Origin of the sequence: Stenotrophomonas tumulicola (assembly GCF_014117215.1) — a bacterium.
In the GTDB taxonomy this organism is placed as follows: Bacteria; Pseudomonadota; Gammaproteobacteria; order Xanthomonadales; family Xanthomonadaceae; genus Stenotrophomonas; species Stenotrophomonas tumulicola.
The window spans coordinates 1-57,671 of the sequence record NZ_JACGXS010000008.1 but is presented as its reverse complement, the minus strand read 5'-3'; the positions used below and the strand labels follow the sequence as shown (position 1 = coordinate 57,671).

44 protein-coding genes (1 of these 44 running past the window's edge) are annotated in these 57,671 nt (G+C 66.2%); 19 read left to right on the top strand and 25 right to left on the bottom strand.

Features of this window, described 5'->3' with window-relative positions:
- On the bottom strand, positions 1–2,581 hold the 5' portion of the coding sequence (gene plsB / locus H4O11_RS14395) for a glycerol-3-phosphate 1-O-acyltransferase PlsB (RefSeq protein WP_182340122.1). The gene continues 53 nt to the left of window position 1, outside the view; 2,581 of the gene's 2,634 nt are visible here — the first part of the coding sequence; it begins with the start codon at positions 2,579–2,581; its stop codon lies off the left edge, out of view.
- A complete protein-coding gene (locus H4O11_RS14390; RefSeq protein ID WP_182340121.1) occupies positions 2,581–3,531 on the bottom strand; it encodes a hypothetical protein in 951 nt (316 codons plus the stop codon). Before H4O11_RS14390 ends, plsB begins: the two co-directional genes overlap by 1 nt.
- Positions 3,532–3,831: 300 nt before the next feature.
- Between H4O11_RS14390 and H4O11_RS14385 the strand changes: the two genes are divergently transcribed.
- Positions 3,832–4,653 carry a serine protease gene (locus H4O11_RS14385; protein WP_281367598.1) on the top strand — a complete coding sequence of 274 codons (822 nt, stop codon included), beginning with the start codon at positions 3,832–3,834 and terminating at the stop codon, positions 4,651–4,653.
- Between the two features lie 24 nt (positions 4,654–4,677).
- On the opposite strand, the gene pyrF is transcribed toward H4O11_RS14385, so the two are convergent.
- On the bottom strand, positions 4,678–5,400 hold the full coding sequence (gene pyrF / locus H4O11_RS14380) for an orotidine-5'-phosphate decarboxylase (protein WP_182340119.1): 723 nt from the start codon (positions 5,398–5,400) through the stop codon (positions 4,678–4,680).
- On the bottom strand, positions 5,397–6,317 hold the full coding sequence (locus H4O11_RS14375; RefSeq protein WP_343042843.1) for a 5'-nucleotidase, lipoprotein e(P4) family: 921 nt from the start codon (positions 6,315–6,317) through the stop codon (positions 5,397–5,399). The genes pyrF and H4O11_RS14375 overlap by 4 nt, the downstream gene beginning before the upstream one ends.
- Before the next feature lie 91 nt (positions 6,318–6,408).
- On the opposite strand from H4O11_RS14375, the gene H4O11_RS14370 reads away from it, so the two are divergent.
- Complete coding sequence (locus tag H4O11_RS14370) at positions 6,409–7,065, top strand: YceH family protein (RefSeq protein WP_182340117.1); 657 nt, start codon at positions 6,409–6,411, stop codon at positions 7,063–7,065.
- A 144-nt stretch (positions 7,066–7,209) separates the two neighbouring features.
- Here H4O11_RS14370 and H4O11_RS14365 read toward each other — a convergent pair whose 3' ends face one another.
- Together H4O11_RS14365 and H4O11_RS14360 are read right to left on the bottom strand one after the other, a co-directional pair.
- On the bottom strand, positions 7,210–7,731 hold the full coding sequence (locus H4O11_RS14365) for a GNAT family N-acetyltransferase (RefSeq protein ID WP_182340116.1): 522 nt from the start codon (positions 7,729–7,731) through the stop codon (positions 7,210–7,212).
- A gap of 40 nt (positions 7,732–7,771) precedes the next feature.
- A complete protein-coding gene (locus tag H4O11_RS14360; protein ID WP_182340115.1) occupies positions 7,772–9,748 on the bottom strand; it encodes a UvrD-helicase domain-containing protein in 1,977 nt (658 codons plus the stop codon).
- A gap of 102 nt (positions 9,749–9,850) precedes the next feature.
- On the opposite strand from H4O11_RS14360, the gene H4O11_RS14355 reads away from it, so the two are divergent.
- Together H4O11_RS14355 and H4O11_RS14350 are read left to right on the top strand one after the other, a co-directional pair.
- Complete coding sequence (locus tag H4O11_RS14355; RefSeq protein ID WP_182340114.1) at positions 9,851–10,570, top strand: SEL1-like repeat protein; 720 nt, start codon at positions 9,851–9,853, stop codon at positions 10,568–10,570.
- 29 nt (positions 10,571–10,599) lie between these two features.
- Entirely contained in the window at positions 10,600–11,214 is a 615-nt protein-coding gene (locus H4O11_RS14350) for a thymidine kinase (protein ID WP_182340113.1), read from the top strand.
- 84 nt (positions 11,215–11,298) lie between these two features.
- Here H4O11_RS14350 and H4O11_RS14345 read toward each other — a convergent pair whose 3' ends face one another.
- The 4 genes from H4O11_RS14345 to H4O11_RS14330 form a co-directional block, all read right to left on the bottom strand.
- Positions 11,299–12,900: an OpgD/OpgG family glucan biosynthesis protein gene (locus tag H4O11_RS14345; protein ID WP_182340112.1), complete on the bottom strand. Its 1,602-nt coding sequence runs from the start codon at positions 12,898–12,900 to the stop codon at positions 11,299–11,301.
- A 110-nt stretch (positions 12,901–13,010) separates the two neighbouring features.
- The gene (mutM, locus tag H4O11_RS14340; RefSeq protein WP_182340111.1) at positions 13,011–13,823 is read right to left on the bottom strand and encodes a bifunctional DNA-formamidopyrimidine glycosylase/DNA-(apurinic or apyrimidinic site) lyase; all 813 of its coding nucleotides are present in this window, start codon (positions 13,821–13,823) and stop codon (positions 13,011–13,013) included.
- Positions 13,824–13,947: 124 nt separating this feature from the next.
- Positions 13,948–14,280, bottom strand: coding sequence for an EF-hand domain-containing protein (locus tag H4O11_RS14335; RefSeq protein WP_343042841.1), 333 nt, complete (start codon positions 14,278–14,280; stop codon positions 13,948–13,950).
- Entirely contained in the window at positions 14,277–15,479 is a 1,203-nt protein-coding gene (locus H4O11_RS14330; RefSeq protein ID WP_182340110.1) for a DesA family fatty acid desaturase, read from the bottom strand. The genes H4O11_RS14335 and H4O11_RS14330 overlap by 4 nt, the downstream gene beginning before the upstream one ends.
- Before the next feature lie 132 nt (positions 15,480–15,611).
- Here H4O11_RS14330 and H4O11_RS14325 point away from each other — a divergent pair, with 132 nt between their 5' ends.
- Together H4O11_RS14325 and H4O11_RS14320 are read left to right on the top strand one after the other, a co-directional pair.
- Entirely contained in the window at positions 15,612–16,451 is an 840-nt protein-coding gene (locus H4O11_RS14325) for an ABC transporter ATP-binding protein (protein WP_425506067.1), read from the top strand.
- A 111-nt stretch (positions 16,452–16,562) separates the two neighbouring features.
- The gene (locus H4O11_RS14320) at positions 16,563–17,402 is read left to right on the top strand and encodes an acid phosphatase (RefSeq protein ID WP_182340109.1); all 840 of its coding nucleotides are present in this window, start codon (positions 16,563–16,565) and stop codon (positions 17,400–17,402) included.
- A gap of 82 nt (positions 17,403–17,484) precedes the next feature.
- Here H4O11_RS14320 and H4O11_RS14315 read toward each other — a convergent pair whose 3' ends face one another.
- Entirely contained in the window at positions 17,485–19,752 is a 2,268-nt protein-coding gene (locus H4O11_RS14315; RefSeq protein WP_182340108.1) for a TonB-dependent receptor, read from the bottom strand.
- Positions 19,753–19,910: 158 nt separating this feature from the next.
- Between H4O11_RS14315 and H4O11_RS14310 the strand changes: the two genes are divergently transcribed.
- Both H4O11_RS14310 and H4O11_RS14305 read left to right on the top strand, forming a co-directional pair.
- A complete protein-coding gene (locus H4O11_RS14310; RefSeq protein WP_182340107.1) occupies positions 19,911–20,936 on the top strand; it encodes a TIGR00266 family protein in 1,026 nt (341 codons plus the stop codon).
- A gap of 169 nt (positions 20,937–21,105) precedes the next feature.
- Entirely contained in the window at positions 21,106–22,092 is a 987-nt protein-coding gene (locus H4O11_RS14305; protein ID WP_182340106.1) for a patatin-like phospholipase family protein, read from the top strand.
- A 150-nt stretch (positions 22,093–22,242) separates the two neighbouring features.
- On the opposite strand, the gene H4O11_RS14300 is transcribed toward H4O11_RS14305, so the two are convergent.
- Positions 22,243–22,725, bottom strand: a complete 483-nt coding sequence (locus tag H4O11_RS14300) for an Lrp/AsnC family transcriptional regulator (RefSeq protein ID WP_182340105.1) — start codon at positions 22,723–22,725, stop codon at positions 22,243–22,245.
- A gap of 124 nt (positions 22,726–22,849) precedes the next feature.
- Between H4O11_RS14300 and phhA the strand changes: the two genes are divergently transcribed.
- Positions 22,850–23,743, top strand: a complete 894-nt coding sequence (phhA, locus tag H4O11_RS14295; protein ID WP_182340104.1) for a phenylalanine 4-monooxygenase — start codon at positions 22,850–22,852, stop codon at positions 23,741–23,743.
- Between the two features lie 52 nt (positions 23,744–23,795).
- On the opposite strand, the gene H4O11_RS14290 is transcribed toward phhA, so the two are convergent.
- The 9 genes from H4O11_RS14290 to H4O11_RS14250 all read right to left on the bottom strand — a co-directional run bounded on the left by H4O11_RS14290 (position 23,796) and on the right by H4O11_RS14250 (position 33,296).
- Positions 23,796–24,899, bottom strand: coding sequence for a GDSL-type esterase/lipase family protein (locus H4O11_RS14290; RefSeq protein ID WP_182340103.1), 1,104 nt, complete (start codon positions 24,897–24,899; stop codon positions 23,796–23,798).
- A 100-nt stretch (positions 24,900–24,999) separates the two neighbouring features.
- The gene (gene kduD / locus H4O11_RS14285) at positions 25,000–25,755 is read right to left on the bottom strand and encodes a 2-dehydro-3-deoxy-D-gluconate 5-dehydrogenase KduD (protein WP_182340102.1); all 756 of its coding nucleotides are present in this window, start codon (positions 25,753–25,755) and stop codon (positions 25,000–25,002) included.
- Positions 25,756–25,820: 65 nt separating this feature from the next.
- Positions 25,821–26,669, bottom strand: coding sequence for a 5-dehydro-4-deoxy-D-glucuronate isomerase (gene kduI / locus H4O11_RS14280; RefSeq protein ID WP_182340101.1), 849 nt, complete (start codon positions 26,667–26,669; stop codon positions 25,821–25,823).
- 146 nt (positions 26,670–26,815) lie between these two features.
- Positions 26,816–27,877 (bottom strand): LacI family DNA-binding transcriptional regulator, encoded by a 1,062-nt coding sequence (locus tag H4O11_RS14275; protein WP_182340100.1) that lies wholly within the window; start codon positions 27,875–27,877, stop codon positions 26,816–26,818.
- A 39-nt stretch (positions 27,878–27,916) separates the two neighbouring features.
- Positions 27,917–29,506 (bottom strand): family 43 glycosylhydrolase, encoded by a 1,590-nt coding sequence (locus tag H4O11_RS14270; protein ID WP_182340099.1) that lies wholly within the window; start codon positions 29,504–29,506, stop codon positions 27,917–27,919.
- A 77-nt stretch (positions 29,507–29,583) separates the two neighbouring features.
- Positions 29,584–30,867 (bottom strand): TRAP transporter large permease, encoded by a 1,284-nt coding sequence (locus H4O11_RS14265; RefSeq protein ID WP_182340098.1) that lies wholly within the window; start codon positions 30,865–30,867, stop codon positions 29,584–29,586.
- Positions 30,868–30,869: 2 nt separating this feature from the next.
- A complete protein-coding gene (locus H4O11_RS14260) occupies positions 30,870–31,412 on the bottom strand; it encodes a TRAP transporter small permease (RefSeq protein ID WP_182340097.1) in 543 nt (180 codons plus the stop codon).
- An 11-nt stretch (positions 31,413–31,423) separates the two neighbouring features.
- The gene (locus H4O11_RS14255) at positions 31,424–32,425 is read right to left on the bottom strand and encodes a TRAP transporter substrate-binding protein (RefSeq protein WP_182340096.1); all 1,002 of its coding nucleotides are present in this window, start codon (positions 32,423–32,425) and stop codon (positions 31,424–31,426) included.
- Positions 32,426–32,462: 37 nt separating this feature from the next.
- The gene (locus tag H4O11_RS14250; protein WP_246333503.1) at positions 32,463–33,296 is read right to left on the bottom strand and encodes a 2-keto-4-pentenoate hydratase; all 834 of its coding nucleotides are present in this window, start codon (positions 33,294–33,296) and stop codon (positions 32,463–32,465) included.
- 157 nt (positions 33,297–33,453) lie between these two features.
- Between H4O11_RS14250 and H4O11_RS14245 the strand changes: the two genes are divergently transcribed.
- From H4O11_RS14245 to H4O11_RS14235, 3 genes are all read left to right on the top strand, one after another.
- A complete protein-coding gene (locus H4O11_RS14245; protein WP_246333502.1) occupies positions 33,454–34,449 on the top strand; it encodes an alpha/beta hydrolase in 996 nt (331 codons plus the stop codon).
- Positions 34,446–36,068: a carboxylesterase/lipase family protein gene (locus tag H4O11_RS14240; protein WP_182340095.1), complete on the top strand. Its 1,623-nt coding sequence runs from the start codon at positions 34,446–34,448 to the stop codon at positions 36,066–36,068. Before H4O11_RS14245 ends, H4O11_RS14240 begins: the two co-directional genes overlap by 4 nt.
- Positions 36,069–36,209: 141 nt before the next feature.
- On the top strand, positions 36,210–36,797 hold the full coding sequence (locus H4O11_RS14235) for a cysteine dioxygenase family protein (RefSeq protein ID WP_182340094.1): 588 nt from the start codon (positions 36,210–36,212) through the stop codon (positions 36,795–36,797).
- Between the two features lie 81 nt (positions 36,798–36,878).
- On the opposite strand, the gene H4O11_RS14230 is transcribed toward H4O11_RS14235, so the two are convergent.
- The 3 genes from H4O11_RS14230 to H4O11_RS14220 all read right to left on the bottom strand — a co-directional run bounded on the left by H4O11_RS14230 (position 36,879) and on the right by H4O11_RS14220 (position 46,895).
- Entirely contained in the window at positions 36,879–40,700 is a 3,822-nt protein-coding gene (locus tag H4O11_RS14230; RefSeq protein ID WP_182340093.1) for a LamG domain-containing protein, read from the bottom strand.
- A 38-nt stretch (positions 40,701–40,738) separates the two neighbouring features.
- The gene (locus H4O11_RS14225) at positions 40,739–43,927 is read right to left on the bottom strand and encodes a TonB-dependent receptor (protein WP_182340092.1); all 3,189 of its coding nucleotides are present in this window, start codon (positions 43,925–43,927) and stop codon (positions 40,739–40,741) included.
- A gap of 232 nt (positions 43,928–44,159) precedes the next feature.
- On the bottom strand, positions 44,160–46,895 hold the full coding sequence (locus tag H4O11_RS14220) for a TonB-dependent receptor (protein WP_182340091.1): 2,736 nt from the start codon (positions 46,893–46,895) through the stop codon (positions 44,160–44,162).
- Positions 46,896–47,181: 286 nt separating this feature from the next.
- On the opposite strand from H4O11_RS14220, the gene H4O11_RS14215 reads away from it, so the two are divergent.
- Together H4O11_RS14215 and eda are read left to right on the top strand one after the other, a co-directional pair.
- Positions 47,182–48,201, top strand: a complete 1,020-nt coding sequence (locus tag H4O11_RS14215) for a sugar kinase (RefSeq protein WP_182340090.1) — start codon at positions 47,182–47,184, stop codon at positions 48,199–48,201.
- Positions 48,188–48,826 (top strand): bifunctional 4-hydroxy-2-oxoglutarate aldolase/2-dehydro-3-deoxy-phosphogluconate aldolase, encoded by a 639-nt coding sequence (gene eda / locus H4O11_RS14210; protein WP_182340089.1) that lies wholly within the window; start codon positions 48,188–48,190, stop codon positions 48,824–48,826. Before H4O11_RS14215 ends, eda begins: the two co-directional genes overlap by 14 nt.
- Before the next feature lie 100 nt (positions 48,827–48,926).
- On the opposite strand, the gene H4O11_RS14205 is transcribed toward eda, so the two are convergent.
- Complete coding sequence (locus tag H4O11_RS14205; protein WP_182340088.1) at positions 48,927–50,795, bottom strand: sigma-54-dependent Fis family transcriptional regulator; 1,869 nt, start codon at positions 50,793–50,795, stop codon at positions 48,927–48,929.
- A 236-nt stretch (positions 50,796–51,031) separates the two neighbouring features.
- Here H4O11_RS14205 and adh point away from each other — a divergent pair, with 236 nt between their 5' ends.
- The 5 genes from adh to H4O11_RS14180 all read left to right on the top strand — a co-directional run bounded on the left by adh (position 51,032) and on the right by H4O11_RS14180 (position 57,469).
- Positions 51,032–52,561, top strand: a complete 1,530-nt coding sequence (gene adh / locus H4O11_RS14200; RefSeq protein WP_182340087.1) for an aldehyde dehydrogenase — start codon at positions 51,032–51,034, stop codon at positions 52,559–52,561.
- Positions 52,562–52,633: 72 nt separating this feature from the next.
- Positions 52,634–53,662, top strand: coding sequence for an alcohol dehydrogenase AdhP (gene adhP, locus H4O11_RS14195; RefSeq protein ID WP_182340086.1), 1,029 nt, complete (start codon positions 52,634–52,636; stop codon positions 53,660–53,662).
- A 74-nt stretch (positions 53,663–53,736) separates the two neighbouring features.
- Positions 53,737–54,114, top strand: a complete 378-nt coding sequence (locus H4O11_RS14190) for a DUF779 domain-containing protein (protein WP_182340085.1) — start codon at positions 53,737–53,739, stop codon at positions 54,112–54,114.
- A 32-nt stretch (positions 54,115–54,146) separates the two neighbouring features.
- Positions 54,147–54,539 (top strand): hypothetical protein, encoded by a 393-nt coding sequence (locus H4O11_RS14185; RefSeq protein WP_182340207.1) that lies wholly within the window; start codon positions 54,147–54,149, stop codon positions 54,537–54,539.
- A gap of 113 nt (positions 54,540–54,652) precedes the next feature.
- A complete protein-coding gene (locus tag H4O11_RS14180) occupies positions 54,653–57,469 on the top strand; it encodes a TonB-dependent receptor (protein ID WP_182340084.1) in 2,817 nt (938 codons plus the stop codon).
- Positions 57,470–57,671: the final 202 nt, after the last annotated feature.

Sequence of the window (57,671 nt, the reverse complement as noted above, 5' to 3'; positions counted from 1 at the left end):
CGATGGTGTGGCGCAGCTCGCGGCCGAGGATGAACTTGGCGTCCTTGGCCCATGCATCCAGGCGATCGTCGAACAACAGCTTGCTGTTCTCGTCCGGCCATACCAGGCGCAGCTCGCGCAGCTTCTGGATGAAACCGCGGAACAGGGTGCGGTCGAAGAACTCCGGCGCGGCCGGCGCATAGAGCAGGCTCAGGCGTTGCGCGGCCTGTTGGCACAGGCTTTCCAGTTCTGCTGCCCCCAACGTGCCGGGACCGTTCTTCACCAGCACGGAAATGGCGATGTAATAACGTTCGAACGCCTGCTGCAACGAGTGGCCGATCGCACGCAGGCGGAACACCTCGTCGGTCTGCCCGGTGTTGCGTGCCAGCGCCCCCCCCTCGTCGTCGCCGACCTGCTGCAGCAGGCCTTCGCGGATGAATACGTCGATGGTCTGTTCGATGCGCACCGCGAACTCGTCCTCGCTCCATGGCAGGAACAGTTCGGCCTGCAGGAACGGATACACGATACGGCCAAGGCGGACCAGGCCGGCACGGCCCATGCGGCGATTGTTCTGGAAACAGCACGCCACCCACGACGACGCGGTGAACAGGTGCAGTACGTTGTTGCGGAAGTAGCTCAGCAGCACCGCGGTGTCGCCACTGACGCTGAGCACGTCGCCCAGCGGGTGGCGGACGCGGGTGAGGACGTTGATTTCCTCGGCGTGGGCAATGATCCGCTCCGGCGAATGCGGGGTAACGGTGACGCGGTCGGAATACGGCATTTCCTCCAGCAGCATCTTGCACAGCTGGATCTGCGCGATCAGGTCCGATTCGCCCATCGCATGCTTGGGCGTGGACAGCAGCGCCAGCGCCAGCAGGTTGATCGGGTTGACGTCCGCCGCGCCGTTGATGCGCACCTGGATGCGTTCGGCCAGGGTATCCACCGTGGTCGCCAGCCAGGCCGGCTTTTCATCTTCAGGTACCGCGCTGCCGTCCCATTCGGGCGCCTTCTCGGCCAGCACGTCGTTCAGCGCGATGGGTTCGCCGAAGTTCACCACCACCTGGCCGAAATTCTGCTTGAGCACCTTGGGGATGCCCCACAACAACGACCAGATCGACTCCTTTTCCTTCGGCCGGCCGGTCAGTTCATCCAGGTAACTCCCCCCTTCCATCAGCTTTTCGTAGCCGATGTAGATGGGCTGGAACAGCACAGGCTTGCGGGGTTGGCGCAGGAACGCGCGCAACGTCATCGAAATCATGCCGCCCTTTGGCTGCAGCAACCGTCCGGTACGCGAGCGGCCGCCTTCGACGAAGTACTCGATCGAATAGCCACCGGCCACCAGCTGCGCCACGTACTCGCTCAATACCGCCGAGTACAGCGCGTTGCCACGGATCGAGCGGCGGATGAAGAAGGCACCGCCCTTGCGCAACAGGGTGCCGACCACCGGAAGATTCAGGTTGATGCCGGCCACGATGTGCGGCGGGACGATGCCGCGGTCATACAGCAGGTAGGACAGCAGCAGGTAGTCCATGTGGCTGCGGTGGCTGGGTACGTACACCACTTCGTGGCCCGGCGCGGCCTCCTTGAACTTGTCCAGGTGGTGCACCAGCACGCCGGCGTAGATGCGGTTCCAGACATGGCTGAGCATGAAACTGGCCGAACGCACCACGGGGCTGGAATAGTCGGCCGCGATCTCCCAGGCATAGGCGTGCGCCTTCTTCCAGGCGTCGGCCGGCTTGCTGTTGTCGCGCCGGGCCTGGGCAGCAATGGCTTCACGCACCGGTTCGGCCTGCAGCACCTGGTCGACCAGCAGGCGGCGCGTGGACAGGTCCGGGCCGATCACCGATTCGCGGATGCGGCGGAAATGCGTGCGCAGCACGCGCTGCAGCTTGCGCACCGTCCGCTCCGGCTCCAGGCCTTCATCGACGGTGGCGCGCAACGAGATAGGCGGTGCGAAGCGTACGATCGTGCTGCGGCCGTTCAACAACACCGCCAGCAGGCGCCGGAAGCGGCCGACCAGCGCCCAGTTTTCCGAGAACAGCACGGCGAACCAGCCGCTCTGCTTGTCCGGCGCGCGGCCGACGAAGATCGAGACCGGTACCAGGTGCACGTCCAGCTCGTCGCGCACGCGGTGGGCCTGCAGCACCTTGGCCAGCGAATCGGAATGGGTCTTGGCGCCGCGTTGCTCGGGGATGATCGAGTTGCTGGAACTACGCCGCGACAGCGCCACGTATGCACGCTTGCGCCCGGTGGGGTCGCCGGCCAGGGGCACCAGCGGCGAGGGCAACCCGGCTTCACGGCAGGCCTTGTCCAGGATCAGCGCGTTGGACAGTCCATAGTCCTCCAGCACATAGATGACCGGCCGGCCATCGTTGTACTGGCCGGGATCCTTCGGCTCGATATCCAGCCCCAGCCAGGGTTCGAACAGTCGCCCAAGCAGCCGGGCCCACCAGGGACGGCGCCCACCCGCAGCGCGCGCGGCAGCGGCCGGCGGTCGGGAACCGTCGGTCGTCGTCGGGGACCCCTGCGCCTGGTCGGCACTGGGGGGCTCGGGTTGTTCGCCGGGAAACGGCAGCGGATTCTGTTTCGACATCGGCGCCATTATGGCTTAGCCGGGACGGTTGCATCTTCCCCGCTGTCGGCGGGGGCATCCGGCAGGGAGGGAGATCCAGCCTGCGCGGCCTCGGCATGGCGCAGCAACGCATCGGTGTCGGCCAGGGTGCGGGTGAGGTACCAATGCCCTTCGCGCCGGGTCAACGGAATCTGCAGGGTGATGACCTTGCCCGCCAGCGGATACTCCAGGCGCACCAGCGCATTGTCGCCCTGTTGCGACAACAGCTCGCCGGCAATGCCGCGCATGGAGGCGTCCAGGTCGAGCCCATAGCTGGCCAGCACCGCCTTCATGCTGCCGATGAACGGCCCAAGCCGGCGCAGGCTTTCCTCCAGGCCGGCCTGTTGCAGCTGGGCGTCGTCACTGAAGCCGGTCGCGCGGGCCGCGGCGGTGAGCACGCCGATGCTGGCCCGTGCGCGGGCGCGATCGCTGATTGGCGCGTCGGCCGCCCACGCTGCCAGGGTCTCCACGACCTGGATGTAATGCGCTTGCTGGCTGGCGGTGTAGCTGTCCTGGTGGCGCAGGTATTGCACGCCGAACAGCCCCATCGATTGCGCGGCCTGGCGTACGGCAGTGGTCTGGCCGGCCAGTTGCCGGTCGAAACTGCGCTGCAGCTGCTGGCTGCCATCGGCTGCCGACAGCGCCTGCAGCATCGGCAGCAACTGGTCATGCAGGGGCAGTTCGGTCAACGGCCAGCGACTGTGGCCCTGGGCCCAGGCCTGCTGCAGCCGCGTGTACTGGCCCGCGGGCACCGACAACTTCGCATAGGCGACCAGATCGTTGTCGGCCATCGCCCGCGCCATCGCCTGCACGGCGGCTACCGGCTCGGCCGCCGGCGCTTCCGGATCCGGCATGTCGCGGCGGCAGGCAGCGAGCGACAGCAGCATCACTGCGGCGCAGGCCCACGCTTGGCGCGGCGCGCGCCGTTTCGTTTTCGCCATGGTTGTGCGGACTCCCCAGACCGGCCTGCATCTTGACGGGTCAATGTTGGCGGCAGCAAGACAGGAGCGCGAATGCCCCGCCTTTGTCGTTGCAAACCATTGAATCACAAAGAATCACAGAATGAGCAGCGCATCTTCCACAGCGCTGGTGTCAGAAAATCAGAAAGTCAGGCAATGCCCAAGACGACTGTAGGTTGGTTCTTGACCGATCAATGATCGTGAAATTCATCACATTTTTGTTGCCGCCACTGGAATTGAGATGCAGTGGCCGGCACGCCGTCGGCCCCATGGAGATCGATCATGCAGGCCTGTCCATCCCTTGCCTTGGCCACCATTCTGGCCACCCTATGCAGTACCGCCGTCCATGCCGCCCCCGCGAGCGATCCGCCGCCGGTTCACCCTACCATCGTCGGTGGGACCGACGTCCCCGATGGGAAGTACCCCTTCCTGGTGAGCCTGCAGCACCGCGGGGCCGGCAGTCCGTTGAAAAACCATTTCTGCGGCGGCACGCTGATCTCTCCGTCGTGGGTGCTCACCGCCGCCCATTGCGTCGACAACCAGCCCGGCCGTTACGCCGTGCGGACCGGGCAGACCCGACTGAATGACGGCAGCGGACAATCGATCAACGTGGCGGAAGTCCATATCCACCCCCGTTATGCATCCTCCGACAAAGCCGATGCGGCACTACTCCGCCTGGCCGAACCTGTGCAAGGCATCAGGCCGATCCGCCTGGCGCGCAGCGAGGGTGCCGGATACGAACAGGGGGGACGCCTGTTGACCGTGGCAGGCTGGGGCGCGCCGCGTGAAGGAGGCACCGGCCCGGCCCGGATGCAGGAAGTGCAGGTGCCTTTCATCACCACTGCCGAGTGCCGACGCCAGTACGCCGGGCGGTTCACGGTCCACCCGCAACTGGAGATGTGTGCCAGTCGCGCGGGCAAGGATTCCTGCCAGGGCGATTCCGGTGGCCCCCTGTTCATTGCCGCGGCGGACGGCGGCTGGTTCCAGCTGGGCGTGGTCAGCTGGGGAGCCGGTTGCGCGCGCGAGGGGTCGCCGGGCGTCTACGCGCGGCTGGCGGCAGCGGAGATAGATGACTTCATCCACCGCGTGTGGGACGGCAGGTGACCTGCCCCAGCACGCCCGGCGACGTCAGCCAGGCAGGGCCGCGCGGATTTCCTGCTGGATGTTCCGGGCGGCCGCCTGCGGATCGGAAGCCAGGCGGATCGGACGTCCCACCACGATGGCATCGGCGCCGTCGATGAACGCCTGGGCGACCCCGACCGTGCGCTTCTGGTCATCACCCACCGGACCACCAGGACGGATGCCAGGACAGACGATGGAGAACCCGGGACCGATGGCGGCACGGATCGGCCCGGCCTCCTGCCCGGAAGCAATGACCCCATCGACACCGGCAGCCTTTGCGGCCAGCGCGCGCTCGACCACCACCTCCACCGGTTCACGGTCGATGCCCATGCCAGCCAGGTCTTCGCGCCCCATCGAGGTCAATACCGTCACCGCCAGCAGGCGCATGTCGCCGCCGGCCACGGCGGCACAGGCTTCCATCATCGCCGGGTGCCAGCCATGGATGGTGCAGTAGCTGACCGGCCACTGCGACAGCCGCCTGATCACCGCTGCCGCCGTGGCCGGGATGTCGAAGAACTTGAGATCGACGAATACCCGCTTGTCACGGCGGGCCAACGCGTCGAGGACCTGGAAATACTCCCCGGACGCCAGCAGCTCCATGCCGATCTTGTAGAACGACACGCTGTCACCGAGGCGGTCCACCCACTCCAGCGCCTGCAGGCGATCAGGCACGTCCAGGGCGAAGATCAGGCGCTCGTCGTCGCGCAGCGGCAGCGGACCGCGGCTCACGGCGCGTAGTCCAGCGCGGCACGCTTGGCGTCGTGGCGGGCCTGGCGCGGCTGGGAGTAGTCGTTGTTGAACTGTGCCGGCTCGAAGCCGCCATAGGTCGGGTTCGGCAGCATCCACCAGCGCTCGCCGAACCAGTCGTGGTACTGCTGCAGCAGGGCGTCGCGGCTTTCATTGGTGTTCGCGGTGACTTCCACGAAGTCGCCCAGCTGGTCGCCAAACTGCATCAGCACACGGTACTTCTGCCCAGCCAGGCGGCGGCGGCAGTTCTTTTCGCTGCCGGCCTGCTCGCAACCCGGGACCACCGTTCCCAGTCCGAGGAAGACGCTGTCGTCAGCCACCGGCAGGCCTTCGGCACGCAGGTTGGCCAGGGTCGCGTCCTTCAGGTGCACGGCGCGGTTGGAGATGTACAGCAGGGTCACGCCCTTGGCGTTGGCGGCCTTGGCGAAATCGACCACGCCGGGAATGGCCCTGGCCTTCTTCTCAGCCACCCACTGGTCCCAGCTCATCTCGTCGTATTCGCCCCCGTCACGCACCAGGCGCGCCTGGTAGGGCGAGTTGTCCAGCACGGTCTCGTCCAGGTCCAGCACCACGGCCGGCTTCAGGCCCTTGGCGTCGTTGCCGCGCTCCTCCGGCACAAGTGCGTCCCAGTTCGCCTCCTTGAGTGCGGCATCCAGGCGATCGGCGGCAGCGCGGTAGGTCTGCTCGGTGATCGCCTTGTATTCCTGCGCACGCTGCACCCACAGCACGGCATTGAGGTTGTCGTTGGCGCTGGCGTCCGGGGCTGCAGTGGCCGATGCGGCGGCCCCGGCATCCGCCGGCTGTGCCGGCGCGTCCACGCGCTTGCACGCGGACAGGCCGAACACGGCGGTGGCGAGCAGGGTCAGGGACAGGGCGGAGGTTCGACGCATGGCATTCACCGGCAACAGATATCGGGCCATTTTAGCGGGAAAGATGCCAGCGGCAGCGGCTATCCTTGGCGGTCGCACCACCCTGTTCCCGGAGCTCGCCATGACCGATAGCGCTGATACGCCCGCCCGCCCGTTGCTGGATGCCGCACAGGCGCGCCTGCTGGGTTGCCTGGTCGAGAAGGAAGCGACCACGCCGGATACCTATCCATTGACCGTCAACGCAGCGCAGTCGGCCGCCAACCAGAAGACCGCGCGCGAGCCGCTGATGAACCTCGATGCCGGCGGCGTGCAGCATGCATTGCGCCAGCTGGAAAGCCTGGGCCTGGCCCGCCAGCACTTTTCTTCACGTGCCGATCGTTATGAACACCGCCTGCAGGCGGCGCTGGACCTGACCCGGCAGCAGACCGTGCTGCTGGCGTCGCTGTTGCTGCGCGGCCCGCAGACGCTGGGCGAGCTGGTGACGCGCAGCGAGCGGCTGCATCGGTTCGTCGATGCCGAGGAGGCGCGGCATGCCATCGAACGCCTGCAGCAGCGCGAGCTGGTCGTCGTACTGCCGCGTGCCGGTGGACAGCGCGAGGATCGCTACATGCACCTGCTGTGCGGTGACGTGGATGGGGCTGCGCTGGCGGCGAAGTTCGTATCGTCCGACCCCGCCGGGGGTGCCAGCAGCGATCCCGGGCTGGCTGAGCGTGTGGCCCGGTTGGAGGCCACCGTTGCCGGGCTGCAGGCACAGCTGGCCGCATTGCGCGACGCCTGAGCAGCCCGGAACCGGCTCGGTAGAGCGGGTCCATGACCCGCTGTGCTCGACCCGATCCTGGCGGATCCAGCGGGTCATGGACCCGCTCTACCGAACCATGCGTGGCCTCGCCGAGCACGGCCCGGCGCTACCTGCCCGCAGGGATCAGGTGGGTGCCGCGCCCGGCATGGCAAACAAGGTCACCCATTGCTCGTTTCCGGGTAGCTGGACCAGGCCGCGCTGTTCCATTCCCAATCCACGCAGGATGGCCGCCGACGCCAGGTTGTCCGGGTCGATGATGCCGTACAGGTCCTTCAGCCCCAACCCAGCGCGCGCGTGATCCAGCACCGCCCGCGCCGCCTCGCTGGCGTAGCCTTGTCCAACATGGCCGGCCAGCAGCGCATAGCCGATATCCGGGCCAGGCAAGCCATCGCGACGTACCAGGCCGGCATTGCCCAGCCATGCTCCGTCGCTGCGCCGTTCCACCGCGTACATGCCATAACCATGCAGCGCATAGCTGGGCAGGACGCGCACGGCGATGTAATCACGCGCCTGTTCAGGCGTGCGGATGCCACGATCGCCGATGAAACGCAGGAAGCCGGGGTCGTTCAGCAGCGCCAACATGTCATCGGCATCGCGCAGGGGTTCGATCGGCCGCAGCCGCAGGCGTTCGCTTTCAATCAACATGCAGGTGGCCAGATGGGGCGGGGGCGGGATCATCTCCAACTCAGTCGAACAAGGCCTCGATCGCGGCCAACCCGGCCGTTGCCCGCTCTTTCTTGCGTGCCGCGTCGGCGACCGGGTCGGCGCCGTCGCGCTGCAGCTCTTCGGCTGGCAGCTCTTCGAAGAACCTGCTGGGTTTCAGCCGGACATGCTCGCCAAACTTGCGGGTCAGCTTGCTGTGGCTCATCCACAGCTGCACCTTGGCGCGGGTGATGCCCACGTACAACAGGCGACGCTCTTCCTGCAGGGTGCCTTCGTCCAGGCTGACCTGGTGCGGCAGCACGCCGTCCTCGCAGCCGACGATGAAGACATAGGGGAACTCCAGCCCCTTGGAAGCGTGCAGGGTCATCATCCGGACCTGGTTGCCGCCGTCGTCCTTGTCGTTGCGCGACAGCAGCGCGAGCTGGCCAGCCAGGTCAGCGGCGGTGGCGCCGCGCGGGCCGCCCTCGAACCATTGCGCCAGCTCTTCGATGTTGCCGGCACGGCGCTGGTAGCTGGCTTCTTCCTTGGCCTGCTGGCGCAGTTCACTGAGCAATCCAGAATCCTTGGCCACCTTGCGGATCATGTCGCCGGAGGAAATCTCACGGGTCTGCGCACGCAGGTCACGCAGGATGTCGGTGAAGCGCGCCAGGCTGTTGGCCGCCCGCGGTGCCAGCTGTTGCAGCGCGCCGATGGCTTCGGCCGCCTGCGCCATCGGCATGTCTTTCTCCGAAGCCAGTTCGGCCAGCTTGGCCAGGGTGCCGGCACCGACATCGCGCTTGGGTGCCTGCACCGCACGCATGAAGGCGGTGTCGTCGTCCGGGTTCACCAGCAGCCGCAGCCAGGCAAGGGTGTCCTTCACCTCCTGCCGTTCCAGGAACACCGTGCCGCCGGACAGATGGTAAGGAACGCGGGCCAGCTGCAGTGCCTTTTCCAATGGCCGCGACTGGAAATTACCGCGGAACAGGATGCAGAAATCACCCCACGGCACCTGCCTGGCCTGCGCGATGAAGGCGATCTCGGCGGCCACCTTCTCCGCTTCGTGGTCGCTGTTGCGGCATTCCCAGACGCGGATGCGCTCGCCATCGGCCTGGTCGCTCCACAGCTTCTTCAGGTGCTCGTGCGGATTGTTGGCGATCAGTGCGTTGGCTGCACGCAACACGCGGTTGGAGCAGCGGTAATTCTGCTCCAGCTTGATGATCTGCAGCGCGGGATAATCGCGCGCCATCTGCTGCAGGTTTTCCGGGTTGGCGCCACGCCAGGCATAGATGGACTGGTCATCGTCGCCCACGCAGGTGAAGTTTCCGCGCTCGCCGGCCAGCTGTTTCAACAGCCGGTACTGCGCATCATTGGTATCCTGGCACTCGTCCACCAGCAGGTAGCCGATGCGCTCGCGCCAGGCCACGGCAATCTCAGGGTTCTCTTCCAGCACCTGCACCGGAAGGCGGATCAGGTCGTCGAAATCCACTGCGTTGAACGCGGTCAAGCGCAGCTGGTAACGCTCGTAGACACTGGCAGCCTCTTTTTCACGGTTGCTGCGCGCGGCGCGCATCGCCTGCTCCGGTGACAGCCCGGCATTCTTGGCACGCGAGATCAGGTTCTTCACGTCTTCGATGTCGTCGGGCTTGGCGCCATGCATCAGGTCCTTGACCTGCGCATTGCTGTCGTCGGCGTCGAAAATGGAGAAGCCACGCTTCAATCCGACAGCGGCATGCTCGATCTGCAGGAATTTCAGCCCCAGCGCATGGAAGGTGCAGATGGTGACTTCGGCGGCATCCTGGTCGCGCAGGCGCCTGGCCACGCGCTCACGCATTTCCTTGGCCGACTTGTTGGTGAAGGTGATGGCGGCGATGCGGCGCGCGGGATAGCGGCCGCAGCCGATCAGGTGGGCGATCTTCTCGACGATCACCCGCGTCTTGCCGCTGCCTGCACCAGCCAGCACCAGCAGGGGACCTTCGATGTGCAGCACTGCTGCGCTTTGGGGGGGGTTGAGACCGTGCATGTGCGGGTGATTGTAGCGGGCCGACCCTGACCTCCGGCAGGTGGCGCCTCCCTTGGCGGAATGGGATAGTGGCAGCCTCCACGGAAACACAGGAAGTGATCCATGAACCTGAACACAAAAGCGGCCCGCGCGGCCCTGTTGACGGTTCTGCTGGCGACAGCCGGCGTGCCACAGGCCTGGGCGGGGGACGTTACGCCGATGTCACTGCAGGAACATGCCGTGGTCAGCTCCCCGGCGTTCCTCAAGGCACATCCCGATCTTCGCTTCCGGCAGCTCGGGCTGGAGGCGGTGGAACGCAGGCAGCTGGAAGATGCACGGCGCTACTTCCGGCTTGGCGCCCAGCATGCGGACAAGCTGTCGCAGGCATTGATGGCCGAACTGCTGTGGAATGGCAAGGGCGGGCCAGCTGACCGTGCACTGGGCTATGCCTGGATGGACCTGGCCGCCGAACGCGGCACGCAGTGGCTGGTGGTGCGCCGGGAGCAGTACTGGGCAGGCCTGGACGAGAGCGAGCGCAAGCGCGCGGTCAGCGAAGGACGGGCACTGTATGAGCAATACGGCGATCCGGTCGCCAAGCTTCGCCAGGAACGCACCATGCGCCGCAACATGGGCGAAATGACCGGCAGCCGCACCGGCGCGCTGGGGTCCACCGTGATGCAGGTTCGTTACAACGGGCAGATGGTCAAGGTACTGCCCGAGGCCTACTACGCCCCCCACCTCTGGGAACCGGAGGCGTACTGGAAGTGGCAGGGCCAGCAACTGGAGGCAGGCAACCGCGCGATGGTGGACGTGGGCGTGCCCAAGGCGGCCCCCGGCGACTGAAGCTGGGCGTGAGCGGCTAGAATCCATCGATGGCCAAGCTCTATTTCTATTATTCGGCGATGAACGCCGGCAAGACCACCACCCTGCTGCAGAGCGCGCACAACTATCGCGAACGCGGCATGCGGGTGGCCATCTTCACCCCTCGGCTGGACCACCGCGCCGGCAGCGGCGTGGTCGCCTCGCGTATCGGCCTGAAGGCCAATGGCATCGCGTTCGAGCGCGACAGCGACCTGCAGCAACGGGTGGAAGCGGACATTGCCGCGCACGGTCCGCTCGGCTGCGTGTTGGTGGATGAAGCCCAGTTCCTCAGCCGGGCGCAGGTCTGGCAGCTGAGCGAAGTGGTCGACCAGTTGCGGATCCCGGTGCTGTGCTACGGCCTGCGCACGGACTTCCGCGGCGAACTGTTCGAAGGCAGCCAATACCTGTTGGCATGGGCTGACGAGATGCAGGAGATCAAGACCATCTGCCACAGTGGCAAGAAGGCCACCATGACCGTGCGCGTGGACGAACATGGCCATGCCGTGCAGGACGGTCCCCAGGTAGAGATCGGTGGCAACGAACGCTACGTGTCGGTCAGCCGTGCCGAGTTCAAGAGGATAACCCGCGGCGACGGTCGCATCGAACCGATGCAGGCGGGCGGCTAAGCCGGTAGCGCCGAGCCATGCTCGGCGAGCGCAGCGGCGCTTCAAACGCCGCCGGGCATGGCGCGGCGCTACCGTTCACGTGGCTCAGTACAACGTGCGTTCCGCGGCGCCTGCCGGCGGCGGGCTGTACTGGTACAGCCAGGTTTCGGTCAGGGTCCTGCCACCACTGCGCAGGTACAGGCGGATGTCGATCTGCGCGGTGCTGTCGTCCGGCGGCACCAGGTCGAACATGGCGCGGTAACCGTCGATCTCGCGCAATGGGCGCGCGGACACGATCTCCACCTTGCCACGGCTGGTTTCCACTACCGCTTCGACCTCGCCCTGGTCGATCAGGCTGGCCAGTTCCCCGCCTTCGAAATCCACCGCGAAACGCCACGAGAAATACTCCCGCTTCTTGCCGATGATGCCGCCCAGCCCGGTACGGCTGGCCACGCAATGCGCCAGCGGCGGGCGCGCGGGCGGCTGCGCCCCCCAGTACAACCGGTAACCGACCAGCAGTTCCTGCCCTGGCTGGGGTTTCTGCTTCGGGTTCCAGAACGCCACGATGTTGTCGAAGGTTTCGTCCACGGTGGGAATCTCCACCAGCTGCACCGACCCTTCGCCCCACTCGCCCTTCGGTTCCACCCACAGGCAGGGGCGCTTCTCGTAGAACACCCCGTCGTCCTGGTAATGATCGAAGTCGCGGTCACGTTGCAGCAGCCCGAAGCCCCGCGGATTGGCATCGACGAACATGTTGAAGCGCAGGTCGCGCGGGTTCAGCAAAGGACGCCAGATCCATTCGCCGCTGCCGGTCCACATCGACAGGCCGTCGGTGTCATGGATTTCCGGACGCCAATCCCATGCCATGCGGCGGTCGTTCTCGCCCACCTGGTACATGCTGGTGCAGGGTGCGATGCCCAACCGTTCGATGGCCTTGCGCGGATACAGCGCGCTGTCGATGTCCATCAACAACACATCGCCGTTGGTGATGGCAAAGCGGTACGCACCGGCCACGCTGGGGGAATCCAGCAGCGCATAGACGATGAGCGTGTCCGAATCCGATGCCGGTTGCTCCAGATAGTAGGCGATGAAATCCGGGAATTCTTCGGGCTGGCCGGTACCGGTATCGATCGCCAGGCCGCGTGCAGACTGGCCATACTGGCCTTCCTTGCCAACCGCGCGGAAATAGCTTGCGCCGAGGAAGGCGGCGAAGTCGCGGTCGGTGTCCTTGCGCGTGTTGAGGCGAAAGCCGGCGAAACCAAGATCGGCCGGCAACTGGCCGCCCTTGATGCCGCTCTTGCCATAGTTGAATGCCGCGCCGTCGTACGCCAGCTCCTGCGCCTTGCCGTCGACCACGTCGAACATCCGCACCGGCGAATGGAAGTACAGCCCCAGGTGGAAGAACTTGGCCTGGAACCTGCCCGGCTGGTCCGCCCACAAGGCGTGGTCCTGCCGGTAACTGATCGACTGGTACTGGTCCCAGTCCAGGGCCTCCACCGGTGCCGGCAGCGTGCGCTTGTGGGTCTGGTACGGTGCCGCCGCCAGGGCGCGGGCCTGTCCCTTCAGGCTGGCGAAATCGAATGGATGCGGCTGGCCCAGCCGGCGCAGGCCGACCTGCCGCTCCTTGGCGGCATGCGCAGGCAGCACGGGCAGGCCAAGGGCCGCCATGGCCAGGGAAGCGTTACGAAGAAAATCGCGTCGTTGCATTCGAGGCAGCCAGACGTTGAAGATCGGCCATTATGCAAACAGATTCGTTAATTGTTGGCAGTGGCCGGTGATGGCCATTCAGTTGCTCCACCGGTGCCAGCGTTTCCCGCTCAACGCTGGCAGTGGCTGCACCAGACACTGGCGCGCTGGCCGATCAGCGCATGCTTGAGCACCCGTCCACAGGACAGGCAGGGCTGGCCGTCGCGTCCGTAGACCGACAACTCCTGCTCGAAATAGCCCGGTGCGCCGTCCGGGCTGATGAAGTCGCGCAGGGTAGTGCCGCCACGCGTGATGGCATGGCCCAGGATGTCCTTGACCGCCGTCGCCAGCCGCGCATACCGCTCGCGCGATATCCCGCCGGCCTCGCGCAAGGGGCTGATGCCGGCGCGGAACAGGCTTTCGGCCGCATAGATGTTGCCCACCCCGACCACCACGGCCTGATCCATCAGGAAGGTCTTCACTGCCGCCCGGCGGCCGCGACTGCGCTCAAACAGATGGTCGCCATTGAACTCCGCTTCCAGCGGTTCCGGCCCCAGGCCCTGCAGCAACGGGTGGACCTCACCGGCCGGCTGCCAGAGCAGGCTGCCGAATCGACGCGGGTCGTTGAAGCGCAGCAGGCGCCCGTTGTCCAGGCTGATGTCCACGTGGTCATGGGCACGCAGCGGCGTGTCGCCAGGCAACACGCGCAGGCTGCCGGACATGCCCAGGTGCAGCAGCGCACTGCCTGCGTCGGTATCCAGCAGCAGGTACTTGGCGCGCCGCCGCACATCCGTGATGCGCTGCCCTGGCAACAGCGCCGCCACTTCGGCCGGGATCGGCCAGCGCAGTTCGCTGCGACGCAGGATCACGCCATGGATGGCCCGCTGCAGCAGGTGGGGGGCCAGGCCGCGGCGCGTGGTTTCGACTTCGGGCAGTTCAGGCATGCGGCAATTCTACGCCGCCGATCGCCACGTCTTCCCGCTGCGCCAACCCACAGGCCTGCAGCTTTTGGTGTTGATGATGCTTTCCAAGCTTGCCGCTGCGCTCGCCGGGCATGGCCCGGCGCTACTAACGCGGGGGTGCCGCCAGCTCGCGCGCATCCAGGTAACCATCGCCATTGGCATCCTGCTTGTGGAAACGCTGGATCAAGGTCTGGCGCTGCTGTTCGCGACTGATCGGCGGGCCCTTGCCACCGGGCAGTTCGTGGCTGCCCAGCACGCCGTCTCCATCGGCATCCATGCGGTCAAAGGCGTACAGCATCCATTGCACGTACTCCTGCCCGCTGACGCGCCCATCGCCGTCGGCATCCATGCGCTGCAGGTAACCTGCGGTATCGCTGACCTGTGCCCGTGCAACCACGGCCAGCAGCAGCAACCCCGCCGCTGCGCCACATCGATTCACTGCGCCACCAGCCGATACCCTTTCAACCGTGCCGCATATGCCTGCAGCACCGCAATGCCACTGGCCTCCGCTTCATGGCACCACGCCTGCAACTGGCGCAGGCGCTCGCCGGCATCCTGTCCGCGCGCTTCCAGCACGGCTGCCAGCCGCGCCCGGTACTCCACCAGCACCCGGATCCTCGGACGCTGGTCGATCCAGCTGCCCAGCTGCGCGCGGCAGGCGGGCTTGAGCCAGCGGCCGTCGTTGACCAGGCCCCGGCGCAGGCGACGCGGCAGCAGCGTGCGCAGGCGCGCCCCGGCCTGTGCGGCTTCTTCCCGCAGCGCCGGCATGAACACGTTGCGCTGGAAGTCGGTCATGGCCTGGAAGCGATGCGACAGCAGTGCCTTCAGGGTCTCCGCATCCGGTACGGCGATGTTCGGACGGATGTCCATGGCCGGCGCCACCCGCAGCACTTTGGCCAACCGCAGCGCCTGCAGCAGGCGGATCGCGTTCCAGCCGATGTCGAACTCCCAGCGCCGCATCGAGAATCGCGCCGAGCTCGGGAAAGCATGATGGTTGTTGTGCAGTTCCTCGCCACCGATCCAGAACGCCCATGGCGTCAGGTTGGTGGAGGTATCGGATGATTCGAAGTTGCGGTAGCCCCACCAGTGGCCCAGCCCGTTGACCACCCCGGCCGCCCAGAACGGAATCCATGCCATCTGGATCGCCCACAGGGCCACGCCGGGCAGCCCGAACAATACCGTGTTGACCGCCAGCAGCAGCACCGGGCCCAGGTTCGCATGCGGCGTATAGAGGTGGCGTTCGATCCAGTCTTCCGGCGTACCACGGCCGTACTGCTCGATGTCGGCCCGCTCCGCGCGCGCCTGCCGGTACAGCTCCACGCCGCGCCAGAACACCGTGCCGATTCCCTTGCTGACCGGACTATGCGGGTCTTCGTCGGTTTCCACCTTGGCGTGGTGCTTGCGGTGGATCGCCACCCATTCGCGGGTGATCATCGAGGTGGTCAGCCACGTCCAGAAACGGAAGAAGTGGGCCAGCACCGGATGGAAGTCCACGCCCCGGTGCGCCTGGCTGCGATGCAGGTACAGGGTGACCGAGAAGATGGTCAGCTGGGTGGCGGCCAGCAGCACGAGCGCCCATTGCCACCAGCCGATACCGGTGATGCCGCCCGTCAGGAGGTCGATGAGGGTGTCGTGCATGGCAGGCTCCAGACCGTCGTGCGGTCAGCGGACGCAGGGGGTGGAAGACATGATGGCCCCCTGCGTTGCAAACTGCACCCCTGCGCCGCCGTATCGATCCGTCCAACCCGTCGGGAACCTGCGTTGTCCAGCCTGAATGCCATTGCCACTGCGTCCCCTGCCGTCCTTCCCGCGGGCCTGCCCGCACTGATCGAACTGGATGGCGCCACCGTGCTGCGCGGCCAGGTGAAGGTCCTGCACGCGCTGAGCCTGCGGATCGCGCAGGGCCAGCACACCGCGTTGCTGGGCCCGAACGGCTGCGGCAAGTCCACCTTCATCAAGCTGATCACGCGCGAACTGTATCCGTTGGCGCTGGGCGATGGCCGGGTGCCGGTGAAAGTGCTGGGCCAGGCCCGCTGGCAGGTCGACCGGCTGCGCTCGCAGCTGGGCATCGTCACCGGCGACCTCAGCAGCAACCTCGCCGACATGCCCGGGCTGACGGTGGAGCAGGCCGTACTGACCGGCTTCTTCGCCAGCTATGCCCTGCCGGGCTTTCGCGAGATCAGCGCGGAAATGCGCGCACGCGCCACGCAGACCCTGGCCATGACCGGTGCATCGGCATTGCATGGGCGTGCCTATGCCGAACTGTCTGCCGGAGAGACCCGCCGCGTGCTGATCGCCCGTGCGCTGGTCAACCAGCCGCAGGCGCTGTTGCTGGACGAGCCCTCCACCGGCCTGGACCTGGTTGCCCGGCAGCAACTGGTCGACACGATGCAGTCACTGGCACGGCAGGGCATCACCCTGGTGCTGGTGACCCACCACGTGGAGGAAATCATTCCAGAAATCGAACGGGTGGTGCTGCTGCGCGATGGCCGCGTGCTGGCCGACGGGTCGCGGCACGAACTGCTGCGCGATGGGCCGCTTTCGGAGGCCTTTGGCGGGCAGATCCAACTGGTCGAGCGCGAAGGACGGTTGACCGCCAGCGTGGGGTGACGGGACTGCCGCGCGCTGACCATGCCGGATCTGGCTGCATCGCCGGCACGCGCTGCATCGACCTGCGCCGGCTGCGATCATGGGCCTCCTTTCCCGTCGGTGAACCCCGCGATGTCCCAGGCCCTGCGCATCCCGCGCCCGTTGTTGTACGTGCCCCTGTCAGTGCTGCTGGCCGCCTGTGCGGTGCCAGCGACCCGGCCTGCCGCGGTCGAAGCCAACGCCACCACGCGTGCCACCGGCTACCTGGCCGACGACGCGGTTCCCGCCAGCCTGGACCTGGTGCCCGCACCGCCGGCCGCCGGATCGGCCGGCTTCGCACTGGACGAGCAGGTCAGCCGCGAAGCGCGCGCGCTGCGCGGCACGCCGCGCTTTGCCCAGGCCACGCGTGATGCGGAACTCGGTTTCCCCGAAGGGGCCGGCCAGTTCAGCTGCGCAATCGACATGGACGTGGATGCGCAGCGCACGCCGGCGTTGTACCGGCTGCTGGAACGCAGCCGCATCGACGCCAGCGCGGCCACCCGCGCGGCGAAGAAGCATTACCAGCGCCCGCGCCCGTTCATGGTCAACGGCGAACCGACCTGCAGCCCCGACGACGAGGCCGGGTTGCGCGGGAATGGTTCCTATCCCTCCGGACACACCTCCATTGGCTGGGCATGGGCGTTGATCCTGTCCGAGATCGCGCCTGGGCGTGCCGATGCGATCCAGGCACGTGGACGCAACTACGGCGAAAGCCGGCTGGTGTGCAACGTGCACTGGCAGAGCGACATCCTGGAGGGACGTTTCATGGGCGCTGCGGCAGTAGCGCGCCTGCACGACAACGCAGGCTTCCAGCGCGACCTGGCAGCGGCACGCAAGGAGATTGCCGCCGCGCGCGCAGCCGGCATGCATTCCAGCCGCGACTGCGCGGCCGAAGAATCGGTATTGAAGGTACGGCCGGGCAGCGCGCTGTAACAGCTGGCGGCCGGCGCCGGGCATGGCGCGGCCGCATGGCCGCCAGGAAGGCGCGGATTGCACCGCGCCTTCCCCGTGGAACCTAGAACTTGGCGGTGAACTCGACGCCGAACGTACGCGGCTCGTTGAGGAAGCCGGTCAGGTTGTTGAAGTCGATCGCACCGACCACGCGTACCTGGTCGGTCAGGTTGCGACCGAACACCGCCACGTCGTACTGGCCATAGTCCCAGTTGTAGCCCAGGCGCAGGCCACCTTCCAGCGAGCTGCGGCTGCGGAACTCCGGCGACTCGTACAGGAAGAAGTTCACCGCGCTCTTGTACGCCCAGTCGGTGTACACGTAGAACTCGCTGGAATCGTTCACCGGGAACCCGGCGCGCAGGGTCAGGTTGTGGATCCACTTCGGCGCCTGCGGCAGCGAATTGCCGTTGACCAGCGCATAGGTGGCGCCGTCGATGACCGTGGTCGGATCGGTGATGGTGCAACCGCCACCACAGATCGCCACCGCCAGGTCGCTGTCCTTGATCTCGGTGTCGTTGTAACTGCTGCCCAGCGTCAACAGCACGTTGTCGGTCAGGTAGGCCTCGAAATCGAGTTCCGCGCCCTGGCCGATGGTCTTGTCCGCGTTGAGCAGGGTGGCGGTGTTGTTGCTGCCGCCCACTGCGATCAGCTGCTGGCCGTCCACGTTGTAGCGGAATACGCTGAAGCCCAGGCGGGCGCGTCGATCGAACAGGTCCGCCTTGATGCCGGCTTCATACGAGATCACCTTTTCCGAGTCAGCCTGGGTGACGCCACCAAAGGCGAGTCGGCCCTGGATGGACGGAGCGCGGAAGCCCTTGGCCACCCGCGCGTAGGCATTGATGTTGTCGGTGAGCTGGTAGACACCGCTCAGGTCCCAGCTGACATCGTCGACATCGGTGTTGGCCACGTACGGGCCGCTGACCGGGGTGCCGCCATCGACGGCCTGCAGCACGCTGGCGGTGAAATCCTTCTTGTCCTGGGTGTAGCGCACGCCGGCACGCAGCTTGAACTTGTCGGTGACGTCGAAATCGCCCGAGGCGAAGGCAGCCCACGCCTTGTTGCGCTGCTGCTGCACCGCGTGGCCGGTCTGCGGGTTGCCTGGGGTCAGCGAATCGTAGTTGAAGCTGTCGATGGTGACGTCTTCATCGAAGTAGAACACGCCGGCCTGCCAGTCGAAGCGGCCCCACTCATTGGACTCCACGCGGAATTCCTGCGTCCACTGGCGGTGGTGCGGCAGCCCATCGGCCGATTCGGACGGGAACGGGATGAAGCCCGGGCCATAGTTGCCTGCGCCCAGGAAGCTGGCGCCGTAGCCGCCATCGATGTCGCCGTGGTTGAGCGATTCGGCCGTCTCGTAACCGGTGATCGAGTGCAGGGTCACCGAGCCGAGGTTCCATTGCAGGCGTGCGCTGCCGCCCCAGGTTTCCAGATCGGAGAAGTTCTGCCCGTCGGTCGCCACCTCGTCGCGGTCGAAGTTCTCCACCAGCTTGTTGGTGCCCGGCTGGATGATGTTGGCGCGGAACAGGCGCGCGGTGCCGTTGAGCTTGCGCTTGTGCAGGTTGAACAGCGCTTCGAAGTCATCGCCTTCGTACAGGAACTGCACGCGCGCGGCACCTTCGTCATAGCCTTCGAAGCCCTGCGCCGGGGCGTTGGCACGGGTGTTGGTGACCCAGTCATCGCGACGCTGGTACAGCGCCGATACGCGGGCCGACCAGCGGCTGGTCAGTGGTCCGCCATAGGCGCCCTGCACGTTCCAGGTGTCGTAGCTGCCATAGGCAACCTTGACGTATCCGTCTGCGTCCTGCGACGGGCGGGCCGAATCGAACTTGACCACGCCGGCCGGGGTATTGCGGCCGAACAGCGTGCCCTGCGGGCCACGCAGCACTTCCACGCCAGCCAGGTCGAACAGCGGGAAGCCCTTCAGCAGAGGGCTTTCCTGCACCACGTCGTCATACACCAGCGACACCGGCTGCGAGGCATTGAGATCGAAGTCGGTGTTGCCCAGGCCGCGGATATAGAAACGCGGGAAGGCACGACCGTAGGACGATTCGATGTTGAGGCTGGGCACGCGCGCGGCGAGGAAACGGATGTCGTCGCCAGCCGAGCCGAGCACGTCGAGCTTTTCCCCCTGGATGGCGGTGATCGCCACCGGCACGTCCTTGGCGTTTTCGACCCGGCGCTGCGCGGTCACCTGCAGGGCGTCGAGGGCGACCGGATCCTTGGTGGCCGGGGCTTCCTGGGCGGCTGCCGCCAACGGCAGCAGGGCGGAGAGAGCAACAACGAGCGGACGCACGACCGGTCGGCGGTCGTGGACAGTGCGGTTCGGAGACATGGCGGTAGGCTGTGTTGGGAGGGGTGGTGGAACGGCGCTACCAGATAATTGTTGCAATACAACACGCTTGCCGCAAATGCCCCCCATTCATGGCCCCTGTCCGGCCGCGGAAATCTACCGCTAGACTCCCGGTTCCCGCACCCAGTGGAACCGCGACGATGAACCAGTGGTACTTCCATGTTCCCGGCCAGGCTGACCGGGTCGGGCCGTTCGACGACCAGGCTGCCCGCCGCCATGCGCAGGCCAATCCACATGCACTGGCGTGGTGCCAGGGCATGAGCGGCTGGATGGCGATCAGCGATGTGCCGGAACTGCGCGGCGAGGTGCCCGGCATGACCAGCATGCCGCCACCGGTGCCTGGCAATGCTCCCCGCGGCCAGCGCGCCGACGACATCGATTTCCGCATCGTTGGCCACGAGATGCAGTTCGTCGAAATCGAACTGGACCCCGGTGAGAGCGCCATTGCCGAGGCGGGATCGCTGATGTTCAAGGACGCGGCCGTGCAGATGGATACGGTGTTCGGCGATGGATCGCACAGTGGCCAGGGCGGCGGCTTCATGGACAAGGTGATGGCCGCCGGAAAGCGCGTGCTGACCGGGGAAAGCCTGTTTGCCACGCTGTATACGCACACTGGCCACGGCAAGGCGAAGGTCGCCTTCGCTGCGCCCTACCCCGGCACCGTGCTGCCGATGAAGCTGGATGAGCACGGTGGCCGGCTGATCTGCCAGAAGGACAGCTTCCTGGCCGGTGCACGCGGCGTGCAGATCGGCGTGCAGTTCCAGCGCAAGATCATGACCGGCCTGTTCGGCGGCGAAGGCTTCATCATGCAGAAGCTGGAAGGCGACGGCTGGGTCTTCATCCATGCCGGCGGCTGCGTGGTGGAGCGTGAGCTGGCGGCCGGGGAGCGCATCGACGTCGATACCGGCTGCGTGGTGGCGTACCACGCCAGCGTGGACATGGACGTGCGCCGGGTGGCCGGGATCAAGAGCATGGTGTTCGGTGGCGAGGGCGTGTTCCTGGCGACGTTGACCGGCCCGGGCAAGGTCTGGCTGCAATCGCTGCCCTTCTCGCGGCTGGCCGGGCGCATGTGGATGGCCGCACCGCAGGGCGGTGGCCAGAGCCGCGGTGAAGGTTCGATGCTGGGTGGCATCGGACGCATCCTGGACGGCGACAACCGCTTCTGACCCCTCCGGGCAGCGCCGGGCCATGCCCGGCGAGCGCAGCGGCAAGCACGGCCACGGCGGAAAGAAGATGCCCCGGCCGGCGCGCGCCTGAATGGGCGCGGGCCCCACCCTGCCCGGCCCGCCATGCCTTCGCTATGCTGGCGCCCTTTCCCGCTGTGATCGCCTGCCGATGCGCCAGTCCCGTGCCCGTGTGATGCTGTCCATTGCCCTGCTCGGCCTGCTGGCCGCCTGCGGCGGTGGAAACACCCGCCCCGCCCCGCCTGCGCCCACGACCGCCGTGCAGGCCGCCAAGCCGGTGAAGATCGGCGTCGCCCTGGGTGGTGGCGCGGCCAAGGGCTTCGCGCATATCGGCGTGATCAAGATGCTGGAAGCCAACGGCTTCGAGCCCGTGGTGGTGTCCGGCACCAGCGCCGGAAGCGTGGTCGGCGCGCTGTATGCCAGTGGCATGGACGCCTTCGAGATGCAGGCCAAGGCGGTAGCGCTGGACCAGGCCAGCATCCGCGACGTGCGGCTGTTCTCCGGCGGCCTGGTGCAGGGCCAGAAGCTGCAGGACTACGTCAACCAGCAGGTCGGCAACAAGCCGGCGGAAAAACTGCAGAAGCCCTTCGCCGCCGTCGCCACCCAGCTGGAAACCGGCGAACGCGCAGTGTTCGTACGGGGCAACGTGGGCCAGGCCGTCCGTGCATCCAGCAGCATCCCCGGCGTGTTCGAGCCGGTGAAGATCGGCAAGCACAACTATGTCGATGGCGGCGTGGTCAGCCCCGTGCCAGTGGACGCCGCACGCCAGCTTGGCGCCGAGTTCGTGATCGCCGTGGACATCTCCAACAAGGCCAGCGGCACGATGCCGACCGGCATGCTCGGCATCGTCAACCAGTCCATCGCGATCATGGGCCAGCGCCTGGGCGAGCAGGAGCTGGCACGTGCCGACATCGTCATCCGGCCCAGGGTGCTGGACATCGGCGCGTCCGATTTCAGCCAGCGCGGCAAGGCCATCCTGGAAGGCGAGAAAGCCGCGATGGCGGCCATGCCGCAGATCCGCGCGAAGATCGAACAGATCCAGCGCGCGCGCGCCGCCGCACTGGCACCGCCGCCGATGCCTGCGTGCGAGGAACCTTCGCGCATGGGCCGGCTGATGGGCCGCAAGGAAAAGTGCTGACCAGGCCGGTACAGGCCGCCGGCCGCCGCTGCGCTCGCCGAGCATGGCTCGGCGCTACCCGGCAGGGTGTAGCGCCGGACCATGCCCGGCGGAATGGGGGATGGGGATGGGTAGAGCGGGGCCATGCCCCGCTGCTTTGCCGCACCTGCGTCATTCCAGCTGCGACAGCGGCAGCGCGCGGGACGGCTTCACCGTGCGCAGCACGAAGCTGGAATTGACATCGGCCACGCCGGAAGCATTGAGCAGCTTGTCCAGCAGGAAGCTGGAAAAATGCTCCAGGTCGCGTACATAGATCTGCAGCAGGTAATCCATGTCGCCGGTCAAGGCGTGGCAGGCCACGACTTCGTCCCATTCCACCACGCTGTCGGCAAACCGTTCGATGGCCGCCTGGTCATGCTTCTCCAGCTGCACGCGCACGAATGCCTGCAGGCCCAGGCCGATCTGTTTCGGCTCCAGCCGCGCACCGTAGCCGGTGATGACACCCTCGCCTTCCAGCCGCTGCAGGCGGCGCAGGCAGGCTGAAGGCGATAGGTTCACCCGGCCGGCGAGCTCGGCATTGGTGGCGCGGCCATCCCGCTGGATCTCGGCCAAGAGGCGTAGATCCGTGCGGTCGAACTGGACTTCAACGGACATTGCTGCCTCGCAACATGAGTTGTACGCAATGATATTGCGCCAACTGGCTGTCCGCGCGCAACTTTGCAACCCTGTTGCGCGGCCCCTGCCCTAGCATCGTCAGATACCCGCATGGAGCCAACCGATGGACCAGACCCAACCCCGCCGCGTCGAGCACCAGCAGACCGACAAGGGCTATGTGCCGGTCTATACGACGGCCTTGGTCGAGCAGCCGTGGGACACCTACAGCGCGGACGATCATGCGACCTGGAGCACCCTGTACGCACGCCAGCGCGCTTTGCTGGAGGGTCGTGCCTGCCAGGAATTCCTCGATGCGCAGGACGAGATGGGCATGAGCGCGGATCGCATTCCACGTTTCGACCAGCTCAATGAAGTGCTGGGCGCGGCGACCGGCTGGACGCTGGTGGGCGTGGAAGGCCTGCTGCCGGAGCTGGATTTCTTCGACCACCTGGCCAACCGGCGCTTCCCGGTCACCTGGTGGATCCGCCGCCCGGACCAGATCGATTACATCGCCGAGCCGGACATGTTCCATGACCTGTTCGGGCATGTGCCGTTGTTGATGAACCCGGTGTTCGCCAACTACATGGAGGCCTACGGGCGCGGTGGCGTGAAGGCGCATGCGCTCGGCCCGGACGCGCTGCAGAACCTGACGCGGCTGTACTGGTACACGGTGGAATTCGGCCTGATCAACACGCCGGAGGGTCTGCGCATCTATGGCGCAGGCATCGTCTCGTCCAAGGGTGAATCGCTGTACTCGCTGGAATCGGCGGCGCCGAACCGCATCGGCTTCGACCTGGAACGGATCATGCGCACCCGCTACCGCATCGATACCTTCCAGAAGACCTACTTCGTCATCGACAGCTTCGAGCAGCTGATGCAGGCGACATCGCCGGACTTCACCCCGATCTACGCCGCCGTTGCAGGGCAGCCGCAGCTGCCAGCCGGCGAGGTACATGTGGCCGATCGCGTATTCCAGCAAGGCACCGGCGAAGGCTGGGCCGACGGCGGCGACGTGTGAGGGCGGCCAGGTCCCTTTTCCTGCGGAAGGGACCTGGCCCCACCAATACCCTTTACCGCGGGTACGCCAGCAGCACGACCAGGTCTTCTTCGCCGCGCTGCTGCAGTGCGTGCATGCTGCCGGCGCGCGTCAGCAGCGCATGGCCCGCACGCACGTCGAACTGCTTGCCATCCAGCACGTAGGACCCTTCGCCGCTGACGATGTAATAGATCTCGTCCTTGTGCTGCGGATGCAGGCCGATGCCCGCTCCCTTGTGCAGTACGCGCTTGCGCAGTACGAACGGCAGCCCTTCCGCATCGGCGAAGAACGGGTAGGCGGTGGTCGGACCAGCGCCACCGTGCGGACCGGGCTGGCTGCGGGCGATGTCATCTTCGTGCACCACCTGCGAAGGTCGCGCGACGTGAGCGCCCTGCCCTGCGCCGTCGCTCACGTCGCAATCGATATCGCGCGCCAGTGCCGGCTTGATGTCCGGCTGCAGCGCCACCCAGTCACGCACCACCAGGCATGCCACGGCATTGGCGCCGGCGTTGCTGAAATGCGTGCCGTCGGCCTTGCCGTGCTCCGGGACGAACAGGAAGTATGGCCTGGCACCCTGCTCGCCCAGCGCGCGGATCCAGCGCGTGGAGCTGTCGTTGAGGTCGATCAGCGCGATGTCTTCGCGGGTGGCCAGCTGTTTCATCGCCTGGGTGTAAAGGCCGTGCGTATCCAGCAGTGAACCGAAGTCGTACAGCAGGCGCGTCGCCGGGGTAACCAGTACCGGCGTGGCGTCCTTGTCGCGGGCCAACTGCACGTAGCGCATCAGGAACCCGGCGTACTCGCCGGCGGGGTCGGCGTAACGCGTGGGATCTTCGAACTTCGCGTCGTTGTGGCCGAACTGGATCAGCAATACGTCGCCACGCTGCAGATCTTCTGCGATGGCATCCAGGCGCCCTTCGGCGATGAAGCTGCGCGTGCTGCGCCCGCCCTTGGCGTGGTTGCGCACGTCCCAGCGTGCAGGATCCAGGTAGCCCTGCAACGCCTGCCCCCACCCAGCCTGCGGCGCGCGCTCGGGGCCATAGGCGGCGGCGGTGGAATCACCGGCAATGAAGACACGCTGCGGCGCGGCGTGGGCCACAGGCGCGAACAGCAACGGCAGCAGCAGCATCAGACGCAGCATCGTCGTCACTCCTGTAGCGCCGAGCCACGCTCGGCGGCTTTTCTGCACTGAGGGCAAGAGCGTGACGACCAACGGTCGTCACCCTCCAACGTCCCGAGGCTTATCGGGCAAGCCAGCCACCGTCGACCGGCAGCACCGCGCCGTTGACGTAATCCGAAGCCGACGAAGCGAGGAACACCGCAGCGCCACCCAGATCATCCGGCGTACCCCAGCGCGCCGCCGGAATGCGGTCGAGGATCGACTTGTTGCGGTCCTCGTCGGCACGCAGCGCGGCGGTGTTGTCGGTGGCCATGTAGCCGGGCGCGATGGCATTGACGCTGATGCCCTTGCCTGCCCACTCGTTGGCCAGCAACCGGGTGATGCCGGCGATGCCGCTCTTGCTGGCGGTGTACGACGGCACGCGGATGCCGCCCTGGAAGGACAGCATGGAGGCGATGTTGATGATCTTGCCGCGGCCCTGCGCAATGAAATGACGGCCGGCCGCCTGCGAGATGAAGAAAGCGGACTTGATGTTGACGTTCATCACGTCATCCCAGTCCTGCTCGCTGAAATCCACCGCATCGGCGCGACGGATCAGGCCGGCGTTGTTGACCAGGATGTCCAGCCCGCCCAGTCCTTCGATGGTTTCGCGAACCACGCGTTCGACCGGCTCGATGCTGATCAGGTTGGCTTCGATGGCCAGGCAGCGGCGGCCCAGCGCGGTGATCTTTTCGACGGTTTCGGTCGGCGGTGCGATGCCGGCCACGGCAACGTCGGCGCCGGCGGCGGCCAATGCCACGGCGATACCCTGCCCCAGGCCGGTGTTGCCACCAGTGACCAGCGCGACCTTGCCTTCCAGACTGAACGGATTAGCCATTGCGGATGCATTCCTTGTAAGTGGTTGAGCACCGCCGGCATCGACGCCGGCGGCACTGCAGGGCGTTACTTGAGCTGGCAGATGTCCAGCACGTGCATGTCGGTGTAATCCAGGTTCTCGCCGCCCATCGCCCAGATGAACGCGTAGTTGCTGGTGCCGGCGCCCATGTGGATCGACCACGGCGGCGACACCACCGCTTCGTTGTTCTGCATGACGATGTGGCGCTGCGCTTCCGGTTCGCCCATGAAGTGGTAGACGCGGTCGTTCCCGCCCAGGTCGAAGTAGAAATAGACCTCGCTGCGGCGGTCGTGCAGGTGCGGCGGCATGGTGTTCCACACGCTGCCCGGCTTCAGCACGGTCAGGCCCAGCAGCAGCTGCGAGGACTGGCAGGTGGCCGGCACGATGTACTGGTAGATGGTGCGCTCGTTGCTGGTTTCGAGCGAACCACGGTCCAGGGCGACGGCGTCCTTGATCGACAGTGCCTTGGTCTCGAAGCGGGCATGCGCCGGGGTGGAGGCCAGGTAGAACTGCGCCGGGGTGGCCGCGTCGTCGGAGGCGAACACCACGTCGGTGCTGCCCATGGCGACGTACAGGCCGTCCTTCGGGCCCAGCTTGAACACGGTGCCATCCACGGTGACGGTGCCGCTGCCGGCGCCGACATTGATCACGCCCAGCTCGCGGCGCTCCAGGAACGGGTGGCCCGCAGCGGAAGCCGGCTCGGTCTGCTTCGGCAGTGATACCGGACCGGTGACCGGCGCGGCGCCGCCGAGCACGAAACGCTCGTAATGGGTGTACTTCAGGGTCACCGCATCGGCGTTGAACAGCCCATCGAGCAGGTACAGATCGCGCAGGTCGTCATTGCTGGCGCCCTTGATGGCATCGGGATGGGTGGCGTAGTGGGTCTTGCAGTACATGGCTTCTCCAGAGCAGGGGCGAGCCGACGAATCGGCTCCGGCGCGGTTTACGAGGCATTCTAGCCGCCTTGGACACCGGTGTCATTTTGCAGCGCAAGGTACCGCGCTGGTGCAGTGGCGCCGGGTCATCCCCGGCGCATTTCGATTCATTCGTCTTCCGGTGGCTGGCACGAATCCCGCACGATCAGGTGCGGACGCACGCTGGCGATCTGCATCGTCGGCTGGCCTTCGGGCTGGATCAGCATCGCCGCCGCCGTGCGCCCGGTATCGCGCGTATGCCGGCGGACCGAGGTCAACGACGGCCACAGGCGCGAAGCCAACGGGCTGTCGTCGTAGCCGATGATCGACAGCTGGCGCGGGATGTTGATACCCGCCCGCAGCGCCACCTTGTAGATACCCGCGGCCATTTCATCGTTGCCGGTGAAGATGGCGGTCGGCCGCTGCTTGCCCAGCAGCAGCTTCTCTGCCGCCGCCACGCCGGATTCAAAGGTGTAGCCGGCTTCGACGATGCGATCCTTCGGCAGCTCGATGCCGCGTTTTGCCAGGGCCTCGATGAAGCCTGCGGTGCGTTCATGCGCCGAGCGGTAGGCGCTCGGCCCGGTTACCAGGGCGATATCGCGATGGCCCAGCGACAGCAGGTAATCGGCCGCTTCGGCAGCACCGTCGCGGTCGTGGGTGACCACCATCTGCGAGGTTTCGTCCAGCGGCAGCGAGGCGATGCGGGTGAAGCGGCAACCGACCTCGGCCAGCGCGTCGGCCAGCGCCTGGTCTTCCGAGGCACGCGGCACCAGGATCACCCCGTGCAGCTTCTGCTGCTGCACGAAGCGGCAGACGCCATCGATATAACCCGGACTGCGGCTGTCGCAGGGATGCACCACCAGTTCGAAGCTGGAACCGCGCAGGGCATCCAGCGCGCCGTACTGCATGTCGACGATGTATTGCGCAGTCGGGTTGTCGTACACCATGCCGATCAGGAACGAGCGTCGGAACGCCAGCCCCCGGGCCAGGGGATCCGGCGTGTAGCCCACTTCGCGCATCAGCGCTTCAACCTTCTCGCGCGTGTCCTTGCGGACCAGCGGCGAGTTGTTGATGATCCTTGAAACCGTTTTCTTGGAGACCCCCGACAGTCGTGCGATGTCGTTGATCGTGGCGGCCTTGCCCTTTCCGAATGCCGACGGAGCAGCATCGTTCTTGTTGCGCACTGACATGTCTTGAACCAGGTAAGCCCAGGGATTCTGGCCGCGCGCTCAATCGAGCGCGCGGTAGCGGAAATTGCGGAAGGTCACCGCACCGTCACCGGCCGCATAGATGGCCGGTTTCAGCGCCAGGAACTTGCCGGCCACGTTGTGATGGTAACCGGACACCTCCATCTGGACGGGATACTTCTGCCAGGTCGTGCCATCGGTGCTGGAATGGATGGTCACGATGTGGCGGTTGTTGGTGACCCGCAGCCACAGCTTGCCACCTTTCTCGCCCGGCGGCAGCCGGGTGGGGCGCTCCTCGCCGTAGCGGTGCATGATGAACTTCTCGCCGTTGCTGCCCACGCCCACGTACAGGCGGTCGCTGTAGTAGAGCAGGGCACCGCCGACCGCGCCGGGGGCGATGTCCATCTCGACCTCGAACTGGTAGGCCTTGTCACCGGCAATGGCGGTCAGCGGCGAGCTGTCGCGCGGCGTCTCGCCCTTGCCCTGCAGCACCAACCCGTTGCCGGTGAACCCCAGGCGCCTGTACTCGTCCTGTGCAGGGTTGAAGAACGACCATTGCGGGCCGAGCTTGCTGCCGCTGAAGCTGTCCGAGAGCGCCATGCCGTGCTGGCCGACCGATTCGCCGGACGGCTTGCGCAACGGTTGCCCCAGATCGTCGCCCTTGGCCACGAACCAGCCGTCGTCGGTCCACTCGATGGGTTCCAGCAGCGCCTGCCGCCCCAGCGTCCAGTACCCGTTCTCGTAACCGTGGTACATCATCCACCAGCGTCCGTCGGTGCCTTCGATCACCGTGGCATGGCCGCGCGACCACCAGGGTTCGGCCGCCGACTGCGTACGCATGATCGGATTGTTCGGGGCATTCACCCACGGGCCATGGATCGAACGCGAACGCGCGGTGATCACCATGTGCCCGGTCGGCGGACCGGCGGTTCCCCCCACGGCGGTGGTCATGTAGTACCAGCCATCGCGGAAATTGATCTTCGGGCCTTCCTGCGCGTACGCCTCGACATCCCAGCTTTCCGGGTATTTCCAGCCGTCGTAGACGTGTTTCGGCGTGCCGGCCACGCTCAGGCCATCGTCGGCCAGTTGCACGTAGTCGCCGCCGCTGAGGAACAGATAGCGCTTGCCGTCTTCGCCGACGGCATGGCCCGGGTCGATGTACTTCTCCAGGCCGATGTCGATCGGCTCGCTCCACGGCCCCTTGATGTCGTCGGCCCAGACCACGAAGTTGCTGCGGGTCTCGCCGGTGCGCGCGGGGAAGTAGATGTAGTAGCGGCCTTCGTGCTTGATGATGTCCGGTGCCCAGATCGCGCCGACATTCTTCGTGATCGCATGGCCCAGCGGTTGCCAGTTGACCAGGTCGCGCGAGTGCCACAGCGGCAGGCCGGGGTAGGCATCGAACGAGGAGAGGGTGAGATAATAGTCATCACCATCCTTCAGTACCGAAGGGTCCGGCCGATCACCGGCGAAGACCGGGTTGAGGAAGCTGCCGTTGCCGAGATCGGCCTGGCGCTGGTTCTCGATGCCACGCTTCCACGTCGGCGCGGCAGCGGGCTCGGCGGCGACGGCCATCGAGGCCAGCAGCAACAGCCCACCGGCAAGCAGGGTTTTCAAAGCGTGCTTCAACTGCATCGTATTTCCTCCCGGGAAGGATGATCGGTCATGCCGGACGATGCCCGGCAAGGAGCGTGGCTGCGTGCCCGTGTCCATCACGCGCGCAGCAGCTGTGGCAGCCATAGCGACAGGCCGGGGAAGAAGGTGACGACCAGCAGTACGGCCAGCGCGGCGAACCAGAACGGCCAGATGCTGCGCATGCTCTGGCCCACGGTGATCTTGCCGATGGCGGTGCCGATGAACAGCACCGAGCCTACCGGCGGGGTCACCAGGCCGAGGCCGCCGGTCAACACCAGCACCAGGCCGAAATGGATCGGGTCGATGCCATAGGCCTTGGCCACCGGCAGGAAGATCGGCGTGCAGATCAGGATCATCGGCGCCAGGTCCATGAAGGTACCCAGCAGCAGGAGCATCACCACGATCATCAACAGCACCATGAACTGGCTGTGCGCGAACGACTGCAGGAAGTCCACCGCAGCGGTCGGTACCTGCAGGTAGGCCAGCAACCAACCGAACACGGCGGCGGTGGCGATCACGAACAGGATCACGCCGGTGCTGCGCGCAGCGTGGATGACGGTGCCGAAGAACTCGCGCCAGGGCAGCTGCCGGTACAGCACGGTGGTCACCAGCAACGCGTAGACCACGGCGATGGCCGCACTTTCCACCGCGGTGAAGATGCCGGCACGGATGCCGATGAAGATCAGCGCCACCAGGCCCAGGCCGGGCAGGGCCGATACGGTGCGCAACAGCACTGCACGCCAGCCAGGAAACACTTCCACGCCGTAGCCACGGCGGCGCGCGACCAGGTAGCCGGTGACCATCAGGGTCACGGTCATCAACAGCGCCGGTACGATGCCCGCCGCGAACAGATCGGCAATGGACAGGCCGCCACCTGCGGCGGCCGAGAACAGGATCAGGTTGTGCGATGGCGGGACCAGCAGCGCCACCAGCGCGGCGGTGATGCTGACATTGACCGCGAAATCGCGGTCATAGCCCCGTTTCACCATCTGCGGAATCATCGTACCGCCCACCGCGGACACGTCGGCGATGGCCGAGCCCGAAACGCCGCCGAAGAACAGCGATGACAGGATGGATACCTGGCCGAGGCCGCCACGCATGCGGCCGACCAGCGACGACGCCAGCGCGATCAGGCGTTCGGAGATGCCGCCGCGCATCATGATCTCGCCGGCGAAGATGAACAGCGGAATGGCGATCAGCGACGCCGAGCCGGTGCCGGCGGAGATCTGCTGCACCAGCACGATGCTGGGAATGTCCAGGTACAGCAGGGTGGCCAGCGCGGCGGCGGCCAACGCATAGGCCACCGGTACGCCGATCAACAGCAGCAGCGCGAATACGAAGAAGAGCAGTGCGATACCCATGTTCAACGATCTCCTTCAGCGTCGGCGGCCGGCACCGCCGGGTGCAGTACCTGCCACGCGCGGTCCAGTGCGAACAGCACCATCAGCGCTCCACCGATGGACAGCGGCAGGTAGTTGATGCTCTGCGGCAGGTTGGCACCGGCCGCCTTGATGGCCATGCCGTCCAGCAGCAGCACCATTGCCCAGACCGCGATGAAGCCGCCCAGTACCGCGACCACCAGCTGGGAGAAGGTATCCACCACGCGGCGCAGGGCAGGGCGCATGTACGCGGCCAGCAGGAAGAAGCCGAAATGACGGTTGGTGTGCACGCCGCAGGCCGCACCCAGGCTCATCGCGGTGCTCAGCAGCAACAGCGTCACCGGTTCGGTCCAGCTGGGCGAATCGTTGATCACGTAGCGCGCGAATACCTGCCAGCCCTGTACCACCACCAGGCCCAGCAGGGCAGCGACGGCAACGTAGATGGCGACGTCGGCGATGCGGTCCAGCAGGCGCTGGCCCGGGTGCCTGCCAGGATCGCGGGCGACGGGGGTCGTCGTGTCGGTCATGGATACATTCCTCAGGCGAAATCGCGGATGCGGCGGGCCAGCGCGGCCAGCTCGGGTTGCTTCAGGTATTCCTGCAGCAAGGGATCGGCCGCCTTGCGGAAGGCAGCCATGTCGACCTCGTTGACCTTCACTCCGAAGTCGATCACGGCCTTGCGTGCCGCGTCCTCGGAGGCGTCCCACTGTTCGCGCATCACCTCCACCGAGGCGCGGGCCGTCTCCAGCAGCAGTTGGCGGTCAGCCGGCTGCAGCTGCTCCAGGCTGGCACGGGACATCAGCAGCACGTCCGGGGCATAGGAGTGGTCGCTGTGCGACCAGTAATGCGCCGCTTCGAAATGGCGGCTGGAATGGAAGCTGCGCATGTTGTTTTCCGCACCGTCGATCATGTGCGTTTCCATGCCGGAGAACGTGTCGCCCAGCGACATCGGCGTCGGGTTGGCGCCGAACAGGCGCATCAGCTGGATGAAGATGTCCGACGACGCCACGCGCAGCTTCAGGCCATGCAGGTCATTCGGTTCCACGATGGGGTGCTTGGTGTTGTAGAAGCAGCGGGCACCGGAATCGTAGATCGCCAGGCCCACCAGGTCGCGTGTTTCGAAGCCGCGCAGCACGGCTTCGGCCACCCCGCCATCGAGTGCCGCACGCATGTGTGCGACCGAATCGAACACATAGGGCAGGCACAGCGCCTGGGTCAGGGGGAAGGCATTGTTGAGCGCGCCGGAGTACACCCGGGTGATGTCGATGGCGCCGAAGCGTGCCATGTCGATCGCCTCGGACTCGCGGCCCAGCTGCCCGGAGTGGTACTGGCGCAGCCGCAGGCGGCCACCGGTCTCGCGTTCAAGGGTCTGCCCGATCCACTTCACCGCGGTCACGGTGGGGTAGTCGGCCACGTGCACGTCAGTGGCGGTGAGCAGGTGCCCGCCCGGGGCATCGCCGCTGGAACCACTGCAGCCGGGCAGCATCGGCGCGGCAAGCGCGCCAAGGCTGGTGGCCAGGAAATTTCTACGTGTGATCATCTGCGCCCTCCCGCGCCGGTTCACTGGTCCGTGGCGGTCAACCCGCCGCTACGGCCCTGCAGGCAATGTCACCGAAGCCGGCAAAGCGCACCAGCGCCGTCTGGCCTACGGTGATGTCATGGATACCGGTTGCATTACCGGTGGCGACAAGATCACCGCGCTTGAGCGGGCGACCGCGCTTGGCCGAGCGTGCCAGCGCGAAGGCAAACGCAGTACGCAGGCCACCGGGCAGGCGGTCGGCCCCGCCGGTTCCCACCACGCTGCCTTCAACCAGCGTCTCCGCGCGCAGCGCGTTGTCATCGCGCGTGGTCCAGTCCGGGATCTCCGGGCCAAGCACCAGGCCGTTGTTGTTGCCGAAATCGGACACCACGACCAGCGGGCCCAGGATGTTGATGGTGGCCAACGGGCTGCTTGCCACTTCCACGCCGATATACAGCCGGGCCGGCAGGGCTTCGGCCTGCTCCGGGGTCCATTCCAGCTGGTCCGAGGGTGCGTCCTCCAACAGCTCCATCACGTACTCGGCCTCCACGGCGGCGAAACCGCCCTCGAAGACCTGGATATCCACCGCTGTTCCACCGGTAGCATCCTGCAGCCGACGTTTGAAGATCGGACCCAGCAGGCGGTCGTCTCCGGAGGCATCACGGCGCTCGGCCGCGATGTAACCGACCTTCCAGCCGACCACCTGATCGTCCCACTGGTCGATGGCCAGGTCCTGCACGTGATAGGCCTGGACCAGGTCGACGGGGATGCTGCCCGGGAAATCGGGCAGTGACGCGCCAGCGCGGCGTGCGCCGGTAAAGGTGCTGGCGATCGCCGCAGCCTGTTCTTCCTGTCCGGCTGGCAGGTCCGTGTTGCCGGGTTCGTTGCTCAAGGAGGCTCTCCCTTTGGCGTTGTTGCGCTGCGCATCGACAGCATTCGGATGACGTGTATATGGTAAACCGGTGTCATCTGGCAATGTGCAGTGCGTCAGAGGCCACGATGCGATGCTGTCGCACCCCATCTCCTTCCTGTCCGGAGCCTTGCCCCGCATGCAATCCACGCTTTTTACCCTGGTACTTGCCGGTTTGCTCCAGGCCATGCCGGCAATGGCCGCCGAGACCCCGCTGCGCGCACCTTCCGGGCCGGCTGTACCGGTCGCGGATGCCACTGGTGAACCTATCCCGCTATGGCCCGCTGGACAGGTACCTGGCGAGCGTGGCAGTGCACGCACGCCACACGTGGTGGAGCGCAGCGCCGACCCCACCCGACCGGAGCGCTATGTCGACCAGGTCGATGCGCCCTGGCTGGTGGTGCATGCGCCCATGCACCCGAACGGGAAGGCGCTGCTGGTCATTCCGGGAGGCGGCTACCAGCGCGTGGTGATCGACAAGGAAGGCACCGACCTTGTCCCCGACTGGGTGGACCGCGCCGGCTACACGCTGTTCGTGCTGCGCTACCGCCTGCCTGAAGCAGGCCGCGACCGCCAGGCAGCGCTGGCCGATGCCCAGCGCGCGATGCGGCTGATCCGGGCGCAGGCACCACGGCGGGGCCTGCAGCCGGACAGCGTGGCGGTGATGGGGTTCTCCGCCGGCGGACATGTCGCGGCGCGGCTGGCCACGGGCTTCGATACTCCGGCCTATCCCGCCCGGGATGCCGCCGACCGGCTCAGTGCGCGCCCGGCGCGTGCGATCCTGGTCTATCCGGTGATCGACATGGGCGCACAGGCCCACGCCGGTTCACGGCAGCGGTTGCTGGGCGCGCAGCCGGATGCCGGCCTGGTCACGGGCTATTCGATGCAGCAGCAGGTAACCCGCGGCATGCCGCCGACCCTGCTGCTGCATGCGGCCGATGACACGGTGGTCAGCGTGGACAACAGCCTGCTGATGGCGCAGGCACTGGCGGCCCACGGCGTCGAGCACGAACTGCACGTCTTCGCCCATGGCGGCCATGGCTTCGGCATGCGCACCCCACCGGGTTCCACCACGGCCCTGTGGCCGGCCATCGCCCAACGTTGGCTGCAGCCCGACCAGGAGCAGCAGCCATGAGCATCGATCGCGCCGATCAGCAGCGCCGCCGTTTCCTCCGCGACAGCGCCCGCTGGGCATTCGCCGCAGGCGCCGCCACGCTGCTGCCACCGGTCCTCGCCGCGCCCGTGCATGCCGACCGGCAGGTCATCGCCCGCGTACGCGGCGGACGCGTGCGTGGCCAGCGCGAGCAGGGCGTCCACGTGTTCCGTGGCCTGCGTTATGGCGCCGACACCAGCGCGTACCGCTTCCAGCCACCACGGCGCGAGGCGTCATGGCGTGGTATCGCCGACGCACTGGAGCCTGGCGCTTCGGCACCCCAGGGCGGAAAGGAGGGCCCCGGCAGCGAGGACTGCCTGTTCCTCAACGTGTGGACGCCCGCGCTCGATGACGGCGGCAAACGGCCAATCCTGTTCTATATCCATGGCGGGGGCTTCAACAACGGTTCCGGCAGCGATCCGCTGTACGACGGCGGTGCATTGTGCCGGCGTGGCGATGTCGTGGTGGTCACCGTCAACCATCGGCTCAACCTGTTCGGCTATCTGTACCTGGGAGCACTGGGTGATCCACGCGTGGCAGCCTCCGGCAACGTCGGCCAGCTCGATCTCGTGCAGGCACTGCAGTGGGTGCGCGAGCACGCCGGTGTGTTCGGCGGGGATGCGCGGAACATCACCGTGTTCGGTCAGTCCGGGGGCGGCGCCAAGATCGCCACGCTGATGGCGATGCCTGCAGCGACGGGGCTGTTCCAGCGCGCGTGGACGATGAGTGGACAGCAGGTCACGGCGGCAGGCCCGCGTGCCGCCGCGCAACGCGCGGCGATCGCCATGGGTGCCGTGGGCGCGAAGGACCTCGATGGCCTGCTTCGCCTGCCGGCCGCCGGACTGCTGACGGCCGGCAAGGCGCGCGATCCGTCACGGGTGGAGGACAGCAGCCTGTATGTCGGCCCGGTACTGGACGACGTGGTGCTGCCGAGGCACCCGTTCTGGCCGGACGCGCCGCAGCAGTCCGCGCGCATTCCGATGGTGATCGGCAATACCCGCGACGAGACACGCGCCTTCCTCGGCAACGATCCGGGCAATTTCGAACTCACCTGGGACACGCTGCCGGCAAAGCTGGAGAAGGAGCAGTACGTGGACCTGCTGCCACAACGGATCATCGCCGGATATCGCCGGCTATACCCGGACTACACGCCATCGCAGGTGTTCTTCGCCGCCACCACCGCCGGCCGCTCCTGGCGCGGTGCGGTGGAGGAACTGGAGGCGCGCGCACGGCAGCCCGCTGGCGCGGCACCTACCTGGGCCTACCAGCTGGACTGGGGCTCGCCGCTGGACGGCGGCAGGTTCGGCGCGTTCCATACGCTGGACATCCCGCTGGTGTTCGACAATACCGGGCAACCCGGCTCACGTACCGGCCCAGGCGACGATGCGCGTGCAGTGGCGGCGGCGATGAGCGACGCCTTGATCGCGTTCGCCCGCCATGGGGATCCGAACCATGGCGGCCTGCCGCAATGGGAGCCGTATGGCCTGCCACGGCGGCAGACGCTGCTGTTCGATCGCCACAGCACGCTGGCCGATGACCCGCGTGGCGGCGAGCGGGAGCTGTACGGGCAGGCGCCTTTCGTGCAGCGCGGCACCTTCTGAATCGCCGGTGCTGTCGCCGTTGCCACGTGAAACGCTCTCATTTTCGGCCATCTGCATCGAAAACATGCAGATTTCGCTCATCCACGACGTGGTCGGCTGCGCTGGAACAAACTGTTAACCCGGCTCGCCTACACTGCGCAGATGGGAGAGATATCGACAGCACCGACGTTCCGCGGACGTGAGCGGTTGATCGCTGCGCTTGACGCAGCGGTAAGCCTTGCCGATACCAAGGCGATCACCTCGGCGTTGAAGCAGGTCCTGTGCAATGCCATCGGCGATCCTGGCATCGAACTTCCCCCCTGCGTGCATCGGCCGGTACAAGGCCGTTATGCGCGCCGCGAACTGCATCGCAGCCAGCGGCTCGGGTACAGCGTCATCGCCATGTGCTGGGGACCGGGGCAGGGCACGCCGCTGCATGACCATGATGCAATGTGGTGCGTTGAAGGAGTCTGGCGCGGCGAACTGGTCGTTACCCCGTACGCGCTGCTGGAACGGCATGGCGAACGCTGCCGGTTCGCCGCGCAGGAAACGCTGTACGGCGGGCGTGGCAGCGCGGGCAGCCTGATCCCACCGCATGAGTACCACACGCTATGCAACGCCAGCGAAGGCGACATCGCGGTCTCGCTGCATGTCTACCAGGGGCCGATGGAGCGCAGCACGGTGTTCGACCCGCTGGGTGATGGCTGGTACCAGCGCCGGGTGCACCAGTTGGATACCGACGCGGCATAGCCTGCGGCACCGAAGGATCGGGCTGGTGGCCGCGCTTCGCGCTCGCCGGGCATGGCCCGGCGCTACAGATGCGGGCCGATGCTACAGGGGTGGCACGGCGACGATGTTGTTGAGCTGCGTCACTTCCTCACCGCCGTCGGCCAGCGCGACGCGCACGCGCAGGCCGCTGCGGTCACCCGCCGGCAGTGGCAGGCTGACCGTGGTGGTCTTCGCCTGCAGGTCGATCGGTGCCTCCATCGCCGGCACTTCAATCCGTGCGATCTCGCGGCCACGCACGTCTTCCAGCACCGCCACGCCCACGCCGGTGCCTACATGGCCCAGGCTGTGCACGGTCACGTGCAGCTGGCGCCCATCTACCCGCACGTCGCCACGTCCCACGCCCAGGTCCGCGCGCGTTTCCACCACCGTGCCCTTGCCGATCAGCTCGAACTCGAATACTTCGGTCCTGCCTGGCTGGAACCGCAGGGGCGTGCTGGCGCTGGTCTCCAGCATCACCTCGCGCTCGCCTGCCTTGCCATCGATGCGGCCATCGCCGTCGGCATCCACGCCACTACGCACGCGCCAGGTGCCGCTGGCCACGTTCCATCCGGTCATCTCGGCGCTGATCGGTCGCGTGGACAGGTTATGGCTGGTCACGGTGAAGCGCTCACGCGACGGTGCATGCACCAGCAGGGCCACCTGTTCGGCGGCATCGTCACGGTCGAAGCGCCAGCTTACCGTATGCCCCGGCCAGCTCTGGTTGCGCTTGAGCGCGATGCCGCCCAGGCGGGCGCGTTGAAGGAACTCGCTCGGCGCTTCCACGCGGTCCGACCACCAGTGGCCCTCGGTGTTCATGTACTCGCGTTGTGCCTTGGCCTGGATGCCATCGACGTGCAGTGCATCGATGTATTTCACATCGCCGGTGGCCTGCCAGGCCATCAGGCTGGCAAAGCCCGTCTTGCCGCTGTCAGCGTCGGCGGTGAGCTTCGGATACCAGTCCTGCTGGCGCCCCAGCGCCTCGACGAAGTTCTCGCCCAGGTTGGACAGCGCGCCCGGGCCGCCGCGCTGTACGCGGTAGTCCAGCGCCTTGAGGTACTTGTCATCTCCGGTCCAGCGCCAGGCCGCCCAGAAGGTGTGCATGACATCACCGCTGCCAGAGCCGTTGTTGAGCTCACCGCCGCGGGTCTTGCCGGTTGCCCAGTCGATCTCGTTGGGCAGTACCCACTGGCCCTTGTCGTCGCTATGGGCGTGGGCGAGATAACCATCGGCCAGGCCGGTGACCAGCCGGCGACCGGTCGGGTCGGCGTTGTACTGGCCCAGCAGGAACGCCGGATGCAGCACCGGGAACGAGTACGGCTTCTGCCATTGCCAGTTCGGATCGCGATAGACCTTGTTGCCACCGAACCAGTTGCTGGAGAACAGCAGGTGGCCCTGCGGGTTGGGCAGGATGATCCTGTCGTCGAACGCCCGCACCGTTTCCATCAGGCGCTCGACGGTGAGTGGATCGCCCCAGTTGAGGTACAGCATCGCGCTGTTGGTGTTGATGCCTTCCTCGTAGGAATGCAGCTCGTCGGTCTCGATGGTGCTCAACCCGTTGCTGAACATCCCGTTGCGGTACACCGCATCGGACAACGCGGTCAGCGAGGCATTGAGGCGATCCGGCTGCACACCCATCAACGCCAGCCCCGGCCACTGCTGGGTCAGGTCGGAATCATCGGAGATGCCACCGCCGAAATCGCCGTAGCCGACCTGGCGGTTGTCGATCCACCAGTCGATGAAACGGCGCACGTATTTCAGGTCCTGCGTCTGGTGGAATGCCCAGGCCGGCACCCCCTTGGGGACATCCGGGGCGGTGAACGGTGGCTTGCCCTGGCTGTTGTAGCTGATGTAGTTCCAGTACAGGCGCCCCAGTGCGTGGTCCGGGTCGACGCGCAGCAGGTCGCTCAGGTCGGCGTACACGCGCGCATACAGGCGCTGGCGCTTGGAGGTGGTGTGTTCTTCGACCAGGAACCCCCAGTTGTCGCGCACCTGGTTGAAGCGGTCGGCTACATGCTCCTTGATCGCTTCGGCGCGGGGCTTGAACACCATGCGGATTTCGGCACCGTCCAGCGCGCGCGCGTCGAAGCCGGGCGCAGCCGAGGCGATGCTCAGCCACAGGCTGTCGGCGGTGAGGATGCGGTCGCGCAGGTCCAGGAACACCGTCCGTTGCTGCCCCGGCTTCACCGAAACGGACACGTCGATCATGTCGCGCGCCGGCCAGATCGGATCCTTGATGCGGATGTTGAGCGGGATCAGGCCATCGTGGGTGGCGGGCAGGTCCAGCGCAGGCAGGTCGATGGCAACGCCATCCAGTCCGTCATGCATGTTCTCCCAGCTGTGCGCCCAACTGCGGATCAATGGCTGGTTCGCGGGCGCATCGCCCACCCCGGAAGGAACCAGCACATGCACGATCGGGCGCGGCTGCGCCGGCAGGCTGCCTGCATCGCGGCGTCGCGACCCGGCGCCCTTGGGCAGCGCCATCACCGTGCTGCGTTCCGCCTCGGGGTAGCGGCCGTCGATGTAGCGGCGCAGGGCATCGAGGTTGGTGTAATCCGGCAATGCCTGGCTGTCGATGAAATAGGTCTGCTTGACGCTGCCTTCCGGCTCGGCGCCATCTTCAACGTGGTAGGCCCAGATTTCCTGGATCGGCGTTTCCTGTTCGACGTTGGAGAAGCGCAGCACGCCGCCGCGCTGGGCAGGAATGTCATCCACGCTGCGGACCACGCCCTGCGGCCTGCGCAGCAGTACCTTGCTGGCACTGGCGGCGTCATCACCGTGGGCCAGGGTGCCGAACGCTGCGCCGCGTACTTCCACGCGGTTCACCGTCTCGCCCTCGGGCAGGGCCAGGTCCAGGTGCTGGCCGCCTTCGACGTAGGTATTCCAGTCCGGCAGCTGGAAGTAGTCGTTGCGACCGGGCAGCCGCGATCGGTTGTACACGCCGGGCCAGGTGGTTTCGGCGATGCCATCGGTGGCCTTCCACATCCACTGCTTCAGGTCCCTGGTATCGGCGAACTCGACCTTGCGGATGCGGGTGTTGCCACTGGCCAGCGCCGGCGGCGCAGCGCCTTCCCAGCCGAAACGGTGGCGCCAGGCGCGTTCGTCGGTGGGTGCGGCGAAGGCGGTAGACACCGCCTGGCCACGCGCCAACGCGGCCACCGCCGGTGCATCGAGCAGGCGGTCGTAGACACGGATGTGCTGGAAATCGCTGCCGCGCAGGAAGTTGTAGCGGCTTTGCACCTGGTAAGGCGCCATCACCCGGCCTGCCAGGCCGAGCTGGTCCAGTGCCGCGTCATAGTCCGCCGTGGCATCGACCCGGGCCACTTCCTTGCCGTCGACGAACAGCCGTACCCCGAGGTCTTCGTCCCATCCAAAGGCCAGGTGCATCCACTGGTCCGGGCGAGGGTCCTGCGGCAGCTTGAAGGACACGCGGGTGCGCGCCAGGTTGGCGTCGGTGACGAACGCATCGAAACCATGCCCGTTCCAGTCGATGCGCAGCCACGCCATGTCCCAGCTGCTATGGTCGGCATAGCCAACGCGGAAGATCACGAACGGCGTCTCGCCGACCGCATAGCGTGGGCGCCAGTCGAATGCCAGCGTGCCGCGCTGGGCCAGGATGTTGCCCGGCGCGTCCCAGGACAGCACGCCATCGTCCTCCCACTGGATCGCCTTGCCGCGCGCACCATCGTCGACCACCTGCACCTTGTCGCGGAAGTTCGGCACCGGGTCGCCGTGGGCGACCTCCGCTTCCAGTCCCTTGCCGGCATCGACATGGAACAGCAGCGTCGGCGGTTCCGCCGCCATGGCTGGCGAAGCGATCAGCGCGATGGCCAGGGCAAGCAGGCCACGGCGGGGCGAGGAGGCGACGGCGATGGATGGGTGCGGCATGGAACCTTCCTTTCGACAACGGGCGAATGCGTTCACGCTCAGAACTTGTAGCGGAGGCCAACGTAATACTGGCGGCCGGTCTGGGTATAACGGTCAGGCAGGGAAAGCGACGAATCCACGTAACGTTCGTCGGCGGTGTCCAGCAGGTTGATCGCTTCGAAGCTCATGGTCAGGTTGTCGTTGAACTTCCACGACATGTTGAAGTCCACGTTCTCCACGCTGTACTTGCCGGTCACGTCGCCGGTAGCCAACGGGTTGCCATCCAGGTCCCAGACGTTCTCCTGGGCCAGGATCTGGTTGATGTAGGCATCGCGGTAGCTGGTGGAAACGCGGGCGCTGAAACGCCCATCGTCGTAGTACAGGGTTGCGTTGTACGAGTTCGGCGACAGGTTCAGCAGGTCGTTCTCGGTGTACGTGGTGACGATGGTGTTGCCGCTGCCCGAGCTGAACAGGTACTGGATCTTCGAGTCCACGTGCGTGTAGTTCAGCTGGATGCCAAAGTTGCGCCAGAAGCCCGGCAGGAAGCTGAAAGGCTGCTGGTAGGTCAGTTCATAGCCCTTGAGCGGGCCGCCCGGGGTGTTGAAGTAGCTCTGCACGTTGAACAGCGTGTTGGGGCTGAAGCCCGTCGGCAGCAGGTCCAGCGAGTAGCCCATGTCCGCCCAGGTGGTGAGCAGCCGGGTGCGCTGCACGTAGGTCTCGATGTCCTTGTAGAACACCGCGGCCGAAAGCAGCGCGCCCTCCTGGAAGTACCATTCCGCGCTCAGGTCGTAGTTGGTGGAGCGGAACGGATCCAGTTTCGGGTTGCCCAGGTTGATCGAGTAGTAGCGGTCTTCGTCAAGGAAGGCGCTCGGCCCGCCGCTGACGCTGGGCGACAGGTTGGACAGGGTCGGGCGGGCCATGGTCTTGGCCGCGCCGAAACGCAGCACGAAGGTGTCGGTCAGGTCCCATGCGAGGTTGAGCGAGGGCAGCCAGTCGTCGTACTTGTGGCCAACGCGGGTGCCGACCAGCAGGCGTTCGCCGGCATCGGCCGTTGCGCTGGCCACGCCTAGGAACGGCTCGCATGCCCCGGACAGGTCACCACTGTCGGCAGCCTGGCACGGTGCATAGCCGTCGGCGGTGATCCGGGTCTGCACGTAGCGCATGCCGATGTTGCCGCGGAACGGCTTGCCCCACAGGTCGGTGTTGAAGTCCAGCTGCAGGTAGCTGGCATGGCTCTTCTCGTTGACGTCGAAGTTGTTGTTGGATGAACCGAAGTGACCGACGCCGGCCAGGCGGTAGTCACCGCCCAGGTTGCCGGTGTCGCAGTTGCAATAGATGTCCAGCAGCTCGGCCACGCGCTTGAAATCCGGAATCAGCCAGCTCGACGGCACCGCACCGTCCAGGCTCCTGCCGAAGCCATTGAGCGTGGTGCCCAGGTCACCCACGCCGGTGCCGTCGGGCAGTGCCTGCGACAGGCGCCCGTAGCTGATGTTGCGGTACTCCTGCGTGCTCATGTCGTAGTCCTTGTAGGCAAGGCCACCACGCAGGGTGAAGGTCGGCGAGATGTTGAAGGTCAGGTCGACCTTGGCCGTGTCGAACTGGTTGTCGACGTAGTTCGGGTTCAGGCGTACTTCGCTGATGTTGCTGCCCTGCGCGGTGCCGTTGGCATTGACCGGCGCGGTGCCATAACCCAGCCATTGCCACGCATTGGGATCGTTCAGTGCGAAGGGGAAGTGCATCGACGGCATGCTGGCGTTTCCGCGCCCATCCAGCACGAAGCCATCCAGGTTGCTGTTGTCGAAGCTGACCATCGAGAACACCGGGCGCTCGAAGCTGGATGCCGAATGGCCGACCAGCGCATCCAGCCGCACCGCATCGTTGAAGCGGTGTTCGAAGTTCAGGCTGACCTGCTTGAACTCGGTGCTTTCCTCGATGGCGGTCGATTCGGTGCGGAAGTCGACGTTGTCGAACACGCCGTAGACCAGGCGGTTGCGGTCATCGACTTCGGCCTCGCGGACCACGATCTGGGTCTTGCCACCGTATTGGGCGGTGCGATGCAGGTTGGCGCCCAGCGAGTCCTCGCGCTGGTCCTTGTCCAGCCTGGAATACATCAGGTCCAGGTTGAGCAGGCTGTCGTCGCTGAACTTGAACTGCAGCGCACCCGTCACGCCCAGGCGCTTGATTTCGTGCTCGGTGCGGATGTAGCGCGGGTAGCGCGGTATCCAGGCGTTGGTAGCGGTCTCGTAGGCGGCGATGTTCCCGGCGGTCGCAGCCGGGCGGTCCAGGCCGGGACCACAATGCGCGGCGTCGATGCCGTAGCTGCCCCAGCCATTGTTGCGCGCCTGGTCGGCGGCGCTGCCCGTGCCGGCAGCGGTTTCGTTCGCCAGCGGGTTGCGCGGTGTCTGCGGGTCATAGCCCAGCGGGCTGCAGAAACCATAGGTGCCGTTGTTGGCGGCATTGCTCTGGTTGGAGTTGCGATGGTTGCCATGCTCCCAGCGCACCGGGTTGTAGCCTTCCTCGAAGATGGTGCGCTTGCTGTATGCAACCGACATCAATGCGCCGAAACGCCCGTCCGCCCAGGTATTGCTGAGCAGGGCGGACATGCGCGGATCCTTGCTGCGCGAGAGTTCGTTGAAGCCATACTGGCCATTGAGCGAAGCCTGGAAGCCATCGAAATCGAACGGGCGCGACGCACGCAGGTCCACCGTGGCGCCCAGCGAACCTTCGTCGGCCTGCGCCGACTGGGTCTTGCTGACCTTGACCCGGCTGAACAGCTCGGAGGCAAAGGTATTGAAATCGAATCCGCGGCTACGGTTTACACCGGCGGTGCCGCTGCCGGCCGTGGACAAGGCTTCCAGCCCATTGATGCGCACGCGGGTGAAGTCCGATCCCAGTCCACGCACGGAGATCTGCTGGCCCTCGCCCCCTTCGCGGTCGATGGATACGCCGGCGATGCGCTGCATCGACTCGGCCAGGTTGAGGTCCGGGAATTTGCCGATGTCCTCGGCGTAGATCGCATCTACCTGCTCGACGCTGTAGCGCTTCTCATCCAGCGACTGCTGCAGGCTTTCGCGATAAGTGGCCTTGACCTCGACCTTGTCCAGGTCCACGGCGGTGGGGCCGCCGGCGGCGGCCTCCGGCGTCTGCTGGGCGGCGGCGGTGCTGGCCAGGGCCAGCGCAATCGACAAGGCAAGCAGGGTGGCCGGCGCATGTCCGGTGGCGCGACGGCAGGCGTGCGGAAAATCCATCTCGTTTCCCCTCCCAGGGTGTCCTCAAGCGTGCGTGGATGCAGCAGGCGGCGTTCCGGCCTTTCCCCGGAACGCTGCCTCGGCGCAACGTCTTGCTGACACCGCAGGTCACGGGAACGTAGCAAAGCAACCGCAGCGCAGGCATCTTGCGCCGCAGCAGCAGGCACGGTGTCGCAGGCGTCCGTGGCGCATACCGGTGGCAAGGCTGCATGCCACCGGTATGCGCGGCCGATCAGAACTTGTAACGCACGCCAAGCAGGAACTGGCGGCCCGTCTCGGTGTACTGCAGCGGCAGGCGCCCGGTGAGTGGCGAATACACCCACTCGTCAGACCCTTCGTTGGTCAGGTTGATGCCTTCCAGGCTCAGCTCCAGCGCGTCGCTGATCTTGTAGCGCACGGAAGCATCGACGACCGTGGTGCCGGTCATCCCGTGGTAGCCGTCCAGGTTGAAACCGACTTCCTGGCCGGGCGCCTGGGTCAGGTAGTCATCGCGGTTGGTCGCCGAGATGCGGCCGGCGAACACCTCGCCTTCGTAGAACAGCGTGGCGTTCCAGGAGGACTTCGACAGGCCGGTCAGGTCGGTTTTCATCACCGGCTCGCCCTGCCCGTTGAGATACTGGATCTTGGATTCAACCCACGTGTAGTTCAGCTGCGCGCCCAGGTTCGACCACTTGCCGGGCAGGAAGGTGAAGGGCTGGGTGTAGTTGGCTTCGATACCATGCAGCTCGCCGCCGGGCGTGTTGAGCGGAATGCTGAAGGTGAACTCATCGTTGACCGTGGCGCCGGTGCCATCGAGCAGGCTGGCCGGCAGGCCACTGCTGGAATAGGGACGCACGTCGCGGGTGGTCTGCACGAAGGACTCGATGTCCTTGTAGAACAGCCCCAGCCCCAGCATCGCCCCCTCATTGAAGTACCACTCGAAGCCCAGGTCGACGTTGGTGGCGCGGATCGGATCCAGGTTCGGGTTGCCGCCGCCCACCGTACGCGCGCCGCCGGCCACCGCCACGGTCACGCCCGGGGTCAGGAAGCCCAGGCCCGGACGGGTCATCACCTTGGCCGCACCGAGGCGGACCAGGAAGTCCGGAGCCACTTCGGCGACCAGGTTGAACGAGGGCAGGGTGTCACTGTACTTGCGGCTGGTGGTGGTCAGTTCCGGGACGCCGCCGATGGTCGCGTAGCCGGTGGACTCCTGCTTGGTCTCCACGTAGCGCACGCCGAAGTTGCCCGACAGCGGAATCGAGCCGAGGTCGGTGGAGAACTCGCCCATCAACCACACGCCACGATCCTTCTCTTCCACGCTGCGGCTGTTGTTCAACCGCGGTGCGACGGCGAAGGAACCGGAATTGCCGTAGATGTCGAACAGGTCGGCGACCGCGTCCAGGTCCGGCACCACCCAGTTCGACGGCGAACCGCTGATGCCCTTCAGGCCGGACTGCTGGGTGTACTCCGGCGGCACGATCAGGCTGCCGCCATCGAAGCCAGGCACCTCCAGTTCGCTGGCACGGCGTAGTTCGACCGTGCTGAAGGTGTAGTTCTTGGCCAGCACGCCGCCTTTCAAACGGAAGCCAGGGCTGATGTTCCAGTTGAAGTCCAGCTGCGCGGTGTCGAAATCATTGTCCACCGATTGCGGGCGCAGGCGGATTTCGGCCAGCTGCCAGCCGTTGGGGTCGGTCGGATCTACGCCATAGTTGATGATCGGCTGGTTCTTGTTGCCGCGGTAGTCGTAGCTGTAACCATCGACATCGTACTTGTCCATGATGATGGTGGTCTGCACCGGGTTCTCGTGCTTCGAGCGCGAGGTGCCCAGCTTGCCGGAGATCTGGAAGGCATCGCTGAAGCGGTGGTCCAGGTTCAGGCTGACCTGCTTGAACTCGGTGCTCCATTCGTCATGCCGGTTTTCACTGCGGATGTCTACGTTGTCGAACTCACCGTAGACCAGTGCGTTGTCGCGCACCTCGCCATTGCGCACGATGGTCTGTGGCTTGCCCGTGCCGGAGCGGCTGAAGGAGATGGCTTCGATGTAATGTTCATCGCGGTCGGCATCGATCTTCGAGTACAGGGTGTCCAGCGAGATCTCGGTACGGTCGCTCGGCTTCCACTGCAGCGAGCCGGTCACGCCCAGGCGCTTCTGCTCATGTTCCATCTGCACGTAGCGCGGGAAACGCGGATGGAACACGTCGGCGCTGTTGGCCTCGGCGAACGGCGAGTCGGGGGAGAACCCACCATTGCTCGGGCCGTTGGCCCAGCGGCCGGTGTTGGAACCTTCCTCCAGTGCCTGGCGTTCGGAGTAGGCCACCGACAACAGGGCACCGAAGGTGCCATCGGCGAAGGTGTTGGCAATCAGCGCGGCAACGCGCGGGTCGGCCTTGTCGGCCATGTCGTTGAAGCTGCCCTGGCCGCTGGCAGCGAAGGTGAAGCCGTCGTAGTCGAACGGACGGGCAGTGCGCAGGTCGACGGTTGCGCCCAGCGAACCTTCTTCGACATCGGCCGAGGCGGTCTTGCGCACGATCAGCTGCGAGAACAGGTCCGAGGCGAATACGTTGAAGTCGAAGCCGCGGCCACGGTTGGTGCCGCCGCTCTGGTCGCCGGCACCGACGGTGGTGAGGGCCTCCATGCCGTTGATGCGCACGCGGGTGAAGTCCGGGCCGAGGCCGCGCACCGAAATGCTGCGGCCCTCGCCGGCATCGCGGGTGATGACCACGCCGGGGATGCGCTGCAGCGACTCGGCGAGGTTGAGGTCGGGGAACTTGCCGATGTCCTCGGCGACGATGGCATCAACCACGCCGGCTTCGCCGCGCTTGATGTCCAGCGCCTTCTCCACGCTGGCGCGGTAACCGGTGACGGTGACGGTATCCAGGTCGGTCGCGCTGCCGGCCTGCTGCGCATTGGCGGTGGCGCCCAGCGCCAGGCCGATGGACAGGGCCAACAAGGTAACCGGTGTCTTTTTAGTTCTGATACGAGAATTCATGGCCTTTCCCTCTCCCAAAGGTCTGGTTCACAATGCGATATCAGCAAGATGACACCGCTGGTCATGGCGGACGTTAACAGCACCTTCAGGATCGGGCATCTTGCAGCGCAACAGATTTGTAATGTCCCGGAGATGCTTGCAGGACAATGATTTCGACATTCCTGTAAGGTAGACGGGAGGCTGGCTGCGGCCAGAATGACACCGATAGCCAAGATCCACGCGGGGTGCGTGGTTCCATCAGGCCCGCCCCAACGCGATGCTGGGGCAAGGGCAACGAGGACATCCGATGAGTCGAGTGGTCTGTTTCGGGGAACTGCTGTTGAGGATGGGCGCACCGGGTCGCGAGCTGCTGCTGCAGTCGCCGCGGCTGGATGTGCACGTGGGGGGGGCGGAAGCCAACGTGGGCGTTTCGCTGGCCCATTTCGGCCACGACGTGGCCATGGCCAGCACCGTTGCCGACAATCCGCTGGGCGCGCACGCGCTGGGTGAGCTGCGCCGGCATGGCGTGGATACCCGCGGCGTGCGCTTGCAGGCCGATGCCCGCATGGGGCTGTACTTCCTGACCACCGGCGCCGTGCAGCGCGCCAGTGAAGTGGTCTACGATCGCGCCGGTTCCGCGTTCGCGCTCAGTGCCGCCGCCGATTATGACTGGCCGGCGCTGCTTGCCGGTGCCGACTGGCTGCACCTGTCCGGCGTCAGCCCGGCGTTGGGAGCGGATGTCGCGCAGGCCACGCTGGCCGCCGCGCGTGCCGCCCGTGCCCAGGGGGTGCGTGTTTCGTTCGACGGCAACTTCCGCCCGAAGCTGTGGCAACGCTGGGGCGGCGATGCGCAATCGATCCTGCACGAACTGTTCGCGCAGGCCGACATCGTGTTCGCCGATTACCGCGACATCGAAGTCGTCCTGGGCCTGCCGTTCGCGCAGGACGACGTGGTCGATCGCGTCGAGGCCGCGGCAGCCGCTGCGTTCGGGGCTTTCCCCCGGCTGCAGTGGATGGCCTGCACGCAGCGCAAGGCACTCAGCGTGGACCACCATGCCCTGGGCGCACTGCTGCTGGGCCGTGATGGCACGCGCGCGCAGGCGCCGGTACGCCAGCTGCAGGGCATCGTCGACCGCATCGGCGGCGGTGATGCGTTCGCCGCCGGCATCCTGCATGGCATCATGCGCGGCTTCGATGCCGACGCCACCGTGCGTTTCGGCTTGGCCGCCGGTGGCCTGAAGCATTCGATCCCCGGCGATTTCAATCCTGTCAGCGAAGCTGACGTGCTGGCCCTGGTGGGCGAGGAGCGTTTCGATGTCCGGCGCTGATCCGCGCGTACGCGCGGTACTGAAACTTGCACCGGTGATTCCGGTGTTCACCCCTGACGACGTGGATGATGCCGTGCAGGTGGCACAGGCATTGTTCCGCGGTGGCCTGCCGGTGGTGGAAGTGACCCTGCGCACGCCTCGCGCGATGGAAGCAATCAGGGCGATGGCCGAAGCGGTGCCGGATGCCGTGATCGGTGCCGGCACGGTACTGACTGCCGCGCAGATGCAGCAGGTGAAGGACGCTGGCGGCCGTTTTGCCGTATCCCCGGGTGCGACCGATCGGTTGTATGCGGCCGCACGCGATGTCGACCTGCCGTTCCTGCCGGGCGTGGCCACGTCTTCCGAACTGATGCACGGCCTGGAGCAGGGCCTGGATACCTTCAAGTTCTTCCCGGCCGTGCAGGCGGGCGGCGCGCCGCTGCTGTCGGCCTGGGCCGGTCCGTTCGCCGACGTGCGTTTCTGTCCGACCGGCGGCATCAGTGCACAGACCGCACCGCAGTTCCTGCACCTGCCCAACGTGCTGTGCGTGGGCGGCTCGTGGCTGACCACCGCAGCGCTGCTGCAGAGCCGCGACTGGGCGGCCATCGAAGAACTGGCCCGCGCCGCGTCGGTGCTGGCAGGCTGAACGAAACAGCCTGCGCGGCAGGCTGGTCCATGCGGCCATGTCCAGGACGGGAGCAACGGGTCCTGGACCCGCCGCGCCGCTGTACGCCCATGCACCGGCGCTAGTGCTTGCCCAACCGCCGATACAGCGTGCTGCGGCTGATGCCCAGCCGCTTGGCTGCAGCACTGACGTTGCCTGCACAGGCGTCCAGTGAATCGCGCATGGCCTGTTCGGTGATCGCATCCATGGACCGGCAGGCGGCAGACGGCGGCCGGGCAGCAACGTTCCCCTCGCGCAGTTGTGCAGGCAACTGCTCCACGTCAACCCGCCCGCCCGGGTCGCTCAGCGCGGCCAGGGTGCGCAGGCAGGCCTGCAGCTGGCGCAGGTTGCCGGGCCAATCGTAGCCAGCCAGCAGCTCCAGCGCCTGCGTGGACAGCTGTCGTCCCTGCGCCAGCGGCTGCCACAGCGTCAGTACCAGGGACCTGCGGTCAGCAGCCAGCTCACGCAGCGGCGGCAGCACCACCACGTGGTCGGCGATCCGATAGAACAGGTCCGCGCGGAAACCGCCGGCGGCCATTGCCAGCGACAGGTCGCGATGGCTGGCACATACCAGGGCGAAGTCCAGCTTCACCGGTTTGCCGCCGCCCAGTGGCGAGAGCTCGCGCTCCTGCAGCACGCGCAGCAGGCGCGGTTGCAACGACAGCGGCATGTCGCCGATCTCATCGAGGAACAGCACCCCGCCCTGCGCCTGCCGCAGCAAGCCCTGGCTGCCTTGCCGGCGTGCACCGGTGAAAGCCCCTTCCTCGTAGCCGAACAACTCCGATTCGATCAGGCCTTCCGGAAGTGCCGCACAGTTCACTGCCACGAACGGGCGCTGCGCGCGGACGCAGCGACGGTGAAGTTCGCGTGCGAACACTTCCTTGCCGGTTCCGGTCTCGCCCTGGACCAGCACCGGCAAGCCCGCGTGCAATACGCGCAGCGCCTGCGACAGCCGCTGTTCCGCGCCGGGGTCGAAGGCCAGGGTCGGCGTCCCCGAGGCTGCGGTAACCGGAACCGGCGGTGCCGCGTCCATTGCCGGACGGCGCGCGCGGGCCTGGACGGCCTGCGCCTGGACGTGGCCATGCAGCACGCGCCCTTGCCGGTCCTGCAACATGCCGTCGTCGTGCAGGCGCGACAGCGGCTGGTCGAACAGGGCTTCGTAGGTAGCCTGGCCGATGTCATGCCGCTCCAGGCCGAACAGTGCCAGCGCTGCGCGGTTGGCCGCCACCATGCGCCCGTTGCGGAAGCCCAGCACGCCCTCGCGCGCGCTGCCCAGCAGCGCCGGCTGGTGGTGCAGGCGCACCAGCTCACAGCCCTCAAGGCCGCGTTCGAACGCGCGGTGCTCGATCTGGTCCACCACCTGCCTGCCCAACGCCAGTGCGTGCAGGTGTGGCTGCCGCGCGTCGCCGGAGATATCCAGCACGCCGATGCGCTGGCCATGGGGATCGAAGATCGGCGTGGCCGAGCAGGTCAGGATGCCGTGCGGGGCAAAGTAGTGTTCACCGCCACGGACCTGCAAGGCGCGCCCCTCCACGATCGCCGTGCCGATGGCATTGGTACCCACGGTGTGTTCGTCCCAGCGTACTCCCGGCATCAGGGCCACCCGGCCGGCGCGGTCCAGGAAACCGGTGCTGCCTTCCGCATCCAGCACCCAGCCATCTTCGTCGGTCAGCAGCACGATGCCGCCGCTGCTTGCCAGCCCCGCCGCCAGGCCGTCCATTTCCGGGCGGGCCAGCGTCCACAGGCGCTCGCGTCGCTGCCGCAGCTCGCGCAGCCGTGACGCGGCTATCGGTTCCACGTGGGGTTGCGCGTGCACTGCCAAGCCATGCCGCTGGCAACGTTGCCACGAGTGCAGGATCGCGTCAGGAATCGCGCCCACCGGCGCTGCTCCGCGTTCAAAGAAGGCCAAGCGCGCGCTGCCGAGGCGTTCGGGGGTGGCTTGTGGGGACATCGACAGTCTCCAGTGTCGCAATCTGCGACAGTTGTAGCGGGCTCTGTTCCGATTAACAGCACAGCGCGCGTTACCGCGCAATCACCGGCCCTGACGCACTGCGGCAATCCTCACTGGATGTCTCCGTTGCAACAACGCCGCAGCACATGACGCGGCGCAGCATGCGCGGAGTTGGCATCGTCCTTGCGCTGTCATGGCACATCCCGGGCGATCCGGGCCATTGACTGGAGCAAGCCATGAACGCCGTTGCCTCGACCCACCCACACGCCACCCATCCGGGTTCCCTGTTCAAGCCGCGCTATGAGAATTTCATCGGTGGACAGTGGGTTGCACCGCGCAGCGGGCAGTACTTCGAAAACACCACGCCAATCACCGGCAAGGTGTTCACCGAGGTAGCGCGCTCCAATGCCGATGACATCGAGGCGGCACTGGATGCAGCACATGCGGCCAAGCGGGGCTGGGCCGAAACCTCCACCACCGATCGCGCCAACATCCTCAACCGCATCGCCGACCGCATCGAAGAGAACCTGGACCTGCTCGCCCACGCCGAGACCTGGGACAACGGCAAGCCGATCCGGGAGACGCTCAACGCTGATATCCCGCTGATGGCAGACCACTTCCGCTACTTCGCCGGCGCGGTACGCGCCCAGGAAGGCAGCCTGTCGGAGATCGACAAGGACACCATCGCCTACCATTTCCATGAGCCGCTGGGCGTAGTCGGGCAGATCATCCCCTGGAACTTTCCCCTGCTGATGGCGGCCTGGAAACTGGCCCCGGCGCTGGCCGCCGGCAACTGCGTGGTGCTCAAGCCGGCCGAGCAGACGCCTGCCTCGATCCTGGTGCTGATGGAAGTGATCGGCGACCTGCTGCCCGCCGGGGTGCTGAACGTAGTCAACGGTTTCGGCCTGGAGGCGGGCAAGCCGCTGGCCAGCAATCCGCGCATCGGCAAGATCGCCTTCACCGGGGAGACCACCACCGGGCGGTTGATCATGCAGTACGCCAGCCAGAACCTGATCCCGGTAACGCTCGAACTGGGTGGCAAGTCACCCAACATCTTCTTCGCCGACGTGATGGCCGAAGACGATGACTTCCTCGACAAGGCCGTGGAAGGCTTCGTGCTGTTCGCCTTCAACCAGGGCGAAGTGTGTACCTGCCCATCGCGCGCGCTGATCCAGGAATCCATCTACGAGAAGTTCATGGAACGGGCGCTCAAGCGCGTGGCCGCGATCAAGCAGGGCAATCCGCTCGATCCGGGCACCATGGTGGGCGCACAGGCTTCTTCCGAGCAGTTGGAAAAGATCCTGTCCTACATCGATATCGGCCGACAGGAGGGGGCCGAGGTGCTGATCGGGGGCGAACAGGCCAGGCTCGACGGTGACCTGGCCGGCGGTTACTACGTCAAGCCGACCGTGTTCAAGGGCCACAACAGGATGCGCGTGTTCCAGGAGGAGATCTTCGGACCGGTGGTGTCAGTGACCACCTTCAAGACCGAGGAAGAGGCGCTGGAGATCGCCAACGACACGCTTTACGGGCTGGGGGCAGGGCTGTGGAGCCGCGATGCCTCGCGGCTGTACCGCATGGGCCGCGCGATCCAGGCCGGCCGCGTGTGGACCAACTGCTACCACGCCTATCCCGCCCACGCCGCCTTCGGTGGCTACAAGCAGTCCGGCATCGGCCGCGAAAACCACAAGATGATGCTCGACCACTACCAGCAGACCAAGAACCTGCTGGTCAGCTATTCACCCAGGAAGCTCGGCTTCTTCTGAGTTGATCGCGATCAAGGCGCCGGCGCGCTGCCGGCGCCACCCTGTCTTCCAACGCACTACGGAGATCCACGCATGCAATCCACCATGAAAGCTGCCGTCGTCCGTGAATTCGGCAAGCCATTGGTCATCGAAGAAGTCGCCGTGCCGCGCCCGGGGGCGGGCGAGATCCTGGTCAAGATCGAAGCCTGCGGCGTCTGCCATACCGATCTGCACGCCGCCGAGGGTGACTGGCCGGTCAAACCGAACCCACCGTTCATTCCCGGCCATGAGGGCGTGGGCCACGTCATCGCCGTCGGCGCAGGGGTCAGCCATGTCAAGGAAGGCGACAGGGTCGGCATCCCCTGGCTGTATTCGGCATGCAGCCACTGCGAACACTGCCTGGGGGGTTGGGAGACGCTGTGCGAGTCGCAGCGCAATACCGGCTATTCGGTCAACGGCGGTTTCGCCGAGTACGCGCTGGCCGATGCCAACTATGTCGGCCTGTTGCCCAAGGAAGTGGGCTTCGTCGAGATCGCACCGATCCTCTGCGCCGGTGTCACCGTGTACAAGGGACTGAAGGTCACCGACACCCGGCCGGGCGATTGGGTGGTGGTCTCCGGCGTGGGTGGACTGGGCCACATGGCGGTGCAGTACGCCAAGGCGATGGGGCTGAACGTGGCAGCGGTGGACGTGGACGATGGCAAGTTGCGGCTGGCCGAGCGCCTCGGCGCCACGGTGACGGTCAACGCATCGACCACCGATCCCGCCGCGTTCCTGAAGAAAGAGATCGGCGGGGCCCATGGCGCCCTGGTCACTGCGGTTTCGCCAAAGGCGTTCGAGCAGGCACTGGGCATGGTCCGCCGCGGCGGTACGGTAGCCCTGAACGGCCTGCCGCCGGGCAACTTCCCGCTGGACATCTTCGGCATGGTGCTCAATGGCGTGACGGTGCGCGGCTCGATCGTGGGCACCCGTCTGGACCTGCAGGAATCCCTTCGCTTTGCCGCCGAAGGCAAGGTCGCCGCGACGGTCAGCACCGACACGCTGGAAAACGTCAACGACGTGTTCGCGCGCATGCATGCCGGCAAGATCGAAGGCCGCGTCGTGCTGGACTTCGCCGCCTGACCCACCGCGCATGGCCGCCGCTCCGGTCTCCTCTCCCGCGGACCGGCGGCCATGCCACTTTGCTGGAGCCGCCGATGCCTCCTCTCCCTGTCCAGGTAATGGCCACCCTGGCGGCCCTGCAGCTGATCGAGAAACTGCGCATGCGCCACGGGCCACTGCTGTTCCATCAGTCCGGTGGTTGCTGCGATGGGTCTTCGCCGATGTGCTTCGCGCAGGGCGATTTCATCGTCGGCGACCGCGATGTGCTGCTCGGCGAGATCGGCCAGGCGCCGTTCTACATCAATCCGTCGCAGTTCGAGTACTGGAAGCACACCCAGCTGATCATCGACGTCGTGCCCGGACGCGGCGGCATGTTCTCGCTGGAGAATGGCGAGAACGTCCGCTTCCTGCTGCGCTCACGGCTGTTCAGCGATGAAGAGTTCGCCGCCCTGCAGGCGGCCGGCAAGGCGTGAGGGCTGCCCAGGCCCTCTACAATGGGCGCATGATGCCCGCCCTCAAGACCCTCCTGCTTTCCCTGCTCGCGTTGGCCGGGGCGCTGCTGTCACTGGCCCTGGTCACCACCGTGGCCAGCTGGCTGCCACCCTTGCTCGGCCTGCATGGCAATGGCGCCGTGCAATTGGGCTTCGACCTTGCCTTCACCGTGCTCGGCGGTATCGCGGCGATCGGCTTTGCGGCGTACTACGCACCGTGCTGGCCGCGCAGCCATGCGGCGACGGTCTGGCTGCTGATCACCGCTGCATCGTTGTGGGCCGCGTGGGACATGGGCAATGACTTCCCGCGCTGGTTCGTGCTGTTGCTGATCATCTCGCTGCCATTGCAGTTGGGCATCGGCCTGTGGATCGGCGCACGTCGCCCGCGCACCGCAACATCCCCTTAACAATTCCCCCCTAGTCTCTGTGCGGCCGGTTACCGGCACGGCCGTGCAAGGGCCAGGTGCGCATCCGCGCATTGGCGCGCGGCACGCACTCACAGGGCAATGGGGAACATCCGATGCGCAACACCTTCCGGGAGGCGCCGATCCGCGCCCCCCATGCAAAGCTTTTGTCCCGCGCCGTGCGTGCGGTGTTGATCGGTGGCGCCGCCGCCCTGCCCATCCAGGCGCTGGCTGACGACGCCGTGCCGGCGGCGGCCGGCGGCGATGCAGCAGCGGCGATGCAGCAGCTGGACACCGTCAGCGTCACCGGCAGCTATGCCAGGAGCCTGGAACGCGCGGTCGACCTCAAGCGCAGCAACATCGGCTTTTCCGATTCCATCGTCGCCACCGACGTGGCGGACTTCCCCGACCAGAACCTGGCCGAAGCCCTGCAGCGCATGCCCGGCGTGACCATCGAACGCAACAAGGGACTGGGCAGCAAGGTCAGCGTACGCGGCCTGCCCGCCGAGTTCACCCACGTCTCGATCAACAACCTGTCCACCGCCTCGGGCAGTGGCGGACGGGATGTGCAGTTCGATATCTTCGCCTCGGACGTGGTGCAGAACGTCACCGTGCAGAAGTCACCGACCGCCGCCGACGAAGAAGGCGGCATCGCCGGTTCGGTGTACATCGAGACCGCCAAACCCTTCGACTACAACGAGCCGAAGTTCAGTGCCTCCGCCGAGGTGGCGAACAACTCGATCAACGGCAAGAACGACCCGAAGATCTCGTTCCTGGCCAGCGACACCTGGGGCGACTGGGGCGGCCTGGTCTCTTTTTCCAAGGCCAAGCGAACCAACCGTACCGATTCCAATTCGGGCATCAACTTCCGCCCGATGGGGCGCTTCCTTGAAGCCTCGGGTACGCGGTCATCGCAGGCCGCCGCGGTGCTGGCACGCGATGCCGGCATCATCGTCAACGACCGCATGGACAAGGACGAAACCAACCGCATCATCTTCCAGGACAAGGTTGGCGACCGCATCTATCTCAACGAGCAGGACCAGTGGGGCGCCACCGCGTCGCTGCAGTTCAAGCCCAGCGATACCTTCTCGCTCAGTTTCGATGCGATGTTCGGCGGCTACGACACGCACGAAGACGAATACGATGCCGCCGCTTACTCCGCATCCAGCATCAGCACGCTGGACACCATCCATGGCTACGACGCGGACACGCTGTCGAAGTACGGCATGGTGGTGCTGCGCGATGTGTCCTACACCGCCACCCAGCACGAGATCCTCAGCAAGGAGCGGTTCGCCAACACCGACTACCGCCAGTTCAGCAGCAAGCTGGACTGGAGCGTGGGCGGCTGGGAGATCGACGCACTGGTCGGTTACTCCGGCGCACGTCGCGATTCGGACTACGCCAACCTCAAGCACGTGGCCTACGCACCGTCGCGCACCCGCTGGACCGCCAATGGCGGTGAGACGCTGGCCAGCGCCGCGTCGAACGGATTCGACATGTACAACTCCGCCGACCAGTACCTGTTCGAGGCCTACGAGACCGAGATCGAGCGGGTGAAGGACGACAAGTACGCCGCACAGCTGGATTTCCGCAAGTCGCTGGAGCTGGCCTTCCTGCCGGCGCTGACCAGCGTCAAGTTCGGTGCACGGTATACCGACAAGTCGAAGGAGCGCGAGTTCGGCAACACCAAGATCCAGGGCCCCGGAGCCGGCAGCGTCGACTGGGTGAACACCCGCACGCTGGCCGACAGCAACCCCGGCTGGATCAGCGATATCGTCCCCGGTGGCAGCTACAGGCCAAGCAACCTGGACTGGCAGCAGGTGTCCAACAGCTACGCGCGCCGCACCTTCCGCTATCCCGGTTTCGAAACCCCGCTGGACGATGGCCAGTTCTACCAGGTGGACGAGAAGACGCTCGCCCTGTACGCCATGGCCGACTTCTACGTCGACATCGGCAGCGTGCCGGTATACGCCAACCTGGGCGTGCGCTCCATCGATACCAAGGTCGATTCGGCTGGCTTCCACCCGGTGCAGAATGCCGATGGCAGCAGTGGCTACACGCCCACGCCGATCTCCAGCAGCGGCGACTACAGCGACCTGCTGCCCAGCTTCAACATGACCGCCGAGGTGGCTGACGGCCTGGTGCTGCGCGCGGCGGCATCGGAAACGCTCATGCGTCCGTCGCTGACCGACATCGCCTATCGGCGCACGGTGAGCTGGAGCAGCTTCCGTTTCATGGACGGCAACCCCGCCTTGAAGCCGACCACCGCCAGGCAGTGGGAGATCGGCCTTGAGAAGTACCTCGACAATGGCGGACTGTTGGCCGCGTCCTACTTCTCCAAGAAGATCGACGGCGTGGTGCGGCAGGAACTGACCGGCATCGTGCCAAACGTGGAAAAGCTCAACGCCAACGGATCGCTGGACGGCTACTACGACTTCGAGGTCTACCAGCCGGTCAATGCCGATGGCTCCTACAAGGTCACCGGCGTGGAGCTGGTTGCCCAGCTGCCGCTGTCGATGCTGCATCCGGCGCTGGAAGGCTGGGGCATCAATGCCAACTACACCCAGCTGGACAACTCGCTGACCGGCGCCTCGGACCTGGATATCCCGACCCCGCCCGAAGGGCTGGCGGAGAAGGCCTACAACTTCACCCTGTACTACGAGAATGATCGCTTCGACGCACGCGTGTCCTACAACTACAAGGACAAGTACGTCGAGTACATCCATCTCAACATGTACCCGGTGTACCGCGATGCCTACGGCCAGACCGATGCGTCGATCGGCTTCCGCCTGAACGACACCTGGAAGCTCAGCCTGGACGCAATCAACGTGTTCGACGAAGAGACCTCGGGCTACACCATCGACAAGTCCTTCCCGACGCAGTACGAGTTCTCCGGGCGCCGCGTCACCCTGGGCATCCGCGCCGACTTCTGATCCGTACCCCGGTAGCGCCGAGCCATGCTCGGCGACGGCCGGAATCCGCCGGGCATGGCCCGGCGCTACAGGTCCAACGTCCCAGGGATCGTGCACCAGGCGCCGCGTCACCCTGGGCATCCGCGCCGACTTCTGACCCGTGCTCCGGTAGCGCCGAGCCATGCTCGGCGCCGGCCGGAATCCGCCGGGCATGGCCCGGCGC

Excerpts from the sequence above, each read along its gene's own strand:
- H4O11_RS14390 (WP_182340121.1), bottom strand. The coding sequence starts at position 3,531 with ATGGCGAAAACGAAACGGCGCGCGCCGCGCCAAGCGTGGGCCTGCGCC.
- phhA (WP_182340104.1), top strand. The coding sequence starts at position 22,850 with ATGGACCAGACCCAACCCCGCCGCGTCGAGCACCAGCAGACCGACAAG.
- H4O11_RS14360 (WP_182340115.1), bottom strand. The coding sequence starts at position 9,748 with ATGCACGGTCTCAACCCCCCCCAAAGCGCAGCAGTGCTGCACATCGAA.
- H4O11_RS14270 (WP_182340099.1), bottom strand. The coding sequence starts at position 29,506 with ATGCAGTTGAAGCACGCTTTGAAAACCCTGCTTGCCGGTGGGCTGTTG.
- kduI (WP_182340101.1), bottom strand. The coding sequence starts at position 26,669 with ATGTACTGCAAGACCCACTACGCCACCCATCCCGATGCCATCAAGGGC.
- H4O11_RS14190 (WP_182340085.1), top strand. The coding sequence starts at position 53,737 with ATGCCTCCTCTCCCTGTCCAGGTAATGGCCACCCTGGCGGCCCTGCAG.
- H4O11_RS14315 (WP_182340108.1), bottom strand. The coding sequence starts at position 19,752 with ATGTCTCCGAACCGCACTGTCCACGACCGCCGACCGGTCGTGCGTCCG.
- H4O11_RS14240 (WP_182340095.1), top strand. The coding sequence starts at position 34,446 with ATGAGCATCGATCGCGCCGATCAGCAGCGCCGCCGTTTCCTCCGCGAC.
- H4O11_RS14365 (WP_182340116.1), bottom strand. The coding sequence starts at position 7,731 with ATGTTGATTGAAAGCGAACGCCTGCGGCTGCGGCCGATCGAACCCCTG.
- H4O11_RS14355 (WP_182340114.1), top strand. The coding sequence starts at position 9,851 with ATGAACCTGAACACAAAAGCGGCCCGCGCGGCCCTGTTGACGGTTCTG.
- H4O11_RS14350 (WP_182340113.1), top strand. The coding sequence starts at position 10,600 with ATGGCCAAGCTCTATTTCTATTATTCGGCGATGAACGCCGGCAAGACC.
- H4O11_RS14245 (WP_246333502.1), top strand. The coding sequence starts at position 33,454 with ATGCAATCCACGCTTTTTACCCTGGTACTTGCCGGTTTGCTCCAGGCC.
- adh (WP_182340087.1), top strand. The coding sequence starts at position 51,032 with ATGAACGCCGTTGCCTCGACCCACCCACACGCCACCCATCCGGGTTCC.
- H4O11_RS14215 (WP_182340090.1), top strand. The coding sequence starts at position 47,182 with ATGAGTCGAGTGGTCTGTTTCGGGGAACTGCTGTTGAGGATGGGCGCA.
- H4O11_RS14225 (WP_182340092.1), bottom strand. The coding sequence starts at position 43,927 with ATGGATTTTCCGCACGCCTGCCGTCGCGCCACCGGACATGCGCCGGCC.
- mutM (WP_182340111.1), bottom strand. The coding sequence starts at position 13,823 with ATGCCTGAACTGCCCGAAGTCGAAACCACGCGCCGCGGCCTGGCCCCC.
- H4O11_RS14235 (WP_182340094.1), top strand. The coding sequence starts at position 36,210 with ATGGGAGAGATATCGACAGCACCGACGTTCCGCGGACGTGAGCGGTTG.
- eda (WP_182340089.1), top strand. The coding sequence starts at position 48,188 with ATGTCCGGCGCTGATCCGCGCGTACGCGCGGTACTGAAACTTGCACCG.
- H4O11_RS14385 (WP_281367598.1), top strand. The coding sequence starts at position 3,832 with ATGCAGGCCTGTCCATCCCTTGCCTTGGCCACCATTCTGGCCACCCTA.
- H4O11_RS14265 (WP_182340098.1), bottom strand. The coding sequence starts at position 30,867 with ATGGGTATCGCACTGCTCTTCTTCGTATTCGCGCTGCTGCTGTTGATC.
- H4O11_RS14320 (WP_182340109.1), top strand. The coding sequence starts at position 16,563 with ATGTCCCAGGCCCTGCGCATCCCGCGCCCGTTGTTGTACGTGCCCCTG.
- H4O11_RS14275 (WP_182340100.1), bottom strand. The coding sequence starts at position 27,877 with ATGTCAGTGCGCAACAAGAACGATGCTGCTCCGTCGGCATTCGGAAAG.
- kduD (WP_182340102.1), bottom strand. The coding sequence starts at position 25,755 with ATGGCTAATCCGTTCAGTCTGGAAGGCAAGGTCGCGCTGGTCACTGGT.
- H4O11_RS14290 (WP_182340103.1), bottom strand. The coding sequence starts at position 24,899 with ATGCTGCGTCTGATGCTGCTGCTGCCGTTGCTGTTCGCGCCTGTGGCC.
- H4O11_RS14205 (WP_182340088.1), bottom strand. The coding sequence starts at position 50,795 with ATGTCCCCACAAGCCACCCCCGAACGCCTCGGCAGCGCGCGCTTGGCC.
- H4O11_RS14330 (WP_182340110.1), bottom strand. The coding sequence starts at position 15,479 with ATGCACGACACCCTCATCGACCTCCTGACGGGCGGCATCACCGGTATC.
- H4O11_RS14310 (WP_182340107.1), top strand. The coding sequence starts at position 19,911 with ATGAACCAGTGGTACTTCCATGTTCCCGGCCAGGCTGACCGGGTCGGG.
- H4O11_RS14220 (WP_182340091.1), bottom strand. The coding sequence starts at position 46,895 with ATGAATTCTCGTATCAGAACTAAAAAGACACCGGTTACCTTGTTGGCC.
- H4O11_RS14370 (WP_182340117.1), top strand. The coding sequence starts at position 6,409 with ATGACCGATAGCGCTGATACGCCCGCCCGCCCGTTGCTGGATGCCGCA.
- H4O11_RS14260 (WP_182340097.1), bottom strand. The coding sequence starts at position 31,412 with ATGACCGACACGACGACCCCCGTCGCCCGCGATCCTGGCAGGCACCCG.
- H4O11_RS14305 (WP_182340106.1), top strand. The coding sequence starts at position 21,106 with ATGCGCCAGTCCCGTGCCCGTGTGATGCTGTCCATTGCCCTGCTCGGC.
- H4O11_RS14180 (WP_182340084.1), top strand. The coding sequence starts at position 54,653 with ATGCGCAACACCTTCCGGGAGGCGCCGATCCGCGCCCCCCATGCAAAG.
- H4O11_RS14255 (WP_182340096.1), bottom strand. The coding sequence starts at position 32,425 with ATGATCACACGTAGAAATTTCCTGGCCACCAGCCTTGGCGCGCTTGCC.
- H4O11_RS14345 (WP_182340112.1), bottom strand. The coding sequence starts at position 12,900 with ATGCAACGACGCGATTTTCTTCGTAACGCTTCCCTGGCCATGGCGGCC.
- H4O11_RS14300 (WP_182340105.1), bottom strand. The coding sequence starts at position 22,725 with ATGTCCGTTGAAGTCCAGTTCGACCGCACGGATCTACGCCTCTTGGCC.
- adhP (WP_182340086.1), top strand. The coding sequence starts at position 52,634 with ATGCAATCCACCATGAAAGCTGCCGTCGTCCGTGAATTCGGCAAGCCA.
- H4O11_RS14230 (WP_182340093.1), bottom strand. The coding sequence starts at position 40,700 with ATGCCGCACCCATCCATCGCCGTCGCCTCCTCGCCCCGCCGTGGCCTG.
- H4O11_RS14185 (WP_182340207.1), top strand. The coding sequence starts at position 54,147 with ATGCCCGCCCTCAAGACCCTCCTGCTTTCCCTGCTCGCGTTGGCCGGG.